The 54,992-nt window shown below is 73.4% G+C and carries 52 protein-coding genes, 1 other RNA gene and 1 riboswitch; of the genes, 25 read left to right on the top strand and 28 right to left on the bottom strand.

Annotated elements, in window-relative coordinates; translation table 11 throughout:
• Nucleotides 1-223: 223 nt before the first annotated feature.
• The 6 genes from ACFXGI_RS33305 to ACFXGI_RS33280 all read right to left on the bottom strand — a co-directional run bounded on the left by ACFXGI_RS33305 (nucleotide 224) and on the right by ACFXGI_RS33280 (nucleotide 7,661).
• On the bottom strand, nucleotides 224-1,027 hold the full coding sequence (locus ACFXGI_RS33305) for an ECF transporter S component (RefSeq protein ID WP_384714947.1): 804 nt from the start codon (nucleotides 1,025-1,027) through the stop codon (nucleotides 224-226).
• Complete coding sequence (locus ACFXGI_RS33300) at nucleotides 1,024-3,030, bottom strand: ABC transporter ATP-binding protein (RefSeq protein WP_384714944.1); 2,007 nt, start codon at nucleotides 3,028-3,030, stop codon at nucleotides 1,024-1,026. Before ACFXGI_RS33300 ends, ACFXGI_RS33305 begins: the two co-directional genes overlap by 4 nt.
• Entirely contained in the window at nucleotides 3,027-4,397 is a 1,371-nt protein-coding gene (locus ACFXGI_RS33295; RefSeq protein WP_384714942.1) for an energy-coupling factor transporter transmembrane protein EcfT, read from the bottom strand. The genes ACFXGI_RS33300 and ACFXGI_RS33295 overlap by 4 nt, the downstream gene beginning before the upstream one ends.
• Nucleotides 4,394-5,059, bottom strand: a complete 666-nt coding sequence (locus ACFXGI_RS33290; protein ID WP_384714939.1) for an SCO2322 family protein — start codon at nucleotides 5,057-5,059, stop codon at nucleotides 4,394-4,396. The genes ACFXGI_RS33295 and ACFXGI_RS33290 overlap by 4 nt, the downstream gene beginning before the upstream one ends.
• A complete protein-coding gene (locus ACFXGI_RS33285; protein ID WP_384714936.1) occupies nucleotides 5,059-6,309 on the bottom strand; it encodes a prenyltransferase/squalene oxidase repeat-containing protein in 1,251 nt (416 codons plus the stop codon). Before ACFXGI_RS33285 ends, ACFXGI_RS33290 begins: the two co-directional genes overlap by 1 nt.
• A 135-nt stretch (nucleotides 6,310-6,444) precedes the next feature.
• Nucleotides 6,445-6,519, bottom strand: a riboswitch (cobalamin riboswitch).
• A 101-nt stretch (nucleotides 6,520-6,620) separates the two neighbouring features.
• Nucleotides 6,621-7,661, bottom strand: coding sequence for an MBL fold metallo-hydrolase (locus tag ACFXGI_RS33280; protein ID WP_384714960.1), 1,041 nt, complete (start codon nucleotides 7,659-7,661; stop codon nucleotides 6,621-6,623).
• Between the two features lie 283 nt (nucleotides 7,662-7,944).
• On the opposite strand from ACFXGI_RS33280, the gene ACFXGI_RS33275 reads away from it, so the two are divergent.
• The 3 genes from ACFXGI_RS33275 (at nucleotide 7,945) to ACFXGI_RS33265 (ending at nucleotide 10,670) form a co-directional block, all read left to right on the top strand.
• Nucleotides 7,945-9,408, top strand: a complete 1,464-nt coding sequence (locus ACFXGI_RS33275) for an aldehyde dehydrogenase (protein WP_384714933.1) — start codon at nucleotides 7,945-7,947, stop codon at nucleotides 9,406-9,408.
• 5 nt (nucleotides 9,409-9,413) lie between these two features.
• Complete coding sequence (locus tag ACFXGI_RS33270; protein WP_054223178.1) at nucleotides 9,414-9,647, top strand: ferredoxin; 234 nt, start codon at nucleotides 9,414-9,416, stop codon at nucleotides 9,645-9,647.
• A gap of 519 nt (nucleotides 9,648-10,166) precedes the next feature.
• A complete protein-coding gene (locus ACFXGI_RS33265; protein WP_384714931.1) occupies nucleotides 10,167-10,670 on the top strand; it encodes a hypothetical protein in 504 nt (167 codons plus the stop codon).
• A 477-nt stretch (nucleotides 10,671-11,147) separates the two neighbouring features.
• Here the strand turns inward: ACFXGI_RS33265 and ACFXGI_RS33260 are convergent, their stop codons facing one another.
• Nucleotides 11,148-11,792, bottom strand: coding sequence for a TetR family transcriptional regulator (locus ACFXGI_RS33260; RefSeq protein WP_384714928.1), 645 nt, complete (start codon nucleotides 11,790-11,792; stop codon nucleotides 11,148-11,150).
• Nucleotides 11,793-12,042: 250 nt separating this feature from the next.
• Between ACFXGI_RS33260 and ACFXGI_RS33255 the strand changes: the two genes are divergently transcribed.
• Genes ACFXGI_RS33255 through ACFXGI_RS33245 form a run of 3 tightly spaced genes read left to right on the top strand, consistent with a single transcriptional unit; the run spans nucleotide 12,043 to nucleotide 15,228 of the window.
• On the top strand, nucleotides 12,043-13,356 hold the full coding sequence (locus ACFXGI_RS33255; RefSeq protein ID WP_384714924.1) for a glycosyltransferase family 4 protein: 1,314 nt from the start codon (nucleotides 12,043-12,045) through the stop codon (nucleotides 13,354-13,356).
• 58 nt (nucleotides 13,357-13,414) lie between these two features.
• Nucleotides 13,415-14,149 carry a class I SAM-dependent methyltransferase gene (locus ACFXGI_RS33250; RefSeq protein ID WP_053693378.1) on the top strand — a complete coding sequence of 245 codons (735 nt, stop codon included), beginning with the start codon at nucleotides 13,415-13,417 and terminating at the stop codon, nucleotides 14,147-14,149.
• Complete coding sequence (locus ACFXGI_RS33245) at nucleotides 14,146-15,228, top strand: prenyltransferase (protein ID WP_384714921.1); 1,083 nt, start codon at nucleotides 14,146-14,148, stop codon at nucleotides 15,226-15,228. Before ACFXGI_RS33250 ends, ACFXGI_RS33245 begins: the two co-directional genes overlap by 4 nt.
• Before the next feature lie 63 nt (nucleotides 15,229-15,291).
• On the opposite strand, the gene ACFXGI_RS33240 is transcribed toward ACFXGI_RS33245, so the two are convergent.
• Nucleotides 15,292-15,594, bottom strand: coding sequence for a hypothetical protein (locus ACFXGI_RS33240; RefSeq protein ID WP_063755638.1), 303 nt, complete (start codon nucleotides 15,592-15,594; stop codon nucleotides 15,292-15,294).
• A 326-nt stretch (nucleotides 15,595-15,920) separates the two neighbouring features.
• Between ACFXGI_RS33240 and ACFXGI_RS33235 the strand changes: the two genes are divergently transcribed.
• Together ACFXGI_RS33235 and ACFXGI_RS33230 are read left to right on the top strand one after the other, a co-directional pair.
• Entirely contained in the window at nucleotides 15,921-16,412 is a 492-nt protein-coding gene (locus tag ACFXGI_RS33235) for a hypothetical protein (RefSeq protein WP_384714956.1), read from the top strand.
• Between the two features lie 77 nt (nucleotides 16,413-16,489).
• On the top strand, nucleotides 16,490-16,867 hold the full coding sequence (locus ACFXGI_RS33230) for a hypothetical protein (RefSeq protein WP_384714917.1): 378 nt from the start codon (nucleotides 16,490-16,492) through the stop codon (nucleotides 16,865-16,867).
• A 67-nt stretch (nucleotides 16,868-16,934) separates the two neighbouring features.
• Here ACFXGI_RS33230 and ACFXGI_RS33225 read toward each other — a convergent pair whose 3' ends face one another.
• The 5 genes from ACFXGI_RS33225 to ACFXGI_RS33205 all read right to left on the bottom strand — a co-directional run bounded on the left by ACFXGI_RS33225 (nucleotide 16,935) and on the right by ACFXGI_RS33205 (nucleotide 23,526).
• On the bottom strand, nucleotides 16,935-19,673 hold the full coding sequence (locus tag ACFXGI_RS33225; protein WP_384714914.1) for a PKD domain-containing protein: 2,739 nt from the start codon (nucleotides 19,671-19,673) through the stop codon (nucleotides 16,935-16,937).
• A 74-nt stretch (nucleotides 19,674-19,747) separates the two neighbouring features.
• A complete protein-coding gene (locus tag ACFXGI_RS33220) occupies nucleotides 19,748-20,758 on the bottom strand; it encodes an LLM class F420-dependent oxidoreductase (RefSeq protein ID WP_384714911.1) in 1,011 nt (336 codons plus the stop codon).
• A gap of 104 nt (nucleotides 20,759-20,862) precedes the next feature.
• The gene (locus ACFXGI_RS33215; protein ID WP_384714908.1) at nucleotides 20,863-21,672 is read right to left on the bottom strand and encodes a hypothetical protein; all 810 of its coding nucleotides are present in this window, start codon (nucleotides 21,670-21,672) and stop codon (nucleotides 20,863-20,865) included.
• Between the two features lie 136 nt (nucleotides 21,673-21,808).
• A complete protein-coding gene (locus ACFXGI_RS33210) occupies nucleotides 21,809-22,747 on the bottom strand; it encodes an N-acetylmuramoyl-L-alanine amidase (protein ID WP_384714905.1) in 939 nt (312 codons plus the stop codon).
• Nucleotides 22,748-22,878: 131 nt separating this feature from the next.
• Entirely contained in the window at nucleotides 22,879-23,526 is a 648-nt protein-coding gene (locus tag ACFXGI_RS33205; protein WP_384714902.1) for a class I SAM-dependent methyltransferase, read from the bottom strand.
• 214 nt (nucleotides 23,527-23,740) lie between these two features.
• Here ACFXGI_RS33205 and ACFXGI_RS33200 point away from each other — a divergent pair, with 214 nt between their 5' ends.
• On the top strand, nucleotides 23,741-24,796 hold the full coding sequence (locus tag ACFXGI_RS33200; RefSeq protein ID WP_384714899.1) for a right-handed parallel beta-helix repeat-containing protein: 1,056 nt from the start codon (nucleotides 23,741-23,743) through the stop codon (nucleotides 24,794-24,796).
• 6 nt (nucleotides 24,797-24,802) lie between these two features.
• Here ACFXGI_RS33200 and ACFXGI_RS33195 read toward each other — a convergent pair whose 3' ends face one another.
• The gene (locus ACFXGI_RS33195) at nucleotides 24,803-25,813 is read right to left on the bottom strand and encodes a polyprenyl synthetase family protein (protein ID WP_384714896.1); all 1,011 of its coding nucleotides are present in this window, start codon (nucleotides 25,811-25,813) and stop codon (nucleotides 24,803-24,805) included.
• 270 nt (nucleotides 25,814-26,083) lie between these two features.
• Between ACFXGI_RS33195 and ACFXGI_RS33190 the strand changes: the two genes are divergently transcribed.
• The 3 genes from ACFXGI_RS33190 to ACFXGI_RS33180 all read left to right on the top strand — a co-directional run bounded on the left by ACFXGI_RS33190 (nucleotide 26,084) and on the right by ACFXGI_RS33180 (nucleotide 31,375).
• Complete coding sequence (locus tag ACFXGI_RS33190; RefSeq protein WP_384714893.1) at nucleotides 26,084-27,958, top strand: serine/threonine-protein kinase; 1,875 nt, start codon at nucleotides 26,084-26,086, stop codon at nucleotides 27,956-27,958.
• Nucleotides 27,959-28,039: 81 nt separating this feature from the next.
• Nucleotides 28,040-30,172, top strand: coding sequence for an acyl-CoA dehydrogenase (locus ACFXGI_RS33185; protein ID WP_384714890.1), 2,133 nt, complete (start codon nucleotides 28,040-28,042; stop codon nucleotides 30,170-30,172).
• Between the two features lie 12 nt (nucleotides 30,173-30,184).
• The gene (locus ACFXGI_RS33180; RefSeq protein ID WP_384714887.1) at nucleotides 30,185-31,375 is read left to right on the top strand and encodes a lipid-transfer protein; all 1,191 of its coding nucleotides are present in this window, start codon (nucleotides 30,185-30,187) and stop codon (nucleotides 31,373-31,375) included.
• An 18-nt stretch (nucleotides 31,376-31,393) separates the two neighbouring features.
• Here the strand turns inward: ACFXGI_RS33180 and ACFXGI_RS33175 are convergent, their stop codons facing one another.
• Nucleotides 31,394-31,819, bottom strand: coding sequence for a hypothetical protein (locus tag ACFXGI_RS33175; protein WP_384714884.1), 426 nt, complete (start codon nucleotides 31,817-31,819; stop codon nucleotides 31,394-31,396).
• 132 nt (nucleotides 31,820-31,951) lie between these two features.
• Nucleotides 31,952-32,368, bottom strand: a complete 417-nt coding sequence (locus ACFXGI_RS33170; protein ID WP_384714953.1) for a DNA-binding response regulator — start codon at nucleotides 32,366-32,368, stop codon at nucleotides 31,952-31,954.
• A 254-nt stretch (nucleotides 32,369-32,622) separates the two neighbouring features.
• Here ACFXGI_RS33170 and ACFXGI_RS33165 point away from each other — a divergent pair, with 254 nt between their 5' ends.
• From ACFXGI_RS33165 to ACFXGI_RS33155, 3 genes are read left to right on the top strand one after another with little or no spacing between them, the layout of a single operon-like run.
• Entirely contained in the window at nucleotides 32,623-33,477 is an 855-nt protein-coding gene (locus ACFXGI_RS33165) for a MaoC/PaaZ C-terminal domain-containing protein (protein ID WP_384714881.1), read from the top strand.
• A gap of 34 nt (nucleotides 33,478-33,511) precedes the next feature.
• Nucleotides 33,512-34,591, top strand: coding sequence for a Zn-dependent alcohol dehydrogenase (locus ACFXGI_RS33160; protein WP_384714878.1), 1,080 nt, complete (start codon nucleotides 33,512-33,514; stop codon nucleotides 34,589-34,591).
• A gap of 14 nt (nucleotides 34,592-34,605) precedes the next feature.
• A complete protein-coding gene (locus ACFXGI_RS33155; protein WP_384714876.1) occupies nucleotides 34,606-35,547 on the top strand; it encodes a 3-oxoacyl-ACP reductase in 942 nt (313 codons plus the stop codon).
• Between the two features lie 41 nt (nucleotides 35,548-35,588).
• On the opposite strand, the gene ACFXGI_RS33150 is transcribed toward ACFXGI_RS33155, so the two are convergent.
• The 3 genes from ACFXGI_RS33150 to ACFXGI_RS33140 all read right to left on the bottom strand — a co-directional run bounded on the left by ACFXGI_RS33150 (nucleotide 35,589) and on the right by ACFXGI_RS33140 (nucleotide 37,622).
• The gene (locus ACFXGI_RS33150) at nucleotides 35,589-36,173 is read right to left on the bottom strand and encodes a hypothetical protein (RefSeq protein ID WP_384714873.1); all 585 of its coding nucleotides are present in this window, start codon (nucleotides 36,171-36,173) and stop codon (nucleotides 35,589-35,591) included.
• A complete protein-coding gene (locus tag ACFXGI_RS33145) occupies nucleotides 36,170-36,451 on the bottom strand; it encodes a hypothetical protein (RefSeq protein WP_384714870.1) in 282 nt (93 codons plus the stop codon). Before ACFXGI_RS33145 ends, ACFXGI_RS33150 begins: the two co-directional genes overlap by 4 nt.
• A 106-nt stretch (nucleotides 36,452-36,557) precedes the next feature.
• The gene (locus tag ACFXGI_RS33140) at nucleotides 36,558-37,622 is read right to left on the bottom strand and encodes a hypothetical protein (protein WP_384714868.1); all 1,065 of its coding nucleotides are present in this window, start codon (nucleotides 37,620-37,622) and stop codon (nucleotides 36,558-36,560) included.
• 241 nt (nucleotides 37,623-37,863) lie between these two features.
• Between ACFXGI_RS33140 and ACFXGI_RS33135 the strand changes: the two genes are divergently transcribed.
• The 3 genes from ACFXGI_RS33135 to ACFXGI_RS33125 are packed head-to-tail and all read left to right on the top strand — an operon-like array spanning nucleotide 37,864 to nucleotide 40,801.
• Entirely contained in the window at nucleotides 37,864-38,730 is an 867-nt protein-coding gene (locus ACFXGI_RS33135; RefSeq protein WP_384714865.1) for a Nif3-like dinuclear metal center hexameric protein, read from the top strand.
• Nucleotides 38,727-39,470, top strand: coding sequence for a zinc ribbon domain-containing protein (locus ACFXGI_RS33130; RefSeq protein WP_384714950.1), 744 nt, complete (start codon nucleotides 38,727-38,729; stop codon nucleotides 39,468-39,470). Before ACFXGI_RS33135 ends, ACFXGI_RS33130 begins: the two co-directional genes overlap by 4 nt.
• Nucleotides 39,470-40,801, top strand: coding sequence for a bifunctional RNase H/acid phosphatase (locus ACFXGI_RS33125; protein WP_384714862.1), 1,332 nt, complete (start codon nucleotides 39,470-39,472; stop codon nucleotides 40,799-40,801). Before ACFXGI_RS33130 ends, ACFXGI_RS33125 begins: the two co-directional genes overlap by 1 nt.
• 132 nt (nucleotides 40,802-40,933) lie before the next feature.
• On the opposite strand, the gene rnpB is transcribed toward ACFXGI_RS33125, so the two are convergent.
• Nucleotides 40,934-41,334: RNase P RNA component class A (rnpB, locus tag ACFXGI_RS33120), an RNA gene on the bottom strand.
• A 77-nt stretch (nucleotides 41,335-41,411) separates the two neighbouring features.
• On the opposite strand from rnpB, the gene ACFXGI_RS33115 reads away from it, so the two are divergent.
• Together ACFXGI_RS33115 and ACFXGI_RS33110 are read left to right on the top strand one after the other, a co-directional pair.
• The gene (locus ACFXGI_RS33115; protein ID WP_384714859.1) at nucleotides 41,412-42,149 is read left to right on the top strand and encodes a MerR family transcriptional regulator; all 738 of its coding nucleotides are present in this window, start codon (nucleotides 41,412-41,414) and stop codon (nucleotides 42,147-42,149) included.
• Nucleotides 42,146-42,787, top strand: a complete 642-nt coding sequence (locus ACFXGI_RS33110; protein WP_384714856.1) for a hypothetical protein — start codon at nucleotides 42,146-42,148, stop codon at nucleotides 42,785-42,787. Before ACFXGI_RS33115 ends, ACFXGI_RS33110 begins: the two co-directional genes overlap by 4 nt.
• A 160-nt stretch (nucleotides 42,788-42,947) precedes the next feature.
• Here ACFXGI_RS33110 and ACFXGI_RS33105 read toward each other — a convergent pair whose 3' ends face one another.
• Nucleotides 42,948-43,883 carry a helix-turn-helix domain-containing protein gene (locus ACFXGI_RS33105; protein ID WP_384714853.1) on the bottom strand — a complete coding sequence of 312 codons (936 nt, stop codon included), beginning with the start codon at nucleotides 43,881-43,883 and terminating at the stop codon, nucleotides 42,948-42,950.
• Between the two features lie 78 nt (nucleotides 43,884-43,961).
• Nucleotides 43,962-45,407, bottom strand: a complete 1,446-nt coding sequence (locus ACFXGI_RS33100) for an RNB domain-containing ribonuclease (RefSeq protein WP_384714850.1) — start codon at nucleotides 45,405-45,407, stop codon at nucleotides 43,962-43,964.
• A gap of 102 nt (nucleotides 45,408-45,509) precedes the next feature.
• Between ACFXGI_RS33100 and yaaA the strand changes: the two genes are divergently transcribed.
• Complete coding sequence (gene yaaA, locus ACFXGI_RS33095; protein ID WP_384714847.1) at nucleotides 45,510-46,310, top strand: peroxide stress protein YaaA; 801 nt, start codon at nucleotides 45,510-45,512, stop codon at nucleotides 46,308-46,310.
• Nucleotides 46,311-46,389: 79 nt separating this feature from the next.
• Here the strand turns inward: yaaA and ACFXGI_RS33090 are convergent, their stop codons facing one another.
• Nucleotides 46,390-47,136, bottom strand: coding sequence for a bifunctional DNA primase/polymerase (locus ACFXGI_RS33090; protein WP_384714844.1), 747 nt, complete (start codon nucleotides 47,134-47,136; stop codon nucleotides 46,390-46,392).
• 185 nt (nucleotides 47,137-47,321) lie between these two features.
• The gene (locus ACFXGI_RS33085) at nucleotides 47,322-47,951 is read right to left on the bottom strand and encodes a TetR/AcrR family transcriptional regulator (RefSeq protein WP_384714842.1); all 630 of its coding nucleotides are present in this window, start codon (nucleotides 47,949-47,951) and stop codon (nucleotides 47,322-47,324) included.
• 111 nt (nucleotides 47,952-48,062) lie between these two features.
• Between ACFXGI_RS33085 and ddaH the strand changes: the two genes are divergently transcribed.
• Nucleotides 48,063-48,893, top strand: coding sequence for a dimethylargininase (ddaH, locus tag ACFXGI_RS33080; protein ID WP_384714839.1), 831 nt, complete (start codon nucleotides 48,063-48,065; stop codon nucleotides 48,891-48,893).
• A 15-nt stretch (nucleotides 48,894-48,908) separates the two neighbouring features.
• Here ddaH and ACFXGI_RS33075 read toward each other — a convergent pair whose 3' ends face one another.
• Complete coding sequence (locus tag ACFXGI_RS33075) at nucleotides 48,909-49,916, bottom strand: small ribosomal subunit Rsm22 family protein (protein WP_384714836.1); 1,008 nt, start codon at nucleotides 49,914-49,916, stop codon at nucleotides 48,909-48,911.
• Nucleotides 49,917-49,991: 75 nt separating this feature from the next.
• Nucleotides 49,992-51,332, bottom strand: coding sequence for a Bcr/CflA family multidrug efflux MFS transporter (locus tag ACFXGI_RS33070; protein WP_384714833.1), 1,341 nt, complete (start codon nucleotides 51,330-51,332; stop codon nucleotides 49,992-49,994).
• A 107-nt stretch (nucleotides 51,333-51,439) separates the two neighbouring features.
• On the opposite strand from ACFXGI_RS33070, the gene ACFXGI_RS33065 reads away from it, so the two are divergent.
• From ACFXGI_RS33065 to ACFXGI_RS33055, 3 genes are all read left to right on the top strand, one after another.
• Complete coding sequence (locus tag ACFXGI_RS33065; RefSeq protein WP_384714830.1) at nucleotides 51,440-52,201, top strand: SDR family oxidoreductase; 762 nt, start codon at nucleotides 51,440-51,442, stop codon at nucleotides 52,199-52,201.
• Between the two features lie 76 nt (nucleotides 52,202-52,277).
• Complete coding sequence (locus ACFXGI_RS33060) at nucleotides 52,278-53,135, top strand: PhzF family phenazine biosynthesis protein (RefSeq protein ID WP_384714827.1); 858 nt, start codon at nucleotides 52,278-52,280, stop codon at nucleotides 53,133-53,135.
• Complete coding sequence (locus tag ACFXGI_RS33055) at nucleotides 53,132-53,689, top strand: GNAT family N-acetyltransferase (protein WP_384714824.1); 558 nt, start codon at nucleotides 53,132-53,134, stop codon at nucleotides 53,687-53,689. The genes ACFXGI_RS33060 and ACFXGI_RS33055 overlap by 4 nt, the downstream gene beginning before the upstream one ends.
• Before the next feature lie 76 nt (nucleotides 53,690-53,765).
• On the opposite strand, the gene efeU is transcribed toward ACFXGI_RS33055, so the two are convergent.
• A complete protein-coding gene (gene efeU / locus ACFXGI_RS33050) occupies nucleotides 53,766-54,614 on the bottom strand; it encodes an iron uptake transporter permease EfeU (protein WP_384714821.1) in 849 nt (282 codons plus the stop codon).
• Between the two features lie 25 nt (nucleotides 54,615-54,639).
• The coding region (locus tag ACFXGI_RS33045; protein WP_384714818.1) for a Dyp-type peroxidase at nucleotides 54,640-54,992 on the bottom strand (353 nt) is incomplete at its 5' end.

Here is a 54,992-nt window from a genome sequence, read left to right as displayed (position 1 = left end):
TTAGACAGGCCGGCGGGGTGCTGGCAACGAGTGCTGTTACTAGCGGGCTTCGCAGCGCCCAGCCCGCGATCAGGGCTCCGGGCCGTGGGGGAGCGGGGTCCGCGGACCACTAGAGCGGGTCGTATGTGACGTGGGTCCTATGGGGTGAGTCACCGGCAGGGGGCCCGAATGTCACGGTCTGTGGCGGTTCGCTACACGAAAAGGGCTGTGCGCCAGGCCACTTTCAACGCGAACCGAAGGCAACCGGCACCTCGAACGCCGCTTTCCGCACCGCCCGCCGCAGCGCCTTCAGCAGCGTGCCGCCGATCGCGAAGGTCAGTACGACGGTCAGCACGGCCCGGCCCAGGTCCCAGCCCAGCGACGTCGCCACGCAGTACGCGGCGAAACGCGCCAGATTCGCGGGGACCGGATCCCCGGGGTGGAACGAGATGCCCTGGCCCATGCCCTGCAGGAGCACCCAGCCCTGCAAGTTCATGATCGTGCCGTACGCGAACGAGCCGGCGAACCCGTACGCCGCCAGCATCAGCAGCTCCGCCCGGCCCCGGAGCCTCTGGGCACCGGGCAGCAGCCCGGCGCCCATCGAGAACCAGCCCATGGCCAGCATCTGGAACGGCATCCACGGCCCGACCCCGCCCGTGAGCAGGGCGGAGGCGAACATCGTGACCGAGCCGAGGACGAAGCCGAAACCCGGGCCGAGGACGCGGCCGCTGAGCACCATCAGGAAGAACATCGGCTCCAGGCCGGCCGTGCCGGCGCCCAGCGGCCGCAGGGCCGCCCCGACCGCGGCGAGCACGCCGAGCATCGCCACGGCCTTCGCGTCCATGCCCTGGTCCGCGATGGTCGCGACGACCACGGCGACGAGGAGGGGGAGCAGCCCGGCGAAGAGCCAGGGGGCGTCCTGGGAGTGGGCCAGGCCGGACTGGCGGTCGGCGAGGAGTGGCCAGCCGAAGGCCGCGATGCCGATGAGGGTGACGAGGAGCAGCGCGGCGGCGGCGCGGGGGCCGATGCGCAGGGGGCGGGCGCTCATGGCGTTTCCTCGGCTCGGGGTGTGGCCTCGCCTTGCGGGGCGGCCTCCGCTTGCGGGGCGGCCTGGGCCCGGGGCTCGGCCTGGGCCCGGGGTGCCGCTTCGGTCAGGGCCTCCGCGACCTGGGTCACCGTGAGCCAGTGGGCCGGGGCCAGGATCTTGGCCACCTGCGGTGCGAAGGCCGGGGACGATACGACGACCTCGGCGGTCGGGCCGTCCGCGACGATCTCGCCGCCGGCCAGGATCACGACCCGGTGGGCCAGCTCGGCGGCGAGCTCCACGTCGTGGGTGGCGAGGACGATCGCGTGCCCGTCGGCGGCCAGCGCCCGCAGGATCTCGATCAGACGGGCCTTGGCCGCGTAGTCCAGACCGCGGGTCGGCTCGTCGAGCAGGAGCAGGGCGGGCCGGCCGGTGAGTACGAGCGCCAGGGCCAGGGCCAGGCGCTGCCCCTCGGAGAGGTCCCGGGGATGGGTGTCGTCGGGGACGCCGGGGAGCAGGGAGGAGACGAGGTCCCGGCAGGTGCCGGGCGCTGCGCCGGCGTCGGAGTCGGCGGCGGAGCACTCGGCGGCCACGGTGTCGGCGTAGAGGAGGTCGCGGGGCTCCTGGGGGACGAGGCCGACGCGGCGGACCATCTCCTGCGGTGCGGTGCGGTGGGGGGTGCGGCCGCCGACGGTCACGGTGCCGGTGGTGGGGGCGAGCGTGCCGATGAGCGTGGCGAGGAGGGTGGACTTGCCGGCGCCGTTGCGGCCCATGAGGGCGATGGTCTCGCCGGCCGCGACGGAGAGGTCGATGCCGTGGAGGACTTCGGCGCGGCCGCGGCGGAGGGAGAGGGCGGCGATCCGGGCCACCGGCTCCGCCGGGGTGCCGGTGCCGGTGCCCGCGGCGGGGCCGGAGCCGGGGGTGGGCTCGCTCCGGCGGAGCAGGCGGGCCAGGAGGCCGGGGCGGGGTACGGGGCCGCTGCGCGGGGCCTTCTCCCCACCCCGCCCCTTCCCGGAACCGGGGGCTCCGCCCCCGGACCCCGTCTCCCCGGCGGCCTCCGGCGCCGCGGCGGGCGAGGGCGCCGGTCGGGCGGTGGTGGGCGTCACGTGGGCCGGGGTGGCGGCGGACGCCGGGGAACCCGGCCGGGTCGCGGCGGGCGCGGGCGCGGGCGTCAGGTGGGCCGGGGTGGCGGCAGGGGCCGGGGGCGGGGTCGTGGGGAGGCGGGTCAGGAGGGGCGGGGCGTGGCGGCGGGCGTCGCGGATCGAGAGGGGGAGGGGGTACCAGCCCGCCAGGCGGCCCAGGGCCACCACCGGGGGGTGGACGGGGGAGACGGCCATGATCTCGGACGGGCTGCCGAGGAGGGGGGCCGCGCCCGGGGACGGGAGGAGGAGGACCCGGTCCGCGTACTGGACCACCCGCTCCAGGCGGTGTTCCGCCAGCAGGACCGTCGTGCCCAGGTCGTGCACCAGCCGCTGAAGGACCGCGAGCACCTCCTCGGCGGCGGCCGGGTCCAGGGCCGAGGTGGGCTCGTCCAGGACCAGGACCTTCGGGTGCGGGGTCAGGACCGAGCCGATCGCGACCCGCTGCTGCTGGCCCCCGGACAGGGTGGCGATGGGGCGGTCGCGCAGTTCGTTCAGGCCGAGCAGGTCCAGGGCCTCCTCGACGCGGCGGCGCATGACGGCCGGGGCCAGGCCGAGCGATTCCATGCCGTACGCCAGCTCGTCCTCGACCACGTCCGTCACGAAATGGGCGAGCGGGTCCTGACCGACCGTGCCCACCACGTCGGCGAGCTCGCGCGGCTTGTGCGTACGGGTGTCGCGGCCGTCGACCGTGACGCGGCCCCGCAGCGTGCCCCCGGTGAAGTGCGGGACCAGGCCGCAGACGGCACCGAGGAGGGTGGACTTGCCGACGCCCGACGGGCCCACGAGGAGCGTGAGCTCGCCCTCCGGGATCACCAGATCCACATCACGGAGGGAGGGCTGCGCCGCGCCGTCGTACGTGACCGACACCTGCTCGAAGCGGATCACTGCGACGACTCCTTCGGAGGTACGGGGGCGACGAACGCCGGGAGCAGGCCGATCAGGATCGCCGCCGCCGGCCACAGGGGCAGGGCCGGGGCGACCAGCGGGACGACGCCCGGCTGGAGGGCGGCCGGGTCGAGCGACCCGGCGCGGATCAGGGCGGCGGCGACCGCCGCACCCGACCCGGCGACCACCCACGCGCGCCACCCCCACCGATCGGGCCGGTAGCGGGTCCGGATGCTGCGCCGCCCGCCGAGGCGCAGGCCGGCGAGTGCCAGGCCGAGCCCGATCGCGAGGACCGGCAGACCGTACGCGGCGCCCTCGGCGGCGAGCAGCCCGTACGTGCCGGCGCACATGCCGAGCAGCCCGCCCAGGGTGAGGACGTTGGTGGTGTGCCGGACGGCGGGCGGGACCTGCGCGGTGCGGCCGTAGCCGCGCGCGTCCATCGAGGCGGCGACGGCGACGGAGCGCTCCAGCGCGCCCTCCAGGACGGGCAGGCCGATCTGGAGGATCGCCTTGACGCCGCCGGTGGGGCGCCCGCGCAGGCGGCGGGCGGTTCGCAGGCGGGCGACGTCGGCGACCATGTTCGGCGCGAAGGTCATGGCGACGACGACGGCGACCCCGGCCTCGTAGAGGGCGGCCGGGAGGGACTTCAGCAGCCGCGCCGGGTTGGCGAGGGCGTTGGCCGCGCCGACGCAGACGAGGAGGGTGGCCAGCTTGGCGCCGTCGTAGAAGGCGAAGACGAGCTGCTCGGCGCTGACGCGCCCGCCGAGGCGGATCCCCTGGGCCGCCCAGGCGGGCAGCGGCACCTCGGGGAGGGCGAACAGGACGTGCGCGCCGGGGATCGGGGAGCCGAGCAGCACGGAGAAGAGGAGCCGGAGTCCGATGACGAAGAGGCCGAGCCTCAGGAACGCGCCGTAGGAACGGGCCCAGGGGGCCGCGGTCCGGCGGGCGGCCACGACGTAGCCGGCCACGCCGGCGATCAGGCCGAGGAGCAGCGGATTGGTGGTGCGCGAGGCGGCGGTGGCGAGGCCGAGCGCCCAGAGCCACCACGCCCCCGCGTGCAGGGCGTTGCCCCGACGGGCCCGCGGAGCCGCCAGCCGGTGCACCCGGCTCGTCCTGTACGTCGGCCCCGGCCCGGGACCACCCGCCCCGGCCGGCCCGGGCCCGGGCCGTGTCACGCCTTCGTCCGCGGGCCGGCGGGGGCGGACCGTACCCGCACCGCCCGCCGTGGCCCGCCGAAGGCCGCCGTACCCAGCGGCGCCGCCGGCGCGGGTGGCCATTCCGGCCCCGTGCACACCGGCCGCCGCCGCGTCCGTCGGCTCCGCCGGGCGGGGGGACTCGGGTGAGCCGGGGGCGGTGGGGGGTGTCATCGGCGGCGGCGGGACTGCCAGACCGCGGCCGCCGCCAGGGCGGCCACCGCCGCCAGGCCGGCCAGCAGGGAGGTCGACGGGCCGCCGTCCGCGGGCTCGGCCTGCGCCGACGGCTTCGGCGTCGCATCCGCCCGCGGCTTTTCCTCCGCGTCCGCGATCGGTTCGCCGCAGCCCTGCTTCGGGTAGCCCGAGACCGCGCACAGCAGCGCGGCGCTGTTGTAGCGGAGCGGCTTGGCGGCCTGCGCCAGGGCCTCGGCCGCCGTGGCGTCCGGGGCGACCTGGGCGCAGGCCGTGCGCGGGGCGTCCTGCGGCGGGGCGTCGCCCGCCGGGGCGTCCGCCGGCACGCCGAAGTCCACGACCACCGCGATCCGCTTGCGGCCCTCCACGGCCGGAGTGGCCGCGCAGACCGCCGCGAAATCGGCCGCGGCGCGCGGCTTCGCCGCCTCGGCCGCTGCGTCCTGGCTCACCGAGAAGCGGAAGCCCAGGGCCGAGCCGTCCGCCGGCCGGGCCGTCGAGGGGCCCTGCGTGGCGTAGTGCCACTGGCCTCCCGAGCCCTCCCAGAACGACCAGTAGCGGTAGCCCGCCGCCAGGGCCGGGGAGGATGCCAGGAGGGTGAGGAGGATGCCGAACGCGAGGACCAGCGGGGTCGGGCTGCGGCGCATCAGAGCTGGTTCTTCTTCCGGCGGCCGCTCAGCAGGACGCCGATGCCCATGCCGGCCGCCAGGCCCGCGCCCACGATCCACCAGACGTTCGAGTCGTTGCCCTCGTCCTTCGCGTCCGACGTGTTCGACCTGGGCTGCGCCGTCGCGGAGGTCTGCGGGGCCGGGCCCGTCGCGTTCAGGGCCGTCACCAGGTCGGTGCCGCCGAACGACTTCGGGTCCGTGCCCGTCGCATGCGCGGCCAGGACCAGGGTGCCGAGGGCCGCCGGGCTGTCCTTGGCCCACTCCGCCGAGTTCGTCTTCAGCCACTCCAGCGCGCCCGCCGCCGACTGCTTGTGTCCGGCCGCGGCCAGGGCGATCACCGCGTCGGCGGTGTTGCCGGTGTCCGCGGTCGGCTGGTCGGCGCCCGGGGTGACGGCCGTGAGGTGGCCGTCCTTCTTCAGCGTCTCGGCCAGGTAGCCGGCCGCGCCCTGCGCCGCGGCCGCCGGGTCGGCGGCGCCCGCCGGGCAGGCCAGTGCGGCCGCGGGGGTGTCCGTGGACTGGGGGGAGACGACCGAGCCCTGGCCCAGGCCGGCCAGGACGGCGGCGGCCGTGGCGTCGGCGTCGGCCGGGAGCTTGCCGTCCGGCGCCGGCTGGTACCCGAAGGCACCCCGGTCGGCGGCCGGCTCGGCGGCGCAGCCCAGCTGGAAGGCGAGCAGGCCCTCGTACGCGGACTTGCCGGCCTTCGACTTCACCTCGGCCGGCTTCTCGCCCGCCACCGCCAGCGCGCTGATGACGATGGACGTGGAGTTGCCCTCGCTCGGGGTGCCGGGGACGAAGGCCCAGCCGCCGTCCTCGTTCTGGACGGACTTCAGCCAGTCCACGGCCTTCTTGACGGCCGCGTCCCGGCCGCCCGTCGCCTTCAGCGCCTGCACGGCCACCGCGGTGGCGTTCGTGTCGAACATCGTCTTGTCGTCGCAGGCGGTGGCCGCGTCCGCGCGGAAGGAGGCGAAGCCGCCGTTCGCGCACTGCTGCCCGGCGAGCCAGTCGACGGCCTCCTTGGCCGGCTTCACACCGACCGTGTTCTGGGCCAGCAGCGCGAAGGACTGCCGCCACACGCCGTCGTACGTCGGGTCCTTCTTGCCGTAGAGGCCGGAGGGGATCACCGGGGCCGGCGGGGTGGAGGGGGAGGGTGCGGCGAGGGCTGCGGGGGCGGCGCCCACGCAGAGCACGGCGGAGGCGGCGAGCGCGGCGGCGCTGCGGCGGACGTTCATGGGGGCGGGTGCCTCTCGTGCTGGGGAGCAGGAGAGCAGGCCCGCACAGGGCACCGGGCTCCGGCTCCGTTTACCTCGACGGTGCCGGCCGCCGGGGACTCCGGCGGCGCGAGCCGCGCACCTCGCGTACGGGGCGGTCCGGCTCCCCGCCCGGCAGGGGCCTGGGCGGGTCACGGTTGCGGGTCAGCGCCGGAATCGCACCGGCTTCCCCTCGTACGGAAGGGTGGACGACGGGTTCACTGTACCGGCCCGTAGCAGTCCGGAAGGGTGGCGTCCGCCCGTAGCGCCCCTTACCGCGGGGCCCGTCGCCGTCACAGTGCGCGGTAGGTGACCGGGTCGCTGCCCGGGACCGCCTCCGCCCGGCCCTGCTTCACCAGCCGCCGCAGGTGGGCTTCCGCTTCCGAGACGGCGATGCTGCGGGAGCCGTACGGGATCTGCTCCCAGGGCCGGTTCCACTCCATGCGCTCCGCCAGCTCCCACGGGGTCAGCGGCTCGGCCAGCAGCTTCCGCAGGCCGGTCAGCCGCTCCTCGTGGTGGTGCAGCAGTTCGCGTACCCGGGCCGGGGCGTCGGTGAAGGCGTGCTGGTGTGCCGGGAGGACCTCGGCCGGGTCGAGGCGGCCGATGCGTTCGAGGGAGTCGAGGTAGTCGCCGAGGGGATCGGTGGCCAGCTCGGACGACGGGTCCTCGTAGAGGCCGATGTGCGGGGAGATTCCGGGCAGCAGGTGGTCCCCGGAGAAGAGGCGGCCGTTGCCGGGGAGGTTCGCCGGATGCCGCTCCTCCAGGTGCAGGCAGACATGGCCGGGGGTGTGCCCCGGGGTCCAGATGGCGCGCAGGCGGCGTCCGGCGAGGGGGAGCAGCTCGCCGGGGACGATCTCCCGGTCGGGGACCGCGGCCCGCAGGCCGGGCAGGGTGCGCGGGCGGCCGCTCGCGCGGGCGGCCCTCAGGGGGGCGATGTGCTCCTCGGGGGCTCCGGCGGCGGCCAGCTTCTCGCTCATGTAGTCGAACCAGGTGCCGGGCTCGGCGGAGCGGGTCCGTACGACGACCGCGGTGTCGGCGGCGTGCATGGCGATCCACGCCCCGGAGGCCTCGCGGACCCGGCCGGACAGGCCGTGGTGGTCGGGGTGGTGGTGGGTGATGACCACGCCGTGGACGTCGGCGATCGCGATGCCGAGCGCGCCCAGGCCGGCGACGAGGGTGTCCCAGGACTCCGGGTCGTCCCAGCCGGTGTCGACGAGGACCGGGCCGCGGTCGGTGTCGAGGACGTGGACGAGCGTGTGGCCCAGCGGGTTGTCGGGGATCGGGACCTTGATGCCGCGGACACCGCCGCCGTGGTCGGTGACGTGGGGCGTGATGGGGGGCGCGGCCGCGGCAGCGGGGGGCGTGGCCTGCGGCGTCGTGTCCTGAGGCGTGTCCTGAGGCATGAGGGCTCCCTGTCTGCGCCCGGCCGCGTCTGCGCCGCCCGGCTCACTCTTACAAGAACGTGTTCCAGTAGTAGCCCAAGTCGACCATCTGCGGGCGGTTCTGACTAGCCGCAACCCCTTGTTGGATCTTCCGGGCTGTTCCGTCCAGGCCGTGGACTCCTCGAACTAGAACTGGTATCAGTTCTGGAACGCCAAGCCGCAGGAGGCAGCAGCCATGACCGAGCTCGTGGAACACGGACACCTGTTCATCGGCGGGGAGTGGACGGATCCGCTGGGCACCGACACGATCGAGATCGTCTCCCCCCACACCGAGCAGGTCATCGGCAGCGTCCCGCACGCCTCCCGCGCGGACGTGGACCGCGCCGTCGCGGTCGCGCGCAAGGCCTTCGACGAGGGGCCCTGGCCCCGGATGTCCCTGGACGAGCGGATCGCCGTCGTCACCCGGATCAAGGACGCGATCGCCGTCCGGCACGAGGAGATCGCCCGGTCGATCAGCTCGCAGAACGGGTCCCCGTACTCCTGGAGCGTCCTCGCACAGGCACTCGGCCCGATGATGGTCTACGACGCAGCGATCCAGGTCGCGCGCGCCTACCCGTACGAGGAGCACCGCCAAGGCGTGCTCGGGCCGATCCTGGTGCGCCGGGAGCCGGTGGGCGTGGTCGCGGCCGTCATCCCATGGAACGTGCCGCAGTTCGTGGCCGCCGCGAAACTGGCGCCCGCACTGCTGACGGGGTCGACGGTGATCCTGAAGCCGTCCCCCGAGTCGCCGCTGGACTCGTACATCCTCGCCGACATCGCGCGCGAGGCCGGGCTGCCGGAGGGGGTGCTGTCGATCCTGCCCGCCGACCGGGAGGTCAGCGAGTACCTGGTCGGCCACCCCGGTGTCGACAAGGTGGCCTTCACCGGCTCGGTCGCGGCCGGCCGGCGCGTGATGGAGGTCGCCGCCCGCAACCTGACGCGGGTCACGCTCGAACTCGGCGGCAAGTCCGCCGCCGTGATCCTGCCGGACGCCGACCTGGAGTCGACCATCGCGGGCATCGTCCCGGCGGCCTGGATGAACAACGGGCAGGCCTGCGTGGCCCAGACCCGGGTGCTCGCGCCGCGCAGCCGGTACGAGGAGGTCGCGGAGGCGCTCGCGGCCGCGGCCGGCGCGCTGGTGGTCGGCGACCCGCTGGACCCGGCGACGCAGCTCGGGCCGCTGGTGGCCAGGCGGCAGCAGCAGCGGTCGCTGGACTACATCCGGATCGGGCAGGAGGAGGGCGCGAAGGTCCTGGCGGGTGGCGGCCGCCCGGCGGGGCTGGAGCGGGGCTGGTACGTGGAACCGACGCTCTTCGGGGACGTGGACAACTCGATGCGGATCGCCCGCGAGGAGATCTTCGGGCCGGTCGTCTGTCTGATCCCGTACGCGGACGAGGCGGAGGCGGTACGGGTCGCCAACGACTCGGAGTTCGGTCTGAGCGGCAGCGTCTGGACGGGGGACGTCGAGCACGGCATCGACTTCGCCCGGCAGGTGCGGACGGGCACCTTCAACGTGAACACCTTCAGCCTGGACATGCTGGGGCCGTTCGGCGGCTACAAGAACAGCGGTGTGGGGCGGGAGTTCGGGCCCGAGGGGCTGAGCGAGTACCTGGAGCACAAGATGATCCACCTGCCGGCGGGCTACGCGGCGGGTGCGTGAGCGCCGTGGGTGACCGCTGGGTGGTGGAGGTGGACCGGGGGGTCTGCATCGGCTCGGGGATGTGCGTGAACCACGCGCCGGAGGGCTTCGCGCTGGACTCGGCGCGCCAGTCGCATCCGCGGGATCCGGAGACGGACGCGAACGAACCGATCCTGACGGCGGCGGAGGGCTGCCCGGTGGAGGCCATCCTGATCACGCTGGCCGGGAGCGGGGAGGCGGTGTTTCCGCCGGAGGAGTAGGGGGCGGGACGGGGCGGGGGCTTCGGGGGGCGGGGTCCTGGTGGGGCGGGGTCGGTGGTGTGTCCGGGGGCGTCCCGGCAGTCTGTTGTCCTTCCGTGTCGGGTCGGTCCGTCAAGGGCGCTCACTTCGTTCGCGTCGCTCCGCGATGTCGCTGCGCTCCACCCTTGACCGACCGCCCCGCCCCGGAAAGACAACAGACTGCCGGGAAGCCCCCGAAGGATGGCCGGGGGTTTACCGGGCAGGAACGGGCCCTCAGCGATGCCGATCGGCGCCTCCTGCCCATCAGCACACCCAGAGGGCGTCATCAGCAGCCATCCGCACCTCGGTGGGCCCCAACCTGCACCGGATGGCGATGAGATGACCATCCCCCACCGGTTCGCGACGGATCGCTACGCGCTTCTCCCGGCATGGCGTCCGACGACCGTCCGGGGCTGATCGCACACCGTGCGGCGCCCGGTCGACAGGGGCGGGGCGGGGGAGGAGCATGGAGAGGGGAGGTGTGAAGGGGAAGGCGAAACCATGAACGGACCCAGCCGGCCGGCTCTCGTCGGAGTCCTCATCGTTTCCATGGCCGGACTCTTCCCGGCAGCTCATGCCGTGGCGGCCTCGCCAACCCTGGTCACCGCCGCCTGCACGGCCGCGGCCGGCCCGTCGAACACCGTGACGCTCACGGTCTCCGGGTTCAGCGGTGACATGCGGGTGACGGAGACGGGCAGCAACGTCTCGAAGATCATCCACAAGGGCACGCCGACCATCTCGATGCTGCCGCCTGGCAACTACGTCGTCGAGTGGTCCAACGCGCCGACCCCCGCTGAGAGTCAGCGCACCACATGCGTCGGCGACAGCACGACGACGAACCAAGGCGAGAACCAATACAGCACGGGCTTCCAGCAAGGACTCAAGGAAACACTTGCGACCTGCCAGAAGAACGCGCCGAAGCAGCTCGCACCGGATCCGAACTGGCAGGCCGGTTACGACAAGGGCGCCGCGACCGCACTCAACAGCAAGCGCTGCACCGGCTGATGAGCCTTCGCCGCCTTTTGACCAGCCCCGGACGGTCGTCGGACGCCATGCCGGGAGAAGCGCGTAGCGATCCGTCGCGAACCGGTGGGGGATGGTCATCCCATCGTCATCCGGTGCAGGTTGGGGCCCACCGAGGTGCGGAATGACTGCTCACGGCGACCGCTGGTCGTGCTGATGGGCAGGAGGCGCCGGTCGGCATCGCTGAGGGCCCGTCCCTGGACATGAACCTCCCGGCCATTCCTTCGGGGGTTTCCCGGCAGTCTTATGGCATTCCGGGGCGGGGCGGTCGGTCAAGGGTGGCCGAAGGCCATCGCGGAGCGACGCGACCGCAGGGAGCGCCCTTGACGGACCGACCGGACACGGAAGGACAGTGGACTGACGGGACGCCCCCGGACACACCACCGACCCCGAGCACACAAGTCCCGCCCGCCCCCGAAGCCCTCGCCCCGCCGCCCGACCCCCTCCAGGCTGTACCTTTCAGGCCGAATCCGAAGACCCCGCCCCCGCCCCAGGCGCCGTCAGCGTGATCAGACGGCAGACCATTTCGATGTCGATCTTGACCTGGGCGATCGAGGCGCGGCCCGAGAGCCAGGTGATCAGTGCCGAGTGCCAGGTGTGCTCGATCACCCGGACCGCCGAGAGCTGCTCCGCCGTCGGCGGGGCCTCCAGGCCCATCGCGTCCAGGATGATCGCCGTGGTCAGCCGGGACACCGTGTCCACCTCGGCGCTCACACTGCGGTCCGCGAACGTCAGTGCGCGGACCATCGCGTCGGCGAGGTGCGGTTCCCGCTGCAGCGCCCGGAAGGCGCGCATCAGGGTCTCCGCGACCCGGGCGGCCGGGTCCTCGCCCGCCGGGGGGCGTTTGCGGAGTGTCGTGTGCATGTGCTGCAGCTGGTCCTGCATGGTGGCGACGAGCAGGTGCACCTTCGACGGGAAGTACCGGTACAGCGTGCCCAGTGCGACTCCGGCCGCCTCGGCGACCTCCCGCATCTGGACGGCGTCGAAGCCGCCCCGGCTTGCCAGCTGCGCGCTGGCGTGCAGGATCCGGCGGCGGCGCGCCTCCTGGCGCTCCGTCAGGGGAGGGGACGCCGTCATGGCGACGGCTTTCGCATCCGCTGTCATCTGTCCCGTTCCATGGCGTTCCGTGTCGTTGCGGTGCTGACTTCCGGCCTGTTCGCGTCGTGTATCGACAGGTGATCTGCAGCCAGCATGTCAGGCGTCGAAGCCGTGGCGTGAATCACCTGCTCCGCCTCTTACGGTGTGGTTTCCGGCCGGTAGATTCAATGGTCTTCGACGGATCAAGTCTGAAACTTGTTCTACATTATGCGAGCGGTTACGCTCCGGCGAAAGTGCAGGGAGAAGGGGGCCGAGAGTGACCGCTGAGGCCATGGTGACAAGCCCTTTCGCGGGTTCCGCCACCGACGGCGACCGCCCGTTGCGCATCGCACTCCTCACCTATAAGGGGAACCCGTTCTGCGGCGGCCAGGGCGTCTACGTCCGGCACCTCTCGCGGGAGCTCGTGAAGCTCGGCCACAGCGTCGAGGTCATCGGCGCGCAGCCGTACCCGGTCCTCGACACCGGCGCCACGCTCACCGAGCTGCCGAGCCTGGACCTGTACCGGCACCCCGACCCGTTCCGTACGCCGAAGCGCGACGAGTACCGGGACTGGATCGACGCGCTCGAGGTCGCCACCATGTGGACCGGCGGATTCCCCGAGCCGCTGACCTTCTCGCTGCGGGCCCGGCGCCATCTCGCCGCCCGCGCGGGCGAGTTCGACGTCATCCACGACAACCAGACGCTCGGCTACGGCCTGCTCGCCGACCTCGGCGCCCCGCTCGTCACCACCATCCACCACCCCATCACCGTGGACCGGCAGCTGGACCTGGACGCCGCGCAGGACCGCAAGAAGCGGCTCTCCGTCCGCCGCTGGTACGGCTTCACGCGCATGCAGGGGCGCGTCGCCCGCCGGCTGCCCTCCGTGCTGACCGTCTCCGGCTCCTCCAAGCAGGAGATCGCCGAGCACCTGGGCGTGCGCGACGAGCGCATCCACGTCGTCCACATCGGCGCCGACACCGACCTGTGGTCGCCCGACGCGTCCGTCGCCGAGGTGCCCGGACGGATCGTCACCACCTCCAGCGCCGACGTCCCGCTCAAGGGCCTCGTCCATCTCGTCGAGGCACTCGCGAAGCTGCGCACCGAGCAGCCCGACGCCCATCTCGTCGTCGTCGGCAAGCGGGCCGAGAAGGGCCCCGTCGCCCGCGCGATCGAGACGTACGGGCTCCAGGACGCGGTCCGCTTCGTCAAGGGCATCACCGACGCCGAGCTCGTCGACCTGGTGCGCAGCGCGCAGATCGCCTGCGTGCCTTCGCTGTACGAGGGCTTCTCGCTGCCCGCCGCCGAGGCCATGGCCACCGGTACCCCGCTGGTCGCCACCACCGGCGGTGCGATCCCCGAGGTCGCGGGCCCGGACGGCGAGACCTGTCTCGCGGTGCCGCCCGGCGACGCGGGTGCGCTGGCCGCCGCCCTGGGCCGGCTGCTGGGCGACGCGCAGCTGCGGGCCCGCCTCGGCGCGGCCGGACGCGAGCGGGTGCTGTCCCGGTTCACGTGGGCCAGAGCCGCCGAGGGCACCGCCGTGCTCTACCGTGCCGCCGTCGAGCAGGCAGCCCGCAGCCGCCGCGCGCGGTGACCTTCCGTCTTCTCCACACCACCCCCGTACACCCCCGCGACCGCGAAGGCAGGACCCCGTGCTGACCGTCGATTTCTCCCGGTTCCCGCTCGCCGCAGGCGACCGTGTGCTCGATCTGGGCTGCGGCGCCGGCCGGCACGCCTTCGAGTGCTACCGGCGCGGCGCCCAGGTGGTCGCAGTCGACCGCAACGGCGAGGAGATCCGCGAGGTCGCCAAGTGGTTCGCCGCCATGAAGGAGGCCGGTGAGGCCCCGGCCGGCGCCACCGCCACCGCGATGGAGGGCGACGCGCTGGCCCTGCCCTTCCCGGACGAGTCCTTCGATGTCGTCATCATCTCCGAGGTGATGGAGCACATCCCCGACGACAAGGGCGTGCTCGCCGAGATGGTCCGCGTCCTGAAGCCCGGCGGCCGCATCGCCATCACCGTCCCGCGCTACGGCCCGGAGAAGATCTGCTGGGCGCTGAGCGACGCGTACCACGAGGTCGAGGGCGGCCACATCCGCATCTACAAGGCCGACGAACTGCTCGGGAAGATGGAGGCCGCCGGCCTCAAGCCGTACGGCACCCACCACGCCCACGGGCTGCACTCCCCGTACTGGTGGCTCAAGTGCGCGTTCGGCGTCGACAACGACCAGGCGCTGCCGGTGAAGGCGTACCACAAGCTCCTGGTCTGGGACATCATGAAGAAGCCGCTGGCCACGCGGCTCGCGGAGCAGGCGCTCAACCCGGTCATCGGCAAGAGCTTCGTGGCGTACGCGACGAAGCCGCACCTTCCCGTCGGCGCAGCGAAGTGAGCTCGCCCGGGCGCACCGAACGCCTGGTCCTGGACGGCGTACTGACGGCCGAGGAGGCCGCCGGGACGGTGGCCGGCATCCTCGCCGCGCAGCGATCCGACGGGGCCATCCCGTGGTTCCGCGGCCACCACCTGGACCCGTGGGACCACACCGAGGCCGCGATGGCCCTGGACGTGGCGGGCGAGCACGAGGCCGCGGAGCGGGCGTACGACTGGCTCGCCCGGCACCAGAACGCCGACGGCTCCTGGTACGCGGCGTACGCGGACCGGCCGGACGGAGTGGACACCGCCGCGCCGCAGGACGCGAGCCGGGAGAGCAACTTCGTCGCGTACATAGCCGTCGGCGTCTGGCACCACTACCTGGCCACCGGCGACGACCCGTTCCTGGACCGCATGTGGCCGGTCGTCCACTCGGCGACCGAGTTCGTGCTGGCGCTGCAGCAGCCGGGCGGGGAGATCGGCTGGAAGCGGGAGGCCGACGGCAGCGCCGTCACGGACGCGCTGCTCACCGGCTCCTCCTCGATCCACCAGGCGCTGCGCTGCGCGCTGGCGATCGCCGAGCACCGCGAGGAGCCGCAGCCGGACTGGGAGCTGGCGGCGGGGGCCCTCGGGCACGCGATCCGGCGCCACCCCGAGCGGTTCCTGGACAAGTCCCGGTACTCGATGGACTGGTACTACCCGGTGCTGGGCGGCGCCCTCTGCGGCGCGCAGGCGAAGGCGCGGATCGAGGAGCGCTGGGACGAGTTCGTGGTCCCCGGGCTCGGTGTGCGCTGCGTCCTGCCGAACCCGTGGGTGACGGGCGGGGAGTCCTGCGAGCTCGCGCTGGCCCTGTGGGCGACGGGTGAGTCGGACCGGGCGCTGGAGATCCTGCGCTCGATCACGCACCTGCGCGCGGACAACGGCATGTACTGGACGGGCTACGTCTTCGAGGACAAGGCGGTGTGGCCGGTCGAGCAGACGACCTGGACGGCCGGGTCGCTGCTGCTCGCCGTGGCCGCGCTGGGCGGGGACGAGGCCACCGGGGCGGTGTTCGGGGGGCTGGAGCTGCCGTCCGGACTGGAGCCCGACTGCTGCCGGTAGGGCGGCGGGCACGGCGGGGGCAGGCCGCCGCGGACGGGGGCCTGCCCGTGGGGGAGCGCGCGGTCAGCGGCGGTAGAGCCGGCCCGCGACGAGGTGGCCGATGACGAGGTAGGCCACGGCCGCCACGCCGTAGCCGACCACGACCTGGACCCACTCCCGGTCGAAGGTGAACAGGTCGTAGGACCATCCGGCCAGCCAGGTGGCGGCGTCGTGGACGAACTCCACGAGGCCGTTGCCCCGGTTGGCGTCGAGGAAGTAGAGAAGGACCCACAAGCCGATCGTAAAGGCCATGACGTCCGCCACCGCGGCGACGACCCGGCCGGCTTGAACGCCTCCTCGGGCGTGTACTCCGGTGTGTGTGCGCATGCAGCGCGTCTTGCCCCGTCCGGGTGAAGCAAACCCGAACGGGTCAGCCAAGTGGCGCAGCGCCGGGGCCCGGGTGACGCTGCGGGAGACACCTCACTCCCCGGAGGTCCACCGTGTCGAAACCCAGCGAGTCCATACCCACCAGCACCCGGTTCCGCCGCGCCGTCACGGCCCTGCTCGTGTCCGGCGCGCTGCTCGCGGGCGCCACCGCCTGCGGCGGCGGCTCCGCCAGTGGATCCGGAGGCGGTGAGCCCGCGCGCGCGGACATCGCGCTGTCCTTGGCGGCGCAGCAGCAGGTCGCCGACGAGGCGCTCGCCGTGCAGGCGCTGACCGCGCAGGCGGCCGCCTGGCAGGAGACCGCCGACGAGGCGGCCGCAGCCTCCCCCGCGCCCAGCACCCCCGCGGAGAAGCAGAAGTTCGCGAAGACGCGGTTCGTCGCCAACGCGGGGCTCGCGGCCGGGGCCACCTACCAGTGGATCATCAAGCCGTACCGTGCGGGCAAGTTCAAGAAGGGCGCCAAGGGCCGTACGTTCGCCCTCGTCAAGGCGGGCCTCGCGGGCGCCTTCGCGTACAACCGGCTGAAGGCGGCCGCGGACAACGCCAAGGGCGACCCGTTGCTGTCGAAGGCGGTGGCCCCGCTGACGGCGGGCATCGCGTCCCTCAAGGGGCTGGGTTCCAAGCTGCGCAAGGGCGATGCGACCGACTCCGACCTGAGCTCCCTCCAGGACGTCATCACCGGCGTCAAGGGTGCGGGCGCGGGCGCCGGCGCCACGGTGACCGACAAGGTCCCGAGCCTGTCCCAGTTGAGCGGCGGATAGGCCTGCGGCCCCTCGTGCTCCGCGGGCCGGCCGGGCAGCGTCGCCCGGCCGGCCCGTCGGCCTGCTTCAATGGACAAATGATCGATTTTCTGCGGCGCAAGCGGCGCGAACGCCTCGCCGCCGGGACCTCCGACGGGATCCCGTGCATGGTGCGGCATCCGGCCGGCGCGGGCCGCTGGCGGATGGGCCGGGTGTTCACCGGCCCGGACGCGGTCCGCTGGGACCCCCGGCGCGGTGAGCCCGTACCGCTGCCCGACGGCCGGGCCACCGGGGTGCGGGCGCCGTCGGTGAAGGAGGGCATCTCCATCAACCCCGGCTCGCGGATCGTGTCCTGCACGTATGGGAGCGCCGAGGCCGGCGGGACCATCGAGATCGCCGTCATGCCGCTGGACCTTCGTGAACTCCTGGAAGCGGTCCCCCAGGCAGGCCCGGACGCGGACGCCCCCTCGCCCTGACACGCCGGGAGCCCCGGTCGCCGCGGTTGCGCGGTGGCCGGGGCTCCGGTGTGCTGCGGGCGGGGGGTCAGCCCTGGGTGAAGTAGCCGAACAGGTCGGTGATCACGTGGTTGGCGCCGCCCCAGCTGTTGGCGATGGTGACGCGGCCGCCGTCGCCCACCGGGGTGGTGACGTGGTTGGGGATGGTCTCACCGGGACGGGTGTTGAGGCTGCTGGCCTCGGGACGGGCGCTGCCGTACCCGTACACGGTGAGGAAGCCGGGGCCGGTGGTGTCGGTCGCGGTGACGTTCAGGGCCGCGCCGATCGCACCCGCCGGGATCCCGGTGACGGTGGTGGTCGCGCCGGGCGCGAGCTTTCCGGTGGCGCGGGTGTCGGCGAGGCGCTGCGGCACGGCGGGGGTGAACAGGCCCTTGCCGTCCTTCGCGTAGTAGCCGACCGCGTCGAGGACGAGGTGGGTGGAGCCGCTGTTGGTGTAGAGGGTGATCGTGCCGTCCGGGCCGACGGGGACGATGGCCTGGTTCGACTTGTCCTTGCCGGGTTCCAGGTTGAGGTTCGAGGTGGCCGGGCGCTTGTCCGCCTCCGGGTAGGCGATGACGTGCGCGTTCTCGGTGGAGCCCGTACCGGTCAGGTTGAAGGCGACGGCCGTGGCGTCGGCGGGGATGCCGTTCACGCCCGCGACCTTCACCGTGCGGGTCTGTCCGCCGCCCAGGGCGCCGCCCGCGGTGCGGGTGTCGGCGACGCGGGTCGGGGCGAGCGGGGTGAAGCGCTGCCCGGTGTTCGGCTGGTAGTGGCCGACGTAGTCCACGATGAGCGCGGCCTTGCCGGAGTTGAGCTGCGCGGAGATCATGCCGTCGGCGCCTACGGGCACGGTGACGGTGTTGGAGGAGGTGCCGCCCGCCTTGACGTTGACGTTCGAGGTGACCGGGCGGGGCTGGCCCGAGGGCCAGACGCTGAGGTGGGTGTCCTCGGTGGCACCGGTGACGGTCACGTTCAGGACCACGGCGGACGCGCCGGCCGTGTGGTGCGGGCCGGAGCTGTAGTAGTGGACGGGAACGTCGATCGGGGTGGCGGTGCCGCCCTGGACGGGGGAGCCGGTCGTACGGGTGTCCAGGACGCGGGCCGGGCGGACGGCGACGTAGCCGGCCGGGGTGTAGGTGACCTGCACGGTCCGCTCGGCGCTGGAGGTGGCGCCCTCGACGTCCGTGAGGGTCACGGTCACCTTGTACGTGCCGGGCTGCTTGTAGGCGTGCTGGACCGGGTTCGCGTTGCCGGCGGTGTCCTTCGCGCCGTCGCCGTAGTCCACGTCCATCCGCGCGATCGGCCACGGGGCCGCGGCGCTCTGCGGGTCGACCTGGACGGACAGCGGCTTCACCAGCTGGTTCGGGTCGTTCTCGCTCGGCAGGTACGGCTGCGCGGTGAAGGCCGTGGCCAGAGGCGTGGCAGGGGTCACCTTGATCGGCTGCTGGCGGTAGGCCTCCTTGCCCGCGGCGGTGATCGCCTTCACGCTGACCGTGCACGCGCAGGGGGACTGGTAGACGTGCTCGGTGGTGGCCGACTTGGTGACGACCGGAGCCGTCCCGTCACCGAAGTCGTAGCGGTACGTGAGCGTTCCGGGCCAGTTGTTGTCCGCCGCGGCCTTCACCTGGACGGTGGTGCCGACCGGGGCCCAGTTCTGCGCGATCTCCAGCTGGACGTCGCGCACGATGTCCTGCTGCTCGTGGGCGCCGCGGTCGATGAAGCCGCCGTCCTTGCCCGTGTTGGGCGCGAGCGGGTTGTCCACCACCGGGTACCCGTTGTAGTCGGTGGGCAGGACGCCGGGCGCGGCCGAGTCGCCGGAGTCGACGTTGGGGGAGCGGTCCCACGGGCCGACGTCCCAGGTGTTCGCGGTCAGGATGTCGTGCGCGCCCTGGCCGGTCGCGGCCCGGAGCGCCTCCGGAGTGGTGTGGACGGCCTCGGCCCACCTGTAGGGGACCACCCCGTCCGCCGGGAAGCCGGCCAGCAGGTTGTGGTCGGCGCGGGTGCCGGTCGTGGAGTCCTGTCCCACCAGGATGCCGCTGCGCGGGCCGGGGTTGACGCAGGACTTGGGGCCGCTGGTGTTGATCAGGTTGTTGAACGCCCCGGAACCGGTGGAACCGCTGCGGAAGGAGATGGCCGCGTCGCAGCTGAGGTAGAGGGTGTTGTTGGTGACGATGGTGCCCGGACCCCAGACCGCGTCGACCGCGGCCGTGATGCCGCCGCGGATCTGGTTGCGGCCCAGCACGGTGCCCCGGGAGCCGCCCTCGATCCGGACGGGGGAGAGCAGGTTGCTCCTGGTCAGGCGCACGTCGACGCTTTCCGCGCCGATGACGACGGGTTCGGTCTGCGAGGCGACGGTGATCCGGTCCAGCTCGATGTCGGTGGAACCGCTGACCTGGACCCCTCCGGTGGAGGCCAGCCCGCGCACCACCACGTGGGAGGCGCCATGAACCTTGAGGCCCTTGACCCGGATGGGGCCGCCGGTGTTCGGCCGCATGACGATGGAGATGGGCTTGCCCGGCTCCCCGGAGCGGTCGACGGTGACGGTCTCGTCGTACGACTTGTACGCGAGGACCTGCACGGTCTGGCCGGGCTGTGCGGCCTTGGCGCCCGCCGAGATCGTGCAGAACGGAGCGTCCTCGGATCCGGGTCCGGTATCGGAGCACCTGGGCGCGGAGGCGGAGTTGTTCACGTACAGCGTGGACGGGTTGTCGGCCGCGGCGGCGGCCGGGATCCCGAGCAGGGTGACGAGGCCTGTGGTCAGCAGGACGGTCGTACGAGTGGGGCGCACCAGGGGGTTCTTTCCGGCAGGAGACGAATTGCGACGATCATCATCTACTTTCGGTCAGTCTCTGTCACATGCGATTACTTGTTGAGCTCCGCCAGGACCCTCAGCGTGTGCGGGTCCGGGGCCGTCACGAGCAGGTCGGTGACCGGGCCCTTGCGCCACAGGTCGAGGCGTTCGGCGATGCGCTCGCGCGGGCCGATGAGCGAGATCTCGTCGGCGAAGGCGTCCGGGACGGCGAGGACCGCCTCCTCCCTGCGCCCGGCGAGGAACAGCTCCTGGATGCGGCGGGCCTCCTCCTCGTAGCCCATCCTGGCCATCAGGTCGGCGTGGAAGTTGCGGGCCGCGTGTCCCATCCCGCCGATGTAGAAGCCGAGCATCGCCTTGACCGGGAGCAGGCCCTCGGCGACGTCGTCGCAGACCTTCGCCCGGGCCATCGGCGCGATCATGAACCCCTCGGGGAGGTCGGCCAGCGAGGCCCGGTAGACGTCGGTGCGGGTCGGCGACCAGTAGAGGGGGAGCCAGCCGTCCGCGATGCGGGTGGTCTGGGCGATGTTCTTCGGGCCCTCGGCGCCGAGCAGGACCGGCAGGTCCGCGCGCAGCGGGTGGGTGATGGGCCTCAGCGGTTTGCCGATGCCGGTGCCGTCCTCCCCGCGGTACGGGTGTTGGTGGAAGCGGCCGTCGAGGGCGACGGGCCCTTCGCGGCGCAGCACCTGGCGGATGATGTCGACGTACTCGCGGGTGGCGGTGAGGGGGCTCGCGGGGAAGGGGCGCCCGTACCAGCCCTCGACCACCTGGGGGCCGGACAGGCCGAGGCCCAGCATCATCCGGCCGCCGGAGAGGTGGTCCAGGGTCAGGGCGTGCATGGCGGTGGCGGTGGGGGTGCGGGCGGCCATCTGGGCGATGGCGGTGCCGAGGCGGATCCGCGAGGTGTGCGCGGCGATCCAGGTGAGCGGGGTGAAGGCGTCCGAGCCCCAGGCCTCGGCGGTCCACACCGAGTCGTAGCCGAGGTTCTCGGCCTCGGCGGCGAGGTCGAGGTGGGTCCGGTCGGGGCCGCGGCCCCAGTAGCCGAGTGCGAGTCCGAGGCGCATGTACGTTCCCTCCAGCCATATCTGACGATGCGTCAGGTGACTGTAGGGCAACGGCCCCCCGCCCGGAAGGGCGGGGGGCCGTCGGCCGTGCGCAGGGGGCGGCGTCAGCCGCGCTGGATGCCCGAGGTGTCGTTCAGGACGCCGCGGCGGCCGTCCTGGGTCTGGGCGATCAGCGTGGCCGGGCCGCGCTGGTCCACGGCCAGGTACCAGGTGCCCGGCGCGAGCTCGGCGATCGGGGTGGGGGAGCCGTCCTCCGGGAAGAGGGGGCGGGCCACCGGGACCGCGAACCAGAACGGCGTGAAGTCCGCCGCCGGGGCGGGCGCCGGGTCCTGCGGACCCGGAGTCGGGTTCGGCTGCGGGGTGCCGCCGTACGGCGGGACCGGCTGCGGGGTGGACCCGTACGGCTGGCCCTGCTGGGCGCCCGGGTAGCCGTACCCGGTGCCGGGCTGGGGCTGGGCCCCGTACGGCGCGGCGGCGACGGGCTTCGGCTCGGGCACCAGACCGCCGGCGAGCGCGGGGACCTTCGCGCCCGCGACGGCCACGCCCGCAAGCGCGAGGGTGGCGAGGAAGGCGATGATGCAGCCCGCGCCGAGGTCGGCGCCGCTCGGGCTGGTGATCAGGGACCAGAGGGAGGACCAGGCGGCGGCGACCGCGAGCACCGTCCCCCACGCGGCCAGCGGCAGGCCCGCGAGCTTGCGGGTCTCCGGCTGGAAGCGGGCGGCGATGAGCAGACCGGCCGCGATGAAGCCGAGCAGGAAGATGGTGGGAAGCGCCAGACGGTATACGTCGGTGTCCCACACGCTCGGCAGGTCGAGGCCGGTCGCGGAGTAGAAGTCGAGGAACGAGGCGATGAACAGCAGCGCCGCTGCTCCGATCACCACGCCGTCGCCTCGAGTGAGGGAGCGGATGTTCACGTCTTAGGTGTCCTTCTCGGTCTCGGTCGTCTCGTGGTGCCGCGGTCGCGCACGTGCAGGAGCGGGGCGGGCGGGACCATGGTACGGAGGTTCCCGGCAACCGAGAGGATCGGGGCGGCAGGCTGTCCCCGGGGGATTACCCGCCCAAGAAGCCGACGATGCCGTCCGCGATGCCCTGGGCAGCCTTCTGCCGCCACTCCGGACTCGTCAGCAGCGCCGCGTCCTTGGCGTCACGCATGTTGCCGCATTCGATGAACACCTTGGGCCGGGTCGAGAGATTGAGTCCGCCCAGATCGTCGCGGACCACCAAGCCGGTTCCGCTGCCGAGGTAGTTGGCGGGGGCGGAGCCGGTGGTCCGGGCGAAGTTCGAACCGATCTTCTCGCCGAGGTCGCGCGACGGGCCGACGATCTTCGCGGTGTCCGCGGCGCCGCCCTTGACCTTGGCCGGGAGGATGATGTGGTAGCCGCGGTTGCCCGAGGAGACGCCGTCCGCGTGGACCGAGACCACGGCGTCGGCGGCGGCCTCGTTGCCGATGCGGGCGCGTTCGTTGATACAGGGGCCCCAGGCGCGGTCGGCCTCGTGGGTCAGGGCCACCTTGAGGCCCTTGGCCTCCAGGACGGTGCGCAGCCGGCGCGACACGTCGAGGGTGAACTCGGCTTCCTTGTAACCGGCGTTGGTGGTGGTGCCGGTGGTGTCGCATTCCTTGCGGATGGTGCCGATGTCGACCTTCTGGTCGATCTCGGAGGTGTGCTGGAAGTTTCCGGTGTTGTGGCCGGGGTCGATGACCACGGTCTTGCCGGCGAGCGGGCCCTTGGTTTCGGGGGCGGTCGCCGTCGATGTCGGGGTCGAGGCCTGGGTGGGCGAGGGGGCGGCGGCCGGCATCACGATCCGGGGCGGACGGGCGTCGTCCGCACCCGCGCCGGTGGTCACCTGGACGAGGACCCACCCCGCCAGGAGGGTCGGGGCGAGTACGGCGGCTCCGACGGCGAGGCCGGAGCGGCGCGTGAACCACCGTCGGTCCGGGCTGACCGAGGAGGCGGACTCGGGGGAGGGGGGACTGTCGTCGTAGCGCACGTTCGCGATGCTAGACCGGCTGCCCGCCGTCGGCGCGGACCGTGGGCCATATGGGGGCGTGGTGCGCTTATCCGCTTATACGTGCGCCGCCGGGCGCGGGCCCGAGCCCGGCGGACACTCCGCAAGACCCCCTAGATCCCCGGCGCGGTGCGGCGCAGGATGCGGAGGGAGTCGGTCACCGAGACCTCCTCGAAGGCGCCGGAGGCCAGGGCACGCAGGTAGATCCGGTACGGGGCCTGGCCGCCGTCGGCCGGGTCGGGGAACACGTCGTGGATGGCGAGCGTGCCGCCCTCGGCGACGTGCGGGGCCCAGCCCTCGTAGTCGCCGGCGGCGTGCTCGTCGGTGTGGCCGCCGTCGATGAAGACGAAGCCGAGCTTGCCGCCCCAGGCCGCCGCGACCTGCGGGGAGCGGCCCACGATCGCGATGACGTGCTCTTCCAGGCCCGCCTTGTGGAGGGTGCGGCGGAAGGCCGGGAGGGTGTCCATCAGTCCGACCTCCGGGTCCACGACGCTCGGGTCGTGGTACTCCCAGCCCGGCTGCTGCTCCTCGCTGCCGCGGTGGTGGTCGACCGTGATCGCGGCCACCCCGGCCTCGCGGGCGGCGTCGGCCAGCAGGATGGTGGAGCGACCGCAGTACGTGCCGACCTCCAGGAGCGGCAGCCCGAGCGCCGCCGCGGCGGCGGCCGCCTCGTACAGGGCGAGGCCCTCGCGTACGGGCATGAACCCCTTGGCCGCCTCGAAAGCGGCCAGGATCTCCGGCTTGGGGGTGGCGGGCGCCATGGGGTTCCTCCGGCAGTGCTGTGGTGGGCTGGGCTGGGCGCCCATGGTGCCCTACCGGCTGGTAGCGCACCATGGCGGGGGCCGACCCTTCCGTCGCGCCGGGGCGGCGGAGCCCGTACGAGTGGCGGGCGGGGCTCCCTCCCCGGGGGACCGGCTGCGGCGCGCCCCCTTCCGCGCCATGGTCCGCTTATTCGATATACGCACTTTGGCCGCCATGTTCAGACTCGGAGTCCTCGCCGCCGCGGCGGCAGCCCTCGCGACCGTGGTCGCCCCGCCCGCCGCCGAGGCCCACGCTCAGCGGTTCGTGCCGTGCACCGCCGCCGCGCTCCGGGACGCCATCACCACGGCCAACGACGTCGCCGGGCCCGCGCGGCTCTTCCTCTCGCCCGGCTGCACGTACACCCTCACGGCCCCCGACAATCCGGGCAACGGTCTGCCACAGGTGACCGGCGACATCACCGTCGTGGGCAACGGCAGCACGATCCTGCGCCGGTCGGCGACCGGCTTCCGGATCTTCGAGGTCACCGCTCCGAACGGCAGGCTCACCCTGAACGACCTGACGGTCCGCGGCGGCCGGTCGGAGAGCGGAGGCGCGGGCGGCGGCGGCATCGCCAACGCGGGCGTGCTCACCCTCGACTCCGTCACGGTGACCAGGAACGTCTCGGCGCTCTCCGGGGCCGGCGGCGGCATCACCAGCTCCGGCACTCTCAACCTCCGCAACAGCACCGTGAGCCACAACATCTCCACGAACAACGGCGGCGGCGTCTACAGCGCAGGCACCGCGAACATCTCGAACACCACCATCACCGGCAACACCGCCAAGGACACCGGCGGCGGGCTGGACGCACGCGGCAGCCTGACCCTCGGCGGCAGCCGGGTGACCGACAACGCCGCCAGGCTCGACGGCGGCGGCATCAGCGCCTTCATGCTGACGGGGACCGTCACGGACACCCTCGTGCAGGGCAACGAGACGGCCGAGGACAACGACGGAGGCGGTGGCATCCTCAACCGCCGGTCGACCCTGACCCTGGAGCGGACCACGGTCTTCGCCAACCGGGTCGTCGAGACCGGGGCGACGGGCGGCGCGATCTCCGACATCTCCGGCGCCTCGCTCATCCTCAGGAACAGCTCGGTGACCGGCAACTACGCAGGCGGTGCTCCGGGCGGCATCTTCAACAACGCGAGCACCGTCTCGCTGACCGCCACCACCGTGGCGGACAACTACCCGACCAACTGCGCCCCCGGTGTGTTCGCAGGCTGCGCCGGCTGACGCGTCCTACACGGCGGCCGGGGCCGGGGCGAGATGCGCCCGCAGGAGCATCCGCGACGAGTGGTCCACCAGGTGCCGCATGACCGGCAGATGGCGCTCGTGGCCCCCGAGTACGGAGAGCAGGCGGTGGGCCTCGGCGCGGAAGGCGTCGAGGTCCGCGGCGTACCGGTCGAGCACGTCCGGCGCGAGGAGGAGGCCGCCGAGCTCCGCGCGCGCCTGCCCGCAGCGGCGTGCCGCGATGCTCCGGCCCAGGATGTCCTCCCGGACCGCCGGTGTGGCCGCGTCGTCGAGGGCGCAGGTGAGCAGGTAGGTGACCGTCCCGTTGTGAAGGTCTTCATTGCGGCCGGTCAGGATGTCTTCCTGATCGTTGAACAACTGCCACAGGATGCCGAATACGTATCCGAACTCCCGCCACAGTTCCACTCTTTCGCCACTTGCGCCCGCCAATATCGCCGCCATCGCCGTGATCATCGAGTACGGTCCGCCGGATTTCCCGCGGTAGGTCTCGATCACCGATTTCCGGGTGGCGTGCTCGGCGTCGGCGTCGATATCGGTCAGCTGTCCCTCGGTGCCGACCGCCCAGCCCGTCGCGACTTCGGCCGTCAGCGCGACCTGGACTTCGGCCGGTACCGGGAGCGAGCGGATGATCCGGATCGGCAGCACCGTGCCGCTGAGTACCGAGGCCAGCAGCGCTTCGTCCTGGCCGATGCTGTCGGAGGCCGTCGTGCCGTGCCCGTCGGCGAGGTCGTCGAGGTAGCAGGCCGAGGTCCACCAGAGCACGTGCACGGCGGCCAGCGGGGCGGCCGGTCCGGGGTTTCCCGTTTCGATGGCGTGCACCATCATCGGGAGCACGGAGAGGGGATGCCGCATTTTTTGATGCCTGAGGAGTCTGCTCACGGCGTTCCTGGCGGCGCCCGCCCCCGAAGCGGGAGTGAGCGTCGAGACAGCGGCTTCCAATTCCGCCTGGATGTCCTGGGCGACGTGCCGGTGGAGGTCCACATACGTGATGCAATTCACGGTCTTTTCCTTCCTGAAATGAATTGGGCTCGGCGTCAACGCCCCAGATTCGGTCATTTGGCGCGGAGGGATCTAGAGCGATTTCCGGACATGACCTGTTCCGGTCCGGCCCCAGTGCGTGCCGGGCGGGCCGGATCCGCGAAACCGGACCCGCCCCGCAACCGGCAGCCGAAGTCGGCCAGGCCGAAACCGCGCCCGGCTTCCCCGCCAAAGCCGCTTACCCTGAGGCCAGTTCGGCCGACCACAGGGGATGACGGGGGAACGGGCAGCATGAGCAGTGGGGTCAGTGACGACCAGGACGACAACGTCGACGGCGGCATCAAGCCGCTCGCGGCCACCGATCCGAGCCGAATAGGTCCGTACCTGCTGCTCGGGCGGCTCGGCGCCGGCGGCATGGGGCGGGTGTACCTGGCCCGGTCCGAGGGCGGGCGGACCGTCGCGGTGAAGGTGGTGCACGAGGAGCACGTCTCGAACGCGCAGTTCCGGGCCCGCTTCAGACGTGAGATCGATGCCGCCCGGCGCGTCGGCGAGCGGTACACCGCACCCGTCATCGACTCGGACCCCGATGCCGAACGGCCGTGGGTCGCGACCGGATACGTGCCGGGGCTGTCGCTGGAGCAGATCGTGCGCCGGCACGGCCCCCTGCCCGTGGAGTCCGTGCACGCCCTCGCCGACGGGCTGCTGCACGCGCTGGCGGACATCCACTCCGCCGGGATCGTGCACCGCGACCTCAAGCCGTCGAACGTGATGCTGACCGTCGAGGGCACGCGCGTCATCGACTTCGGCATCTCGCGGGCCCTGGAGACCTCCGTCGAATCGCTGCTCACCAGTACCGGCATGATCGTCGGCTCGCCCGGGTTCATGTCGCCCGAGCAGGTGCGCGGGCAGCGGGCGGGGGCGAAGAGCGACGTGTTCACGCTCGGCTGCGTCCTCGTGTACGCGGCCACCGGCCGGCTGCCCTTCGGGGCCGGTGTCTCCAACCAGCACGCGGTGATGTTCCAGATCGTGGAGGCCGAGCCGGATCTGGAGCAGGTCGGCGACGAGGCGCTGCGAGCGCTCATCGGCCGCTGCCTCGCCAAGAGCGTCGACGAGCGGCCCGGCGTGGAGGAGCTGCTGGCCGATCCGGAGCGGGTGCGCCCGGTTGCGCGCGGCGGGGCCTGGCTGCCCCCGAAGGTCGTGGCACGGCTCGCGCAGCAGGCGGCGCGGCTGCTCGACGCGGAGGCGGTGCCCCCGGAGCGGGAGACGGTGGAGGCCGGCTCGGAGCCCGCGGACCGGGCGACCCTCGGGCTGCGGCCGAAGGACGAACCCGTCGCACCGGCGGCGGGGCCGGCGGCCTTGGACGCCGCCGCGGGGAGCGGGCGGCGGCGCAAGCGGCAGTGGACCATCGCGGTACCGGCGGTCTTCGTGCTCACGATCGGCGGCGGCACGGTGGCCCTGATCCAGCCGTTCGGGGGCGGCACGTCGCCGCAGGCCTCGCCCGCGAGCAGTGCTCCCGTGACGCCCGGGGGCGGCGGTTCGCCTTCCGGGGCGAGCGGTTCGCCGGGCGCGGGCCCGCAGAGCCCGCAGGCCCCGCAGGGCGGGGCGGCGGGCGGGGGCGCGCCCGGCGGCGGCTCCGGGACCCCGGGCGGCGGCAACGGCGCGGGCACCGGCGCAAACACGGGCACCGGCGCGGGTCCCGCCGCCGGGGGCACCGGTACGGGCTCAGGCCCCGGGGGGTCGGGCCCGGCGGGCGGCGGCTCCGGTACCCCGCCGGGCGGAGGGGGCTCGCCGGGTGGCGGGGGTACCCCGGGCGGCGGGGGCTCGTCCGGCGGAGACGCGGTTCCCGCGTACTTCGTGGGCTCCTGGGAGTACAAGGAGCAGTTCAACATCGACCAGCCGGTCACGGTGACCGTGTCGCGGACCGGGGCGGTCCGGCTGGTCAGCGATTCCAACATGGGCCATTGCGAGAACATGGCCAAGGTGGTGTCGGTGGCCTCCGGCGGCAGCCGCATCAACATCGGTTCGGCGGCCGTGGACAGGAGCAAGTCGAACGGCCAGTTCTGCGGGGTGCTGGACGCGTCGTTCTTCACGAAGAGCGAGCCGAGCGGACTCCAGCACAACGTGGGGCCCGCGCACGGCGACGGCTACTACTACCAGCGGTCCTGATCCCGCGGTTCCGGTACCCCGGCGAAGGAACACAGTCATCTGACCTTCCGTCAGATTGGAACGTGTTCTAGCCTGCCCGCCATGGGCATCGGAATCACGCAAGAACAGCGGGAGTTGGCCGCGGCGGTGCGCGGCTGGGCGGCGCGCGCCGTGCCGCCCGAAGAGGTGCGCAAACTGCTCGACACCCCGCCGCGGACCGGGGTGCGGCCCGCCTACTGGGACGCGATGGCCGCGCAGGGGCTGCTGGAGCCGCACCTGGAGGGCGGCACCCTGCTCGACCTGGCCGTCGTCGTCGAGGAGGCCGCCCGGGCGGCGCTGCCCGGGGCGTTCCTGCCGAGCGCGCTGGCCTCCGTACTGCTCGACCGGGCCGGGGCGCAGCCCCTCGCGGGGAGGGTCGGCGCCGTCGCCCTCGGCCCCGGCAGCCTGACCGCCGTCGCCGTCGAGGGCGGCGGGCACCTCCTCGACGGGCTCGCGCCCCCGGTGCTCGGCGCCGGCGAGGCCGACCTCGTCCTGCTCGCCGCCGAAGCCGCGCACGGGACGTGCTGGTTCGCCGTGGACGCCGCCGCGCTGGACATCCGTACGCACGACAGCGCCGACCCGACCCGGCCCACCGCCGAGGTGCGCGCCCGCGGGGTCGCCGTCACGGCCGACCGCGCCCTCGATCTCGACGCGGCCCTCGTCCGGGACCTGGCCTGCGCGCTGTTCGCCGCCGACGCCTGCGGCACCGCCGCCTGGGCTGTGCACACCGCCGCCGAACACGCCAAGGTCCGCGAACAGTTCGGCCGCCCCATCGGGCGGTTCCAGGGCGTCAAGCACCTGTGCGCCGACATGCTCGTACGCCTCGAACAGGCCCGGGCCCTGGCCTGGGACGCAGCCCAGGCGGCGGACGAGCCGGCGCAGGTGCGCTCGCTCGTGGCGGCGCTCGCCGCCGGGAGCGCGCTCGACGCCGCGTACTCCTGCGCCAAGGACTGCATCCAGATCCTCGGCGGCATCGGCTTCACCTGGGAGCACGAGGCCCACATCCACCTGCGCCGCACGATCGTGGCCCGGCAGCTGCTCGGCGCCGGGGACGGGCACCGCGTACGGGCGGTACGGCTCGCGGCCGGCGGCGCGCGGCGGGAGCTGCGCCTCGAACTGCCCGCCCGGGCCGAGACGTACCGGGAGCGGGCCCGGGCCGCCGTCGAGGACGCGCGCGGTCTCGATCCGGCCGCCGCCCGCCGGATCCTGGCGCCCACCGGGTACGCGGCCCCCTACCTGCCGCCCCCGTACGGGATCGGCGCCGGACCCGTCGAACAGCTCGTCGTGCAGCAGGAGCTGGCGGCGGCCGGGGTCAAGATCGCCGACCTCGGGATCGCCACCTGGGTCGTGCCCTCGCTGCTCGCGTACGGGACGGAAGAACAGCGCGAGGCGTACGTCGCGCCCACGCTGCGCGGCGAGCTCACCTGGTGCCAGCTCTTCTCCGAGCCGGGCGCGGGCTCGGACCTGGCCTCGCTGCGGACCAGGGCGGAGCGGACGGCGGACGGCTGCTGGAAGGTCAACGGACAGAAGGTGTGGACGAGTTCCGCGCACAGCGCCGACTTCGGGATCCTGCTGGCCCGGACCGATCCGGCCGCCCCCAAGCACAAGGGGCTCGGCTACTTCGTGGTCGACATGCGGGGCACCCCCGGCATCGACGTGCGCCCGCTCAGGGAGATCACCGGAGAGGCGCTGTTCAACGAGGTCTGGTTCGACGACGTGGTGCTGCCCGCGGACGCCCTGGTCGGGGCGGTCGACGGGGGGTGGAAGGTCGCCCGCAACACGCTCGGCAACGAGCGGGTCCACATGGCCGACCAGATGACCTTCGACACCGGTCTGGAGGCTCTGATCGCGCGCTCGGCCGAGCTCGACGGCGCGTACCGGGCGCGGATCGGCGCGCTCACCGCCGAGGCGCACGCCCTGGCCTGCATCGGGCTGCGCACCACGCTCCAGCAGGTGTCGGGTCTGGAGCCCGGAGCCGGTGCCTCCGTACGCAAGCTCGTCCAGACACCGCACCAGCAGCGGACCGCCGAGCTCGCGCTCGAACTGCTGGGCCCGGCGGGCGCGGTGCGGGAGGGGGCGGGGGAGCGGGCGGTGCACGGGATGCTCATGTCCCGCTGCCTGACCATCGCCGGGGGCACCACGCAGGTCCAGCTCAACGTCGTCGCCGAGCGGATTCTCGGCCTTCCCAGGGACTGAGGGGCAGCAGTGATGAAGTCGTACATCGTGGGCGTCGGCATGACGAAGTTCGAGAAGCCGGAGTCGCGGGACTGGCAGTACTGGGACATGGCGAAGGAGGCCGGGACGGCGGCGCTGGCTGACGCGGGGATCGCGTACGACCAGGTGGAACAGGTCCCGGTGGGGTACTGCTTCCAGGCCTCCACGGCCGGCCAGCGGGCCGCGTACGAGCTGGGGCTGACCGGGGTCCCGGTCTACAACGTGAACAACAACTGCGCGACGGGCTCGACGGCGCTGATGATGGCGCGGCAGTTCGTGGAGGGCGGGATCAGCGACTGCGTGCTGGCGCTGGGCTTCGAGAAGATGAAGAAGGGCGCGCTGGGCGGCGGCGCCGACGGAGGGGACTTCAAGACCTCGCCGGTGGCCCGGCACTACGGGATCATGGCCGCCGGGCACGGCTTCGAGATGTCCCCGCCGACCGCGCAGATCTTCGGGAACGCGGCGCGCGAGCACATGGAGCGGTACGGGACCACGGCCGCGCAGCTGGCCATGGTGGGGGCGAAGAACCACCGGCACTCGGCGAACAACCCGAACGCGCAGTTCCAGGACGTGTACACGGTGGACGAGATCCTCGGGGCCAAGCCGATCCACACGCCGCTGACGAAGCTGCAGTGCTCGCCGACCTCCGACGGGGCCGCGGCGGCGGTCGTCGTCTCGGAGCGGTTCGTGGTGCGGCACGGGCTGCACGACAAGGCGGTGGAGATCGTCGCGCAGGCGATGACGACGGACACGGAGGCCTCGTTCGCCTCCGGCTCCTGCATCGACGTGGTCGGCAAGCCGATGACGCGGGCCGCGGGGCGGCAGGTGTTCTCGGCGTCCGGGCTCGGGATCGAGGACGTGGACGTGATCGAGCTGCACGACTGCTTCTCGGTCAACGAGCTGCTGACGTACGAGGCGCTGGGCATGTGCGACGAGGGCGCCGGCGGCAAGCTGGTGGAGTCGGGCGCGACCACCTACGGCGGGCGGTGGGTGGTGAACCCCTCCGGGGGCCTGATCTCGAAGGGGCACCCGCTGGGCGCGACGGGTCTGGCGCAGGCGGCGGAACTGGTCTGGCAGCTGCGCGGCCAGGCCGGCGCCCGCCAGGTCCCGGGCGCCCGGACCGCCCTGGCCCACAACATCGGCCTGGGCGGCGCGGCGGTGGTGACGATGCTGCGCAGGGGCTGACCCCGTCCGGGGCGCCGGTCAGAGCTTCTCGATGTCCTTGTGCACCACTTCGCCGAGGTGGTCGCCGGCCAGGCGCACCTTGAGCGGGTGGCCGGCCGGCGCCTTGATGATCTGGTCGTGCGACTCGATCAGCCCGGTGCCGTTGCAGGAGGGCTCGCTGGTCAGGTTGGACCAGCCGGTCACGTCGTGCGGGTCGTTCCACGACACCCAGGCGCAGTCGCGCTCGCCGCTGACGATCTCCACCGAGATGATCTTGACCGAGTTCACCGCGCCGTCGACGCGCTGGTAGGTCACCTTCGCGGTGTTGTGGTGGAGGGCGGCGGTGCCGGCCTCCAGCTCCACCGTGAGGATCGGGCCGGGGGTGTCGGCGGCGGCCGGCGCCGCTCCCGCGGCGAGCGTGGCGGCCACCAGGGCGATGGCGGCGGGAAGGGCGGATATGCGCATGATTCCTTCTCCACAAAGCTTGGTTGAGGGAGCCTCATCCTGGTCCGGTGAGCGGACCGGCGCTGCGGTGGAATCCGTCAAATCGCCGGCCGGTATCGGCCACCCGCCCCGCCCCGCCCCTCGCGCGACGCCCTACGCTTCGAGCGTCGGGTCCGTGACGGCCTCGCCCGTCACGGCGCGGCGGACGGCGTCGGCCAGCGCTCCGGGAGGGTCGTCGCGCAGCACCACCCCTGCCGCCCCCGCGGCGAGCGCCCCCTCGACCAGTCCCGGCCGGGCCGAACCGGCCAGCAGCAGCACCCGGCACTCCGGGGCCTCGCGGCACACCGCCGCCACCTCCGCGAGCACCTCCGGCCGGTCCGCGTCCACGAGCGCCACCGCGGGACAGGCCGTCAGCGCCGCGGCGCCCACGTCCGCGCCGGGCGCGACTCGGGCGACCACGTCGAGATCCGGCTCCAGTCCGAGCAGGACGGCGAGCGCACCGGCCGGGGTGCCGGGGCCCTCCGCCAGCAGGACCCTCAGTGACCTGGTCGTACGGAAATTCCGGGGCATCTCGTCCACCCCGCAAGCCTAAGTCCCGACCCGTCGCGCTTCCCGGCAACACGCCTCGGCCAAACGCGTCCTGACACGTAGTCAGGAGTCTTCCCAACTGGTGGGACGTGCGTTATACATGCCTTCACCGACCCTAGAACGCGTTCTAGAACCGGTCCCGCAAACGACCTCGGTGCGGCCGACGGTGCGGACGGCCGCACCGAGGTCTTCCACGCAATGCGAACCGAAGAACCGAACAAGGAGCAGCATCCTCAATGCCGATCGATGCCGCCAGGGCCCTCGCCGCAGACCCCCGCCAGGGGGAGATCGCCTGGGACCACAAGGACATCCAGCTCTACCACCTCGGCCTCGGGGCCGGCCGCCCCGCCACCGACCCCGACGAACTGCGCTACACCCTGGAGTCCAAGCTCCACGTACTCCCCAGCTTCGCGACCGTGGCCGGCGCCGGCATGGCCATGATGGGCGGCCTCGCCGCGCCCGGGATCGAGGTCAACCTCGCCCACGTCCTGCACGGCGGCCAGTCCATCGAGCTGCACCGGCCCATCCCGGTCAAGGGCAGCGCCACCTCCTCCGCCAAGGTCGCCGCCCTCTACGACAAGGGCAAGGCGGCGGTGATCGTGCTGCGCACGGAGGTGGCGGACGCCGACGGGCCGCTGTGGACCAGCGACGCGCAGATCTTCGTACGCGGCGAGGGCGGCTTCGGCGGCGACCGCGGCCCCTCCGTCTCGTCCGAGCTGCCCGAGCGGGCGCCCGACCGGATCGAGGAGCGGCACATCCGGGAGGAGCAGGCGCTCCTGTACCGGCTGTCCGGCGACTGGAACCCCCTGCACGCCGACCCCGAGTTCGCCAAACTGGCCGGCTTCGACCGGCCGATCCTGCACGGCCTGTGCTCGTACGGGATGACCCTCAAGGCCGTCGTCGACACGGCGCTCGGCGGGGACGTCTCCCGGGTCCGCGCCTACCGCACACGCTTCGCCGGGATCGTCTTCCCGGGCGAGACCCTGCGGATCCGCATGTGGGAGGAGCCCGGGCAGGTCCGGGTCGCGGTGACCGCCGTCGACCGGGACGACGCGCCGGTCCTCGCCGACACCGTCGTCGAACACGCGTAACGCCAGACCCTCGCGACACACAAGGAGCCGCACCGTGCGCGCAGCACTGCAGAGCGAGATAGGCCAGGACAAGCTCGAAGTCGTCGACGACATGGAGACCGCGGGCTTCGGCCCCGGCAAGGTCAGGATCCGCATCAAGGCCACCGGCCTGTGCCATTCGGACCTCTCCGCGATGAGCGGCGTGCTGCCGCAGCCCGCCCCCTTCATACCCGGCCACGAGGGCTCGGGCGAGATCGTGGACGTCGGCGACGGGGTCACCGGCCACGCCATCGGCGACCGGGTGCTCGTCTGCTGGCTGCCGCCGTGCGGACACTGCCCCGCCTGCAAGCGCGGCCAGGGCCACCTGTGCCTGGAGTCCTTCGCGAACGTGGCCACGCCCAACTTCCGCCGCGCGGGCGGCGGGGACATCTTCGGCTTCGCCGGCACCGGCACCTTCGCCGAGGAGATGGTGGTGCCCGCCGCGTGCGCCGTGCCGATCCCCGACGACCTGCCGTACGACATCGCCGCGCTGATCGGCTGCGGGGTGACCACCGGCCTCGGCGCCGCCATCAACACCGCCAAGGTGGAGGCCGGGTCCTCGGTCGCCGTCATCGGCTGCGGCGGCGTCGGCATCTCCGTCATCCAGGGCGCCAAGGTGCAGGGCGCGGCGCAGATCATCGCCGTGGACCCGGTGGCCTCCCGGCGGGAGGCGGCGCTGCGCTTCGGCGCCACCGAGGCGGTCGCACCGGAGGCCTTCGGCGACGCCAAGAACCGGATCACGGCCGGCGAGGGCTTCGACTACGTCTTCGAGGTCGTCGGCAAGTCCGCCACCACGCACACCGCGTACGAGATGACCCGGCGCGGCGGCTCCGTCGTCGTGGTCGGCGCGGGCGCGCTCGACGACAACTACTCGATCAACATGTTCTCGCTGTTCTTCGACGAGAAGAAGATCCTGCCGTCGATGTACGGGGGCGGGGACGTGCTCCGTTCGTACGAGCGCACCATCGCGCTGTGGCGGGCGGGCCGGGTGGACCTGGCGGGCCTGATCACCCACCGGGTGCACCTCGGCGAGATCAACGACGCCCTCGACCAGATGCGTACGGGCGTGGCCCTGCGCACCTGCATCGAACTCTGAGAGGAATCCGGTAGATGTCACTCCCACTCGAGGGACTGTCCGCCATCGTCACCGGCGCCGGCCGAGGACTGGGCCGGGCCGAGGCGATCGAGCTCGCGCGACTGGGCGCGAGCGTGGTCGTCAACGACTTCGGCCAGAGCGGACGGGACGGCTCAGGAGAGGCCTCGGCCGCCCCGGCGGAGGAGGTGGCCGCGGAGATCCGCGCCGCGGGCGGGCAAGCGGTGGCGCACCTCGGCGACGTGGCCGACTTCGACCAGGCGCGCGAGCTGGTGGAGCTGGCGGTCGGCAGCTTCGGGAAGCTCGACGTCCTGGTCAACAACGCGGGAATCCTGCGCGACCGGATGGTCTTCTCCATGTCGGAGGAGGAATGGGACTCGGTGATCCGGGTCCACCTCAAGGGCCACTTCAACACCACGCACTTCGCCTCCGTGCACTGGCGCGAGCGCTCGAAGGCGGCGGGCGGACCGGTCTACGGCCGGATCGTCAACACCTCCTCCGAGGCCTTCCTCGGCGGCTCGGCCGGCCAGCCGAACTACGCGGCGGCCAAGGGCGGCATCGTGGGTCTGACCACCTCGACCGCCCTGGCGCTGGCCAAGTACGGGGTGACGGCCAACGCCATCTGCCCGCGCGCCCGGACCCGGATGACGGAAGACGTCTTCGCCGGCTTCCAGCTCCCGCAGGACGGCAAGCTCGACCCGCTGGCCCCCGAGCACGTCGCCCCGCTCGTCGGGTACCTCGCCTCGCCGGCCTCGGCCAAGGCCAACGGGCAGCTTTTCGTGGTCCACGGCGGCATCGTGGTCGTGATGGAACGCCCGAAGGTGGCGGCGAAGTTCGACACCGCGAAGGAGGCCTTCTCCTACGAGGAGCTGGACGGACTGCTCACCGCGCACTACGACTCCCGTCCGGCCGGCGAGACCTTCGCCGCGGCGGAGGTCCTCGGCCTCAAGCACGACTAGGGGATGTCCGGCCGATCATGGCCGGAGCCGCGGGAGACGGTCTAGGCCGGGGGAAGGGGCCGCTTGTAGTAGCGCCACGGGAACCAGCCGGCGCCGACCGGGATCCAGCCTTCCGACTCCATCCGCCGGTGCCGCGCGATGGAGGGGAGCGGCACCCGGCAGTGCTCCCACGGGTGGCCGGACGCCTCCACCTCGTGGAAGAAGGGGCCGTAGCCGACCACGTGCCAGCCGTCGCGGCCAGCCTCGTCCAGGGCGGCCATCTCGTTGAACGCGGTCAGTCCGCTGAGGGTGCGGCGCTTCGGGGCGTTCGGCCCCAAGGCGGGCCGTGACGGCGAGCCGGCGGTCTTGTCCGTGAAGCGCTGCTGGGCGGCCTGACGGCTCACCCCCAGGACGCGGCCCACCGTGTCCCAGCTGTGGCCAGCGGCCCTGGCGCCTTGGACGGCCTCGCGCAGCAGGCGGCTCGCCTCCTCGGCTCCGACGCGCGAGGCGCCCACCAGGCGCAGGTATCCGTGGGGGTCGTGTTCGAGCGAGTCGGCCAGCCCCTCGGGGGCGCCGAGGACGGCTGCGGCGATCCCTTCCCGGATCCGGTCCATCTCCGCGGGGTGGAGCAGGGGTCCGTCGTTCATCGGCGCAGCCCCGAAAGCGGTTCGAGGGCGTCGAGGACTTCCTCGTCGCGGCGCGCCCGCTCGGCTTCGCGGGCCGCCGTCCGGGCGGCCAGGCCGGCCGTGCAGGCGATGAGTACGAGGCCCGCGGCGATCAGGGCGACGGTGGCGAAGGTGCCGAGCCGGTCGCCGAACACCACCGCCATGGCGGGCAGGCTGACGGCGAGCGGCAGTGCGGCGGCCATGGAGGGCGCGGCGGGAAGGGCGACCCGGTGCCCGGTCTTCGAATTCAAGATCGACATGCGTCAAGAAAACATTGACATGATCGAGTTGTCAAGAATTCATTGACGCCCCTCCCTCCGCGGACCCGCCTCGCGGGGCCGCGGGGCGGGCGGGACCCTGCGAGATCTAGAGCGGAGCCTGCTGCAGTGGTACGGGCCGGGGCGCGGCCGCCGGCGGCGGATCCAGCCGGACCGGGGGCGGCGGGGACACCGGCAGGGTCAGCCCCGTGACCCCGCAAGGGGTCTCGGGGGTCGCGTACGGGAGGTGCAGGCGGCCCTGCGGGCTCCACAGCCCGGTCCCGAGCCAGCCGTCGGGCGCGGGGAGCCGGAAGACGTGCCGGTCGACGGGACGCCACAGCCCGATCCCGCCGTCCTCCAGCCGGAGCGCGACCCCGCAGCTCTCCGGCATCAGGACCTGGCCCGGCTGCACCGCGAACGGGGTCCCGGCCTCCCCGCGCAGGCACTCCGGGAAGCGCACCGGGCGGGAGCTGCCCAGCACCCCCCAGCCCAGGCGCGGTTCGCCCGGGGCGTCCGAGCGGATCAGCAGCAGCCCGCTGTCGGGGTCGGCCAGCAGCAGCCGGTCGTCGCTGCCCTCCGTGATCTGGAGCAGCGGGGAGACCTCGCCGCCGCGGCCCAGGTCCACCGCGACGGCCTTGGTGGTGCCGTCCAGTTCGCGGTCCAGCGCCAGCATCCGGCCGGCCCGGTCCAGCCAGACGCCGCCGGAGCACCGGCCCGGGATCCGGGCGACCTGCCCGAAGGCACCTCCGGCCACCTGCCAGACCGTGGTCCCGGCGGCCGATGCGGCCAGGGCGAAGGCGCCGCATCCGTCCGGGGACGGGGGCAGCAGGGAGATCCGTACCCCGTCGTCCGCGGGCTCCACCGAGCCCAGCGGGAGCTCCCCGGTGCGCGGCCCGTCCGCGGCGCCGCCCGTCGGGTACAGCAGGGCGAAGGCGTGCCGCTGCGCGACCCGCCGGTGGATCAGCACCCGCCCGTCGGCCAGTGCCAGCACCTCGCTGTCGGCCTCCTCGGGCTGGGCGAGCGGCAGCGGCACCGCGTACGGCTCGGGCCCGGCCAGGGTCCAGCGCTCCGGGTACCGGGCCTCCCCGCCCCCGGCGAGCCGGGCCGCGTACGACCCGTCCGCGGCGATGGTGAACGGGGCCGTCGTCGTGATCTCGATGGCACAGACAGTCATCCGTGCGTCACCTCCGGGGAGGAAGCTAGTTTTCGCAGTTCGGGCCGAACAACACGACCTTCCCCGCTTCACACGTACGGGTGGCCGCCCGGCGGTTCGGCGCTGCCCGCGGCGGCGATTGTGCTGTGCGACGGGCGGGCGGCGACGAAATCCGGGCCCCGAGGCCGTGCAGCAGGGCGCCCCGTACGGCCGCCGCCCCGCAGGGACGGACCCGCTCCCGTACGGACGGTAGCCTTGGCCTGTGCCCCGTCTCTCCGAAGTCATCGCCGCGCTGGACGCCCTCTGGCCCCCGTCGCGGGCCGAGCAGTGGGACGCCGTCGGAACCGTCTGCGGCGATCCCGACGCCGAGGTCTCGCGCGTCCTTTTCGCCGTCGACCCCGTGCAGGACATCGTCGACGAGGCCGTGAAGCTGGGCGCCGACCTGGTCGTCACCCACCACCCCCTCTACCTGCGCGGCACCACCACCGTCGAGGCGGGCACCTTCAAGGGCCGCGTCGTGCACACGCTGATCAAGAACGACATCGCGCTGCACGTCGCCCACACCAACGCGGACACCGCGGACCCCGGCGTCTCCGACGCCCTCGCCGGCGCCCTCGACCTGCGCATCACCGGCCCGCTGGTCCCCGACCCCAGCGACCCCGAGGGCCGCCGGGGCCTCGGCCGGCTCTGCGAGCTGGACCACCCCGAGACCCTGCGCGCGTTCGCCGCCCGCGCCGCCGCCCGGCTGCCGCGGACCGCGCAGGGCATCCGGGTCGCCGGCGACCCCGAGGCGCTCGTCCGTACCGTCGCCGTCAGCGGCGGCTCCGGCGACAGCCTCTTCGACCAGGTCCGGGCCGCCGGCGTGGACGTGTTCCTCACCGCCGACCTGCGCCACCACCCGGTGTCCGAGGCCCGCGAACGGAGCCCGCTCGCCCTCGTCGACGCCGCGCACTGGGCGACCGAGTGGCCCTGGTGCGAGCAGGCCGCCACGCAGCTCGACGCGATCTCCGAGCGCCACGGCTGGGGTCTGCGCACCCACGTCTCGCGCACGGTCACCGACCCGTGGACGGCGCACGCGCCGTCCGACGTTCCTTCACCTCCCTCTTCTATCTCAGGAGCCCCCAACTGAACGCCGAGCCCGCCGACCAGATCCGACTTCTCGACGTCCAGGCCCTGGACGTCCGGCTGTCTCAGCTCGCCCACAAGCACAAGTCGCTGCCGGAGCACACCGAGGTCGAGTCCCTGGCCAAGGACCTGACGCAGCAGCGCGACCTGCTCGTGGCGGCCCAGACGCAGGCGAGCGACGCCGCCCGCGAGCAGACCAAGGCGGAGCAGGACGTCGACCAGGTGCGCCAGCGCGCGGCCCGCGACCAGCAGCGGCTCGACTCCGGCGCGGGCATCTCCGCCCGCGACCTGGCGAACCTGCAGAGCGAGGTCGTCTCCCTCGCCAAGCGCCAGGCCGACCTGGAGGACGTGGTCCTGGAGGTCATGGAGCGCCTGGAAGGTGCTCAGGAGCGGGTCACCGAGCTGACCGAGCGGGTCTCCGCCCTCGAAGCCAAGCTGACGGACGCCACCGCCCGCCGCGACGCGGCCACCGGCGAACTCGACGCCGAGGCCGCGAAGGCGACCAAGGACCGCGAGGTCATCGTCGCGTCGATGCCGGCCGACCTGATGGCCCTGTACGAGAAGATCCGCGTCAAGCAGGGCGGCGTCGGCGCCGCCCGCCTGTACCAGCGCCGCTGCGAGGGCTGCCGCCTGGAGCTGGACATGGCCGAGGTCAACGAGATCAAGTCCGCGGCCCGCGACCAGGTCGTGCGCCACGAGAACTGCGGCCGCATCCTGGTCCGTACGGCCGACTCGGGCATCTGATGCAGGGCCATGTCCGGTTCGTCGTGGAGGCGGACGGCGGCTCCCGGGGCAACCCGGGGCCCGCGGGCTACGGCGCGGTCGTCCTCGACCCGGTGACGGGCGAGACGCTGGCCGAGCGCGCGGAGTACATCGGCGTCGCGACGAACAACGTGGCCGAGTACAAGGGCCTGATCGCCGGCCTGCGGGCCGCCCGCGAGCTGTCCCCCGACGCCGTGGTGCAGGTCCGCATGGACTCCAAGCTGGTCGTCGAGCAGATGTCGGGCCGCTGGAAGATCAAGCACCCGGACATGAAGCCGCTCGCGGCGGAGGCGGCGAAGATCCTGCCGCGCGCGCAGGTCACGTACGAGTGGATGCCGCGCGAGCGGAACAAGCACGCGGACCGGCTCGCCAACGAGGCGATGGACGCGGGCAAGCACGGCAAGCAGTGGGAGCCGTCGGCGTCTTCGGCGGCGCTGGACGCCTCGGCGGCCCGCGCCCTGGCGACCCCGCCGGCCGGCCCTCCGGGGGACGCGGCGAAGGGAGCCGCGGCCGTACGGGCGGCCCTCGCCACCGCCTCCGGTACGTCGGCCACCGCACCGGCACGCGAGGAGGCAGGGGCCGACACCCTGTTCGCGGAGCAAGACGCCACCGCAGCGGGACGCATCCCCGCCCCGGCACCGGGCCCGGCCCAGGCCCCGTCCGCCACGCCGGGCTGGGGCCCCGACATGGGGACCCCGGCGACCTTCGTGCTGCTGCGCCACGGGGAGACGGCCCTCACCCCGCAGAAGCGCTTCTCCGGCAGCGGCGGCACCGACCCGGAGCTGTCCGAGGCCGGCCGCCGCCAGGCATCGGCGGTGGCCGAGGCCCTGGCCGCCCGCGGCACCGTCCAGACGATCGTCAGCTCCCCGCTGCGCCGCTGCCGGGAGACCGCGCAGGCCGTCGCGGACCGCCTCGGCCTCACGGTCACCGTCGAGGAGGGGCTGCGCGAGGTGGACTTCGGGGCCTGGGAGGGCCTGACGTTCGGCGAGGTGCGCGAGCGCTTCCCGGACGACCTCCAGGCCTGGCTGGACTCCCCGAAGGCGGCCCCGACGGGCGGCGGCGAGAGCTTCACGGCCGCCACCCGCCGCATCTCGGCGACCCGGGACCGGCTGCTGGCCGCGCACGCGGGCCGCACGGTGCTGCTGGTCACGCACGTGACCCCGGTCAAGATCCTGGTCCGGCTCGCGCTGGGCGCCCCGCCGGAGGCGCTGTTCAAGATGGAGCTCTCCGCGGCCTCCCTCTCGGCGGTGGCCTACTACGCCGACGGCAACGCCTCGGTCCGCCTCCTGAACGACACCTCGCACCTGCGCTAGCGGAACGGCCGGCCGGTTCGAGGATGAACGGCGAAGACGGCGGGACGCCCGGCGGAGACGCCGGGACGCACGGCGAACACGCCGAAGGGCCCGCCCCCTGACGGGGGCGGGCCCTTCGGCTTCGTCGAGTGCAGAACAACCGGAGCTGTACGCCGGGTTCTGTCGCCCGGTGACCTCGCGGTCGCCGGGGAGACGGCCATCCATCTAGGACCGGCGTTGCCGCCGGCCTCGTGCGGTCTACCCGCGAACTCGGGCGGGCAGCCCTCGAACGTTCGCGCAGAGCCGTCCGAAAACGACTCCTCTTGACCTTGCTCCGGGTGGGGTTTACCTAGCCGCCTGGGTCACCCCAGGCGCTGGTGGTCTCTTACACCACCGTTTCACCCTTACCGAGGGCCGAAGCCCCGGCGGTCTGTTTTCTGTGGCACTGTCCCGCGGGTCACCCCGGGTGGCCGTTAGCCACCACCCTGCCCTGTGGAGCCCGGACGTTCCTCGGCGGGATCCGGGGATCCCGACGCGGCCGCCCGCTCCGGTTGTTCTGCGAGTGACCATGCTACCCGCGCCCGGCGCCGCGCTTGACCTTGACGCAGCGGCAGGGTTTCTACTGGAGGGCATGCGGATCGGAGAGATCGCCGCGCTCGTCGGGGTCACGACCCGGGCGATCCGGCACTACCACCATGTCGGACTGCTCCCGGAGCCGGAGCGGCGCCCCAACGGCTACCGCGCGTACAGCGTGCGCGACGCCGTCCTGCTGGCGCGGGTGCGCCGGCTCACCGAGCTCGGGCTGAGCCTCGACGAGGTCCGGGACGTCCTCGCGGACGACGCGGGGCGCGAGCTGGCCGACGTACTCGAAGAGCTCGACGCCGACCTGGCCCGGCAGGAGGCCGCGATCCGGGAGCGCCGGCAGCGGCTCGCCGCGCTGCGCGCCGCACCGCCCGGGGAGGACGGGCCGCTCTCGCCCGCCCTCGCCGCGCTGCTCGCCAAGGCTCCGGAGACGGACTCGCCGACCGCCGCACTGGACCGCGAGCACCTGACGCTGCTGGACGCGGCGGGTGTCGGCGGGGCCGAACTGTACGCGGCGCTCGGCCCGCTGGCCGCCGATCCGGCGGTCCTCGCCCTGTACGAGCGGCTCGACGAGCTCGCCGGCGCCGCCGTCGACGACCCGCGCATCACGCCGCTCGCCGCCGCCATGGTCGCGGCCGTGCCCGACGGGATCCTCGACGCGATCCCGGCCGGCGGCGGGGTGGCGGGCGAGGGGTTCAAGGAGGCGCTGCTCGCGGAGTTCACCCCGGCGCAGGCGGAGGTCGTCCGCCGGGTCATGGAGGCGTTCACGCAGAGGGGCCGGGGATGAGGGGGGTCCGGGCGGTGTGCGAGGCGGCGTGGGCCCGCATGCCCGTGCCCGTACGGAGGCTGCTGCGGCACGAGCTGCGCGCGGGCGCCTCGCTGGGGCGGTGGGCGCTGCGCCGGCCGCCGCACGGGGTGGGCGCGGGGGAGCTCGCCGCCGGGTACACGGGACCGCAGACGGCCATGATGTACGGGCTGGTGTGCGTGGCGCTGGTCGAGACGGTGGCCCTTTCCGTCCTGATCCCCTGGCCGGCCGTGCACCGGGTGGTGCTCGTCCTCGACGTGTACGGGGTGCTGCTGATGCTCGCGATGCACGCCGCCTGCGTGACCCGGCCGCACGTGGTCCGCCGGGACGGCTCCCTGCGGATCCGGTACGGGGCCCTGTTCGACCTCGTCGTCCCGCCGGAGGCGGTGGCCTCGGTCCGGGTGGACCGGCGCTACCCGCAGGGCCGGCTCGTCACGCTCTCCGAGGACGGGGTGCTCGACCTGATCGTCGGCAGCCAGACCACGGTGACCCTGGAGCTGACCCGGCCGCTCCCCTTCACCCGGCCCCTCGGCGCCCGGGCCGAGGCCCGTACCATCCGCTTCCACGCCGACGACCCGCGCACGCTGGTGGCCGCACTGCGGCAACCCGCACCCCCGTGACGGGCTGCCGCACTGCGTCGGGACTCTCCGGGGGGATGAGGAGTCGTGCGCCGAGCGTGGCAAAAGGCGGGCGGCCGTGTCTTGTCAAAAACGGCACGCACAGGCAGTTCCCGGCCAAAGTCCACAGCCGTGGCCCACGGCCGCTGCCCACGACCTCCGCTCACGGCCGCTGCCCGGCAGGGCCCTCGTCGGGGAGCAGCAGGCTGGTGATCCGGCCCGGCACCCGGTCCAGGGCCGAGCCCGGCGGCAGCCCGCCGCGCAGGGCCGCCAGCCGGGAGGGCGGCAGCCCGGTCAGGTCCTTCACGTCCCGGCCGAAGTGGGCCTGGTCGTGATAGCCGCAGGCCGCGGCGACCTGCGCCGGAGCCATCCCGGCGGCCAGCAGCCGCAGGGCGTGCTGGAGCCGGAACACCCGGGCGACGCCTTTGGGGGACAGACCGACCTGCTCGCGGAAGCGGGCGCGCAGCGTCCGGGCGCTCCAGCCGGTCTCCGCGGCGGCCAGCGCCAGCGAGCCGCTGTCGGCCCACAGCCGGGACAGCGCCCCGCGCACTTCGGGCGCGGCGACCGGACCCCGCTCCAGGCGGGCGGTGAACACCGCGTCGAGCAGGTCGAAGCGCTCGGACCAGGAGCCGAGTGCCCGCAGCCGCTCGGCCAGGAACCGGCTGCCGGGCCCGAGCACCTCGGCGGGGTCCACGCGGGTCTCCCCGAAGTGCGCGACGGGGGTGCCGAAGAGCCGGTAGGCACCGAGCGGGCTCATGTTGACCTCCAGCCCGTGGACGGCGCCCGCGTGCACCCCGATGGCCCAGCCGGTGCGCGGGCCGCTGATCAGGACCCCGGCGGCGGGCCGCAGCCGCGCGGACGGCTCCTGCCCGCCCCGGGAGACCCACAGCCCCTCGTCGAAGGGGAAGACGAGCGTCACGTACCCGGTGGGGAGCTCCAGCCTGCGCCGGGGCGCCGTGAACCCGGTACGGAATCCGGTGTAGTTGACGATGTGCGGGCGCAGCGCGGCGGCGGGTCTGCGGCGGCGCGCGTCCGAAGACCCGGCCGGCGCCGCCGTGGCCGGTGCGCCCGGCCGTGCGGACATGTCGACGGGACCCATCGCCGGCCTCCCCCGCCTGGTGCGCAGATGATGACAGGCGGCGGGCGCCCGGGGCCATAGCCGGCCGGGGCCGTCCGCTCAGGCGGGCGCGAACAGCACCTTCGCGCGGCCCGGGTCGGCCTGCGTCAGCCGGACCCGGATGCGGTCGCCCAGCGGCAGCCCCGCGGACGGGGACTCGACCCGGCCGACCACCGCCGGCTCCTCCAGGTGGACGGTGCCCACGAGCGGCTCGTGCTCCTTGACGTCGATCACGGTCGCCTCGAAGGTCTCCCCGACGCGATCCTTCAGCAGGGCCGCCTCGACGAGGTCCACGCACTCCCGCTCGGCCGTGTTGGCCAGCCTGTTCCCGTCGGCCATCCGCTGCGGCAGCGCCTCCAGCGCGGTCAGCGCCCACTCCGGGGGCTCGGCCCCGGCCACCGCCGCCACGCACAGCTCGCCCGCGTACCGGTCGACGAGCCGGCGCAGCGGTGCGGTGCAGTGCGCGTACGGGGCCGCCACCGCGGCGTGCAGGAGGGGGTCCGGGGTCCGGCCGCCGGTGAACACCGTGTAGCCCGCGCCGCGCAGCAGGGCCGTGCACTCCTGGAGGAACGCGGCGTGGGCGGGCAGGTGCGGATCGAGGGTGCGGACGAGTTCGGCGTACGGCACGTGGTGCGGCCAGTCGATCCGCAGGGCGGCGGCGGTCCGCCGGAGCCGGCCGACGGCCCCGTCGGGGGCGCTGGGGAGGGTGCGCAGGATGCCGGCGCCGGCGGCGAGCATCAGCTCGGCGGCGGCCATGCCGGTCATCAGGGAGATCTGGGCGTTCCAGCCGTCCGCGGGGAGGGGGGCCCGGTAGGCGAGGGTGTACGAGCCGCCGCTCGCGACGATCTCCTGCTCGGGCACGTTCAGGGAGACCCCGCCGCGCTCCTGTTCCAGGGTCTCGCGGAGCCGGCCGACGTCTTCGAGGAGGGCGAGGGGTTCTTCGGCGGTGCCCGAGTCGATGGCCTGCTGCACGCCTTCGTAGTCCAGTTTGGCCCGGCTGCGGACCAGGGCGCGGCGGACCTCGGTGGTCTCCACGCGGCCGGCGGAGTCCAGGTCGAAGCGCCACAGCAGCGCCGGGCAGGTCTGGCCGGGCAGCAGGCTGGCCGCGCCCTCGGAGAGGATGGAGGGATGGAGGGGGACCTTGCCGTCGGGGAAGTAGAGGGTGGTGACGCGGCGGTGGGCCTCGGCGTCGAGGGCGCCGCCGGGGGTGACGAAGGCGGCGACGTCGGCGATGGCGTAGTGCACGCGGTACCCGCCCCCGCCGGGGCGCTTCGCCAGGTGCATGGCCTGGTCCAGATCGCGGGAGGTGGGCGGGTCGATGGTGAACAGGGGGAGATCGGTGGCGTCGAGGGCGGGCAGCCGCGGGGCGCGGGCCGCCCGCTCGGCCTCGGCGAGCACCGGAGCCGGGAACTCCCCGGGCACGCCCAGCTCCGTCCTCAGGTCACGCAGCGCGGCCCGCAGGGCAGCCCCGTCTGCGCCGGTCATGTGCATATGACGGCGTGGCATGGGTCGAGCGTATTGCGGGTGGCGGCCAGGGGCGCGGCGAGAGCCTTACCCTGGCTCGGGGGCCGCACCCCCTGCGCCGTGTCGTACCGAAGGAGAACCACCGTGCTCGTGCTGCTGCCGCCGTCCGAGGGAAAGGCCGCCGGCGGCTCCGGCGCGCCCCTGGAGCCGCAGGCGCTGTCGCTGCCGGGACTGGCCGGGGCGCGGGCGGCCGTGCTGGAGGAGCTCGTCGAGCTGTGCGCGGGTGACGAGCTGAAGGCCCGCGAGGTGCTCGGCCTGAGCGAGGGGCTGCGCGGCGAGGTGGCGAAGAACGCCGGTCTGCGCTCCGCGGTGGCCCGCCCGGCGGGGGAGATCTACACCGGCGTGCTGTACGACGCGCTGGGCCTGGCCGGCCTTCCGGCGGCGGCGCGGGCGCGGGCGGAGCGGTCGCTGCTGGTGTTCTCGGGGCTGTGGGGCGCGGTCCGGGTGACCGACCGGATCCCCTCGTACCGCTGCTCGATGGGCGTGAAGCTGCCGGGGCTGGGCGCGCTGGGGGCGTACTGGCGGGAGCCGATGGCGGCGGTGATGCCGGAAGCCGCGGGGGAGGCGCTGGTGCTGGACCTGCGGTCCTCGGCCTACGCGTCGGCGTGGAAGCCGAAGGGCGAGGTGGCGGGGCGCACGGCCACGGTGCGGGTGCTGCACTCGCAGATCGTGGACGGGGTGGAGAAGCGGTCGGTGGTGAGCCACTTCAACAAGGCCACGAAGGGGCGGCTGGTACGGGACCTGCTCGTCGCCGGGGTCGCCCCCGGGACCCCGGCCGAACTGGTCACGGCGTTGCGCGACCTGGGCTACGCGGTCGAGGCCGAGGCCCCCGCCAAGCCGGCCAAGGCCTGGTCCCTCGACGTGGTCGTCAACCAGATCCACTGACCACCGTCCGGCCCGGGTCCGGCCCTCCGGCGGCCCGGATTCCGCTGCGCGGGGGGCAAGCCCCGCGCAGCGGATGACGCTAACGGCTCAGGGGCCAGGCCGCCGAGGGGGTCTGGTCGGCCGCGACCGCGTAGGCGGCGCAGGCGTCCGTCAGTGTCTCGAGGAGGGTGAGCGGGTCCGGGAGCGGGTGTTCCATGCCGCGGATCCAGGTCACCGCCAGGTCACCGGGGAGGGTGGCCGGGGGGACCAGGACGTAGCTGCCGCGGCAGTGCCAGCGCAGGCCCGGGTGCTCGTCCATCGTCTCGGGGTGGCAGTCCAGCTCGCAGGGCCACCACTCGTCCTCGTCCTCGGGGGTGCCGCGCGTCGCGGTGAAGAAGAGCATCCGGGCCTGGTCGCCCGTGCCGCCCGATTCGGCGACCGGGCCCACCTCCACGCCTGCCGCCAGAAGGCGGCTCAGCGCGCTCGCCCCGGCTTCGAGCGGGACGTCCAGTACGTCGTGGACCATGCCGGTCGCGGTGATGAAGTTCGCCTGCGGCTGGTTGCGCGCCCAGCGCTCGATCTGTGCGGAGTCGGTCGTCGACTGCGTCTGCCAGGCGAAGGAGAGGGGGTGGCGTGCGGGGGTGGGACAGCCGATCCGGTCGCACGAACATCGGTAGCCGGCGGGATGGGCGGCGGGGGCGAGCGGCAGGCCCGCGGCGGCCGCGGACAGCAGAAGCTCCTCGCGTACGTGCTCGGGATCTTCGGGTGAGGGTTTGGGCCGTCGGCGCAGCCACTGGGAAATCCTGCTCTGCTGGCCGCGTTTGACGCGGCCGGACTCAGACCCCATCTATCCCCTCACCTCACCGTTTCCCCGGCAGACCCTCACATGGTCCCACCATCCTGCGGTCCGGGTGACCGCACTCCCCCACCGGGGGGTGGGGGACAGGTGCACGGAGAGCGCACGACAGCGCGCGGAATACCGTCACATTCCGGTGAATTTCAGCCAATTGTTCCTGACCGGACACCGCCCCGTCAGCCCTCGGTGACCTTCGACACCCCACCGAGCACCCGGTCCACCAGCTCGTCCGTGAACGCGTGCGTCAGCGGGGCCGTTCCCATCAGCCAGCGGTACGTCAGCGGCCCCACCAGCATCTCCACCGTCAGGCGCAGGTCCACGTCCGGCGCGAGCCCGCCGGCCTCCCGGGCCGCCCGCAACCGCGCCTCGTACAGAGCCAGCTGCGGCTTCAGCAGCTGCTCGGTGAAGCGGGCGCTCAGGTCGGGGTCGGTCGCTCCGGCGGCGGTCAGAGCGCGCATGGGCGCCTCGTACTTCTCGTCGTTGAACTGGTCCACCGTCGCCCTCAGCACCAGCTTGAGGTCCGCCGCGAGGTCCCCGGTGTCCGGGAAGCCGGTCCAGCCGCCCTCGGTCTTCGCGTCATCGGCGAGCGCGAGCGAGGCGTCCAGCAGGACCGCCGCCTTCGACGGCCACCAGCGGTAGATCGTCTGCTTGCCGACGCCCGCCCGGGCGGCGATGGCCTCGATGGTCAGCTTGTTGTAGCCGACCTCCGAGACGAGCGCGAGCGACGCGTCGAGGATGGCCCGCCGGGAGCGGTCGTTGCGGCGGGCCGGGTCGGGGGCCTTCGTGTCAGGTGATCTGCTGCTCATTCGGACAAATTATCAACGCGAGACGTCTCGTCTTTGTGTCATTCCGTAAACCACCCAATCAGTTCACTGCGCGGTTTCCCTTGAGGAGAGACGATTCTCTCGACAACTCTCGTGAGCCGTGAGGAGCCTTCTTTGCGCAGAGTCGCCACACCCCGGCGCTACTTGATGTGCCCACCCGCACACTTCAAGGTCACGTACTCCATCAATCCGTGGATGGACCCCACGAAACCGGTGGACCTGCCCCTCGCTCAAGCCCAGTGGGAAGATCTCCGGGACCGCTACCGCTCGCTCGGCCACACCGTCGAGACGCTCGTACCGGACCCCGAGCTCCCCGACATGGTCTTCGCCGCGAACGGCGCCCTCGTCGTCGACGGCCGGGTGCTCGGCGCCCGGTTCGCCTACCCGGAGCGCGCCGCCGAGGCGGAGATCCACCTCGACTGGTTCCGGTCCCACGGCTTCGCGCACGTCCACGAGCCGTCCCACGTCAACGAGGGCGAGGGCGATTTCGCCGTCACCGCCACCTACATCCTGGCCGGCCGGGGCTTCCGCTCCAGTCCGCTCTCGCACGACGAGGCCCAGGAGTTCTTCGGCCGCCCGGTCATCGGCCTCGACCTGGTGGACCCGCGCTACTACCACCTGGACACGGCACTCTGCGTGCTCGACGGCGACGAGGTCATGTACTACCCGCCCGCGTTCTCGCCCGGCAGCCGGGCCGTGCTCGAGCGGCTCTTCCCGGACGCGCTGATCGCAGGCGACGAGGACGCCGCGGCCCTCGGCCTCAACGCGGTCTCGGACGGCCGCAACGTGCTGCTCCCGCAGGCGGCGACCGGGCTGTTCGAGGCGCTGCGGGAGCGGGGCTTCGAGCCGGTCCCGATGGACCTGGGCGAGCTGCTCAAGGGCGGCGGCAGCGTGAAGTGCTGCACCCAGGAGCTGCGGATGTAGGCCCCCGCCGCGCGGTCACGGGGTGGCCGGCGGCCACTCCCGGCCCCAGTCGGCGTCCCGCGCCGCCTTGTAGAGGTCACCGTGGCGCTTGGTCACGGTGGCCCGGGTCAGACCCTCACCCTGCGGACCGCACAGGTCGAGCAGGACGAGCCCCTTCCGGATCTGCGGCCTGCGCGTGATCCGGGAGGGGGCCGGCTCCACCGGGAAGCGGGTCGCGGCCACGTAGCTGAACTTCTCGTCCTCGTACGGGAGGGACCCGCCCTTGACCTTCCGGTGCAGCGAGGACCTGCTGACCCGCGCCGAGAAGTGGCACCAGTCCTGGCCGACCTCGATCGGGCAGGTGCCGTCGTGCGGGCAGGGGGCGGCGACCTTCAGTCCCGCCGCGATCAGCTGGTCGCGGGCCTCGCGGATGCGCAGGTACCCCTCGGGCGTGCCCGGCTCGACCAGCACCACGGCCTGCCCGGCGCGGGCCGCCTCGGCGACCACGGCCCGGCGGGCCTCCGGCGTCAGCTCGCCGAGTACGTACGACACCGTCACGAGGTCCGCCTCGGGCAGGACCAGCCCCGCCCCGATGACGGCCCGGCGCCACTCGGCCGTGCGCAGCACCTGCGAGGGGGAGGCCGCCGCGAGCTCCTTGCCGAGGGCCAGTGCCGGCTCCGCCCAGTCCAGGACCGTGGTGCCGCGCGGGCCGTCCCAGGTGGCGTCCACCGCCCAGGTCGCCGCGCCCGTGCCGCCGCCCACGTCCACGTGGGAGCCCGGGGACCACCGCGGGGCGGCGTCGGCGAGGGCGTCCAGGGCGGACCGTACGGCCTCGAAGGTGGCCGGCATCCGGTACGCCGCGTACGCGGCCACGTCGGAGCGGTCGCGCAGGACGGGCGCGTCGGTCGGGGTCTGGCCGCGGTAGCTGGCGATGAGCCGGTCGACGGCGGCCGTGGCCTGCTTCGGCGGGAGCCCGTCGAGCAGTCCGCCCAGCGCGGTGCGCAGGGATTCGGCGGAGGTGGGCACGGAGGCGGAGGCGTTCACCAGCGAAGTTTACGGCGCCCGCGGGGTCCGGGACGCCGCCAGGGGGTGTCGTCGAAGTAGCGTCGGCCGCCCGGCTCAGACGGCGGAGTCCCGGTTCTGCCAGGGCCGGCACATGGCGGCGAAGCAGGCCACCGCCAGCAGCGAGCACACCAGCTGGACCAGTGCCATCGGCACCGCCGTGTCCTCGCCCGCGATGCCGACCAGCGGCGAGGCGATCGCGCCGACCAGGAAGGAGGAGGTGCCCAGCAGGGCCGAGGCCGACCCGGCCGCGTGCGGGGTGCGCATCAGGGCCAGCGCGTTGGTGTTCGGCAGGACCAGGCCCATCGCCGACATCAGCACGAACAGCGCCGACGCGATCGGGACCAGCCCGACCTCCCCGAACACCCCGGTGGACATCAGCAGCAGGGAGGCCGAGGCCGTCGTGATGACGGCGAGCCCGAAGCCCAGCACCTTGTCCAGCCGGACCCGGCCGACCAGCAGTTTGCCGTTGACCTGCCCGGCGGCGATCAGGCCGACGGAGTTGAGGCCGAACAGCAGGCTGAAGGCCTGCGGCGAAGCCCCGTAGATCTCCTGCACCACGAACGGCGAGGCCGAGATGTACGAGAACAGCGTGGCGAAGGCGAAGCCGCCGGCCAGTGTGTACCCGGCGAAGGCGCGGTCGGCGAGCAGCCCGCGCATGGTCCGCAGCGCGGAGCCCACGCCGCCGGTCTGCCGCTGCTCGGGCGGCAGGGTCTCCCCGAGGCTGCGCCAGACGACGAGGGTGAGCACGGCGCCGACGCCGGTGAGGACGACGAACACCCCCCGCCAGTCGGCGAAGCGCAGGATCTGCCCGCCGATGAGCGGGGCGATGATCGGGGCCACGCCGGAGATCAGCATCAGGGTGGAGAAGAACCGGGCCATCTCGACCCCGTCGTACAGGTCGCGTACGACGGCCCGCGCGATGACGATCGCGGCCGACCCGGCCAGGCCCTGGAGCAGCCGGAAGCCGATCAGCAGCTCGGCGGTCGGCGCGAGGGCGCAGATCGCGGTGGCGAGGACGTAGACGACCATGCCGATCAGCAGGGGCTTGCGGCGGCCCCACTTGTCGCTCATCGGGCCGATGACGAGCTGGCCCAGTGCCATGCCGGCGAGGCAGGCGGTGAGGGTGAGCTGGATGGTGGCGGCAGGACTGTGCAGGGCGCCGGTGACCTGCGGCAGCGCCGGCAGGTACATGTCCATGGACAGCGGGGGGAGAGCGCTGAGCCCTCCGAGTATGAAGGTGACGAGCAGTCCGGTACGGCGGGCGGCCGTGAGCGGTGCGGAAGGGGCCCCCGCCGGTATGGCGACGGTCTTCGGCGCGGAAGCGGTCTGCGGTGCGGAGGGCGTTTCGGGCGGCGGCTCGTGCGAGGGGGCCGTCGCGGGGCCTCTCTCCGACATGCGGAACTCCAGTCTTCTCGTCGTCTTTTCACACCCCGATCGACCCATGCTCTCAGCTATCGGAACGTCCGTGGACCGATGCGACATGTGACGTACCCTGCGGCCCCATGAGCGCAAGTGGGAAGAAGATCGCCGTCGTGACCGGGGCGGGCTCCGGCATCGGCCGCTCCGTCGCCCTGACCCTGGCCGCCGCCGGCTGGTCGGTGGCGGTGGCGGGCCGCCGGACCGAACCGCTGGAGGAGACGGCGAAGGCGGCCGGGGCCGACGCGGACGTGCTGTGCGTACGGGCGGACGTGAGCGATCCGGACGACGTGGCCGCGCTGTTCGCCGCGGTACGGGAGCGGTACGGGCGCCTCGACCTCCTCTTCAACAACGCCGGGACCTTCGGCCCGGGCGGGGTCCCGCTGGAGGACATCACCTACGAGGCCTGGCGCCAGGTGGTCGACGTCAACCTGACCGGGGCCTTCCTGTGCGCGCAAGCGGCCTTCCGGCAGATGAAGGCGCAGGACCCGCAGGGCGGCCGGATCGTCAACAACGGCTCGATCTCCGCGCACGTGCCGCGGCCGAACTCGATCGCCTACACCGCGACCAAGCACGCGATGACGGGCCTGACGAAGTCCCTCTCGCTGGACGGGCGGCCGTACCGGATCGCCTGCGGGCAGATCGACATCGGCAACGCGGCCACCGAGATGACCGAGCGGATGCAGACCGGGATCCTCCAGGCGAACGGGCAACTGGCGGTGGAGCCGGTGATGGACGCCGCGGACGTGGCGCGCACCGTGCTGCACATGGCGGAGCTGCCGCTGGAGGCGAACGTGCAGTTCGCGACGGTGATGGCGACGGCGATGCCGTACATCGGGCGCGGCTGATCCCCTTGACGGGGCCGGTCGGGGCCGGACGGGTCCGGTCGGGAATGCGGGCGCCGGGCCGGGAGTTGGGACGATCATGACTGAGGTGCTGCGTTACACCGCCTTCTCGGACGACCCGGCCGGGGGCAACCCCGCCGGGGTCGTGCTCGACGCGAGCGGACTGGACGAGGCCGGCATGCTCCGGATCGCCGCCGATCTGGGCTACAGCGAGACGGCCTTCCTGACCGCCCCGCCCGAGGGCCACGGCGGTGCGGAGGGCAGGTCCTTCACCGTGCGGTACTTCAGCCCCAAGGCGGAGGTGCCCTTCTGCGGGCACGCCACCGTGGCCACCGCCGTGGCGCTGGCGGAGCGGATCGGTCCGGGCGAGCTGGTGTTCGCGACCCCGGCCGGCACCGTGCCCGTCTCGGTCACCGCGGCGGACGGGGGCCTGCGGGCCGTCCTGACCAGCGTCGAGCCGTACGTCGAGGACGTCGCCCCGGCCGACCTCGCCGAGGCGCTGGCCGCGCTGGACTGGCCGGAGGCCGATCTGGACCCGGGCATCCCGCCCCGGATCGCCTACGCCGGAGCCCGCCACCTGGTGCTCGGCGCCGCCACCCGGGCACGTCTCGCGGACCTCGCGTACGACTTCCCCCGGCTGGAGGCGCTGATGCGGCGCCTGGACCTGACCACGGTCCAGCTGGTGCACCGCACGGGCCCGGCGCTGTTCGACGTACGCGACCCCTTCCCGGTCGGCGGCGTCGTCGAGGACCCCGCGACCGGAGCCGCCGCGGCCGCCTTCGGCGCGTACGCGCGCGAGCTCGGCCTGGCCCCGGCGGACGCCGTCCTCACCCTCCACCAGGGCCACGACATGGGACGCCCGGGAGTCCTGACGGTGGAACTGCGCCCGGGCGATGCCCGGATCCGGGTGGGCGGCAGCGCGGTCCGCATCGGATGAGGGTGCGGACGTACGCGGAAGCCGAGCTGCCGCCGGATCTCGCGGCGCAGGTCGCAGACCTGGAGGCACAGGCCTGGCCCGGCGCCAGGCCCGGGCACGACCCGGCGCTGGCCCCGCGGGTGATGGTGCTCGTGGACGAGGGGGGCACGGTGGCCGCCTCCCTCGCGCTGCTGTTCAAGCCGGTCCGGCACGGCGGGCGGACGTACCGGGCCGCCGGGCTCAGCGCCGTGGTGACCCGGGACACCGCGCGGGGGCGCGGGTACGGCGGGCGGCTGGTGGCCGCGGCCCGTACGGCCCTGGCCGCCGATCCGGCCGTGGACCTCGTCCTGTTCAGCTGCGACCGGCCGCTCGTCCCCTTCTACGAGGCGGCCGGCTTCACCCGGCTGCCCGGGACCGTACTGCTCGGCGGGACGCCCGGGCAGCCGCTGGCCACGGACGCGCCCGGGTTCGCCAAGGAGGTCCTGGCCGACTTCCCCGGAGCGGACACCGAGGCCGCCGCGTTCGCGGGTGCGCGGATCGCCCTGTACCCGGGACTCGTCGACCGGCTGTGGTGACCCGGACCCGGACGTGCGGAAGGGGCCCGGATCGAGATGATCCGGGCCCCTTCCGCATGCCGTGCGAGCCGCAGCCCTACGAGCCGCTCCCGGTCCGCGCGGGCGCGGCCGGCGCCGGCGCCTTCGTGCGGGCGAACACCCCGAAGAACAGCAGCAGCGTGGGGACCAGGTAGGCCACCCACACGCCGACCTGGAGCCAGGTCGGGTCCGGCTGGAAGTTGAACGTGCCCTTCAGCAGGGTCCCGTACCAGCTGTCCGGCGGGACGGCCGTGGTGATGTCGAAGGCCTTGTTCATCAGGCCCGGCAGGAACTCGGCCTCCTGCAGGTCGTGCACCCCGTACGCGAGCACGCCCGCGGCGACCACGACCAGCATGCCGCCGGTCCACGTGAAGAACTTGGACAGGTTGATCTTCAGCGCGCCGCGGTAGAACAGCCAGCCCAGCAGGATCGACGAGCCGATGCCGAGCAGCACGCCCACCAGCGGACCCGCGCCGTCACCGGCCGCGTGCACCGATCGCCACACGAACAGCGAGGTCTCCAGGCCCTCCCGGCCGACGGCCAGGAACGCCGTGGTCACCAGGGCGCCCGTGCCCATCGCGAGGGCCGTGTCGAGCTTGTCCTGCAGCTCGGCCTTCATGTGCCGCGCGGTGCGCTTCATCCAGAAGACCATCCACGTCACCAGGCCCACCGAGACGATCGACAGGCTGCCGCCGATCGCCTCCTGCGCCTGGAAGGTCAGCTCCGAGGTGCCGAACTCGAGCCCCGCGCCGAAGGCCAGGCTGAGCGCGGCCGCGAGGCCGACGCCGAGCCACAGCGGACCCAGCTTGTCCTTGTTCCCGGTCTTCACCAGGTACGCGATGAGGATGCAGACGACCAGGCTGGCCTCCAGCCCCTCGCGCAGGCCGATCAGATAGTTGCTGAACACGTCGGTTCCTTTCGAGTCCGCGGAACTACGCGAACAGCGCCCGGCCCCACCAGTCGTCCTTGTCGCGGACGCCCGGCGGGATGGCGAAGAGGGCCGAGCTCACGTGCTGGATGTACTCGTTGAGCCCGTCGTTCTTGGAGAGGTTGCGCTGGATCGGGATGAAGCCCTTGCGGACGTCGCGCTGGTAGGCGAGGAAGAACAGGCCCGCGTCGAGGCGGCCCAGCCCGTCCGATCCGTCGGTGAAGGAGTAGCCGCGGCGCAGGATCGTGGCACCGCTGTTGGTGTCCGGGTGCGCGAGGCGGACGTGCGCCTGCGGCTTCATCGCCTTCAGGAACGGCTCGTCGCGCTCCTTCGACTTGCCGACCGGAGCGCCCTCGC

It is taken from the genome of Streptomyces sp. NPDC059355 (genome assembly GCF_042752335.1).
Taxonomy (GTDB): Bacteria; Actinomycetota; Actinomycetes; order Streptomycetales; family Streptomycetaceae; genus Streptomyces.
This window is presented reverse-complemented; position numbering and strand designations above follow the sequence as displayed.

Excerpts from the sequence above, each read along its gene's own strand:
- ACFXGI_RS33070 (WP_384714833.1), bottom strand. The coding sequence starts at position 51,332 with ATGTCGGAGAGAGGCCCCGCGACGGCCCCCTCGCACGAGCCGCCGCCC.
- ACFXGI_RS33090 (WP_384714844.1), bottom strand. The coding sequence starts at position 47,136 with ATGGGGTCTGAGTCCGGCCGCGTCAAACGCGGCCAGCAGAGCAGGATT.
- ACFXGI_RS33105 (WP_384714853.1), bottom strand. The coding sequence starts at position 43,883 with ATGGGTCCCGTCGACATGTCCGCACGGCCGGGCGCACCGGCCACGGCG.
- ACFXGI_RS33185 (WP_384714890.1), top strand. The coding sequence starts at position 28,040 with ATGGGCATCGGAATCACGCAAGAACAGCGGGAGTTGGCCGCGGCGGTG.
- ACFXGI_RS33175 (WP_384714884.1), bottom strand. The coding sequence starts at position 31,819 with ATGCGCATATCCGCCCTTCCCGCCGCCATCGCCCTGGTGGCCGCCACG.
- ACFXGI_RS33145 (WP_384714870.1), bottom strand. The coding sequence starts at position 36,451 with ATGTCGATCTTGAATTCGAAGACCGGGCACCGGGTCGCCCTTCCCGCC.
- ACFXGI_RS33085 (WP_384714842.1), bottom strand. The coding sequence starts at position 47,951 with ATGAGCAGCAGATCACCTGACACGAAGGCCCCCGACCCGGCCCGCCGC.
- ACFXGI_RS33065 (WP_384714830.1), top strand. The coding sequence starts at position 51,440 with ATGAGCGCAAGTGGGAAGAAGATCGCCGTCGTGACCGGGGCGGGCTCC.
- ACFXGI_RS33220 (WP_384714911.1), bottom strand. The coding sequence starts at position 20,758 with ATGCGCCTCGGACTCGCACTCGGCTACTGGGGCCGCGGCCCCGACCGG.
- ACFXGI_RS33060 (WP_384714827.1), top strand. The coding sequence starts at position 52,278 with ATGACTGAGGTGCTGCGTTACACCGCCTTCTCGGACGACCCGGCCGGG.
- ACFXGI_RS33295 (WP_384714942.1), bottom strand. The coding sequence starts at position 4,397 with ATGACACCCCCCACCGCCCCCGGCTCACCCGAGTCCCCCCGCCCGGCG.
- ACFXGI_RS33265 (WP_384714931.1), top strand. The coding sequence starts at position 10,167 with ATGAACGGACCCAGCCGGCCGGCTCTCGTCGGAGTCCTCATCGTTTCC.
- ACFXGI_RS33275 (WP_384714933.1), top strand. The coding sequence starts at position 7,945 with ATGACCGAGCTCGTGGAACACGGACACCTGTTCATCGGCGGGGAGTGG.
- ACFXGI_RS33055 (WP_384714824.1), top strand. The coding sequence starts at position 53,132 with ATGAGGGTGCGGACGTACGCGGAAGCCGAGCTGCCGCCGGATCTCGCG.
- ACFXGI_RS33165 (WP_384714881.1), top strand. The coding sequence starts at position 32,623 with ATGCCGATCGATGCCGCCAGGGCCCTCGCCGCAGACCCCCGCCAGGGG.
- ACFXGI_RS33285 (WP_384714936.1), bottom strand. The coding sequence starts at position 6,309 with ATGAACGTCCGCCGCAGCGCCGCCGCGCTCGCCGCCTCCGCCGTGCTC.
- ACFXGI_RS33260 (WP_384714928.1), bottom strand. The coding sequence starts at position 11,792 with ATGACAGCGGATGCGAAAGCCGTCGCCATGACGGCGTCCCCTCCCCTG.
- ACFXGI_RS33115 (WP_384714859.1), top strand. The coding sequence starts at position 41,412 with ATGCGGATCGGAGAGATCGCCGCGCTCGTCGGGGTCACGACCCGGGCG.
- ACFXGI_RS33240 (WP_063755638.1), bottom strand. The coding sequence starts at position 15,594 with ATGCGCACACACACCGGAGTACACGCCCGAGGAGGCGTTCAAGCCGGC.
- ACFXGI_RS33200 (WP_384714899.1), top strand. The coding sequence starts at position 23,741 with ATGTTCAGACTCGGAGTCCTCGCCGCCGCGGCGGCAGCCCTCGCGACC.
- ACFXGI_RS33100 (WP_384714850.1), bottom strand. The coding sequence starts at position 45,407 with ATGCCACGCCGTCATATGCACATGACCGGCGCAGACGGGGCTGCCCTG.
- ACFXGI_RS33170 (WP_384714953.1), bottom strand. The coding sequence starts at position 32,368 with ATGCCCCGGAATTTCCGTACGACCAGGTCACTGAGGGTCCTGCTGGCG.
- ACFXGI_RS33125 (WP_384714862.1), top strand. The coding sequence starts at position 39,470 with ATGCAGGGCCATGTCCGGTTCGTCGTGGAGGCGGACGGCGGCTCCCGG.
- ACFXGI_RS33190 (WP_384714893.1), top strand. The coding sequence starts at position 26,084 with ATGAGCAGTGGGGTCAGTGACGACCAGGACGACAACGTCGACGGCGGC.
- ACFXGI_RS33110 (WP_384714856.1), top strand. The coding sequence starts at position 42,146 with ATGAGGGGGGTCCGGGCGGTGTGCGAGGCGGCGTGGGCCCGCATGCCC.
- ACFXGI_RS33150 (WP_384714873.1), bottom strand. The coding sequence starts at position 36,173 with ATGAACGACGGACCCCTGCTCCACCCCGCGGAGATGGACCGGATCCGG.
- ACFXGI_RS33230 (WP_384714917.1), top strand. The coding sequence starts at position 16,490 with ATGATCGATTTTCTGCGGCGCAAGCGGCGCGAACGCCTCGCCGCCGGG.
- ACFXGI_RS33290 (WP_384714939.1), bottom strand. The coding sequence starts at position 5,059 with ATGCGCCGCAGCCCGACCCCGCTGGTCCTCGCGTTCGGCATCCTCCTC.
- ACFXGI_RS33140 (WP_384714868.1), bottom strand. The coding sequence starts at position 37,622 with ATGACTGTCTGTGCCATCGAGATCACGACGACGGCCCCGTTCACCATC.
- ACFXGI_RS33180 (WP_384714887.1), top strand. The coding sequence starts at position 30,185 with ATGAAGTCGTACATCGTGGGCGTCGGCATGACGAAGTTCGAGAAGCCG.
- ACFXGI_RS33205 (WP_384714902.1), bottom strand. The coding sequence starts at position 23,526 with ATGGCGCCCGCCACCCCCAAGCCGGAGATCCTGGCCGCTTTCGAGGCG.
- ACFXGI_RS33305 (WP_384714947.1), bottom strand. The coding sequence starts at position 1,027 with ATGAGCGCCCGCCCCCTGCGCATCGGCCCCCGCGCCGCCGCCGCGCTG.
- ACFXGI_RS33155 (WP_384714876.1), top strand. The coding sequence starts at position 34,606 with ATGTCACTCCCACTCGAGGGACTGTCCGCCATCGTCACCGGCGCCGGC.